The sequence below is a fragment of the Sphaerisporangium sp. NPDC005289 genome (assembly GCF_040607455.1).
Classification (GTDB): domain Bacteria; phylum Actinomycetota; class Actinomycetes; order Streptosporangiales; family Streptosporangiaceae; genus Sphaerisporangium; species Sphaerisporangium rhizosphaerae.
Window position 1 is genome coordinate 55,412 of sequence record NZ_JBEXGS010000029.1, and the last position, 56,762, is coordinate 112,173.

Genomic DNA, 56,762 nt, shown 5'->3' on the forward strand with positions numbered 1-56,762 from the left:
GGATCCTCGAACAGGGACCGGCCGCGGACGTCCTCGCGGGCCCGCACCACCCCTACACCGCCTCGCTGGTGACGGCGTCGCAGGCGTCGCTCGGCGCGTCCGGCACGGCCGCCGCCGGCGACCAGGCCGCGCCGGGGCCGGCCGGTTGCCGGTTCGCGCACCGGTGCCCGCTCCGCGTCGACGGCCTCTGCGAGAAGGAGGAACCGCCCGTGCTCGCCCTCGGCGGCGACCACGCGGTGCGTTGCCATCTCGACGTGACCGCGCTTCCGCGGTCCGGCGTGCCGGTGGCCGCGTCCCGAGCCGCACCCGCGGAGGGGGCCTGAGCCGTCCAGGCCCCGGTCAACGGCCTGACGCGTGGCCGAACTCAGGCAGGCGGCCCCGCCCCGGCCGGGCACCTCGCGGTCTCGCGTGGTGCCCGGCCCTCCGGTCGCCCGTGATCGGCGGCCGGAGGACCGGAGAGGGATGGCCTACGACCAGCCTTGCAGGCCGGCGCCGTAGGGGTAGAGGGGGTTGCCGTAGGTGGTGGGGACGGTCTGTCCCGCGTCGATGCGGGACCTGATCTCGGAGCGCTGGGCGGCGGTGGCGCCCAGGTCGTAGGGGAGGTTCCAGTCCTCGGCCGCGTCGGCGACGACGTCGGTGCCGCCCGGCACGAGGATCTGGTCGAGGCTTCGCGGCAACTGCCAGGGCAGCCGGCCGCTCGGGGTGTAGTCGCCGAACAGCAGGGACGCCGTGGCCGGGCCGACCTCTTCGCCGCCGCGGTAGGTGACCACGATGGCGTCGGCCAGGCCGTTCCACTCGCTGATCACCGTGGGGCGGGGCAGGGTCAGGAGCACGACGACCGGAATGCCCTGGTTCTTGAAGTTCTGGATGATCGCGAGCTGGTCGGCGGGCAGTTGGGGCCGCTCCTTCACCCAGGCGGTCGCGTGCGTGTAGGTCGGCTCGCCGACGGCCACGACGGCGAGCTTGGGCGCGGGACCGGTGTCGGGGTAGACGTTGACGCCGGCGGTCGCCGCCCGTGCCTTGATCGCCTCCAGCGTGGTCAGTGAGCCGTACTCCTGGTGGAAGTAGCTCGTCCAGATGCAGCAGGACGTGGCGTCGGTGGCGCGCGGACCGGCGACGACGATGTTGTCGCCCGCCTTGAGCTTGACCGGCAGGACGCCGTTGTTCTTCAGCAGCGTGATGGACTTGCGGGCCGCCTGGTTGGCCAGCGCGACGTAGGACGGCTGGTGGAAGCGGTAGGGACCGTTCACCGGGTCGCCGTAGGGGTGGTCGAACACGCCGAGGGTGAACTTCAGGCGCAGGACGCGGGTCACCGCGTCGTTGATCCGCGCGATCGGGACGCCCGCGAGGAAGCCCGCCATGGTGAACCCGGCCGCGCCGGGGTCGGCGCCGCCCATCACGTCGGAGCCGGCGTTCGCGGCCTTGACCCAGACGCCGGACGGCAGCCAGTCGGTGGTGATGAGCCCGGTGTAGCCCAGGTTGTTGCGCAGGTAGGCGAGGATCGGGGCGCTGTCGCCCGCGCCGGAGCCGCCGGGGTCGAGATAGGAGCTCCCGGCGTAGCCCGGCATGATGTTCACCGCGCCGGCCTCCATCGCGGCCCGGAACGGGATCATGTGGTACTTGATCGTCACAGCGTCGTAGGTGATCCCGGCCTCGCCGCCCGCGCCCTCGCCCGGCCAGTGCTTGACGGTCGCCAGCACCGATCCGGGGTTGAGCTCCGGTCCGCCCTGCAGCCCGGCCACCAGCGCGCGGACCTGCGCGGCGGCGACGTCGGCGTTCTCGCCGTTGCCCTCCTGGATGCGCGGGTACAGCACCTTGGTGCCGACCTCGGCGAGCGGGCCGAGGACGCCGCGCGCCCCGACCTCCAGCTCCTCGCGGCGCTGCATGTCGCCGAGCTTGTAGTCCAGCGCGTAGTCCTTGCCGGCGGCCAGCGTGCTCTGCAGCGGGTAGGTGGTCTGGTACCCGGAGATGGTGTCGCCCGCCGAGACCGGCGGGATGCCGAGCCGGGTGCCGGACGCGCTCAGCAGCACCTGGTGCAGGTCGTTCGGCTGCGCCGGGCCGAAGTGCCAGCCCGAGAGCGGGTAGACCTGGGCGTTGTAGAACATCTGGTACGCCTTCTCCTCGGCGGTCATCCTGCCGAGAAGGTCGCCGACCCGGGTCTCGATCGGCAGCCGCCAGTTCTCGTACGGCTCGATCGTCCCGTTCTTGTTCAGGTCGCGGGCGCCGTTGACGACGTTGACGCCGTCGGCGACCTGCTCGATGTCGGGCAGGTACAGGCTGAAGGTCCGGATGGCGGAGGTCGTCCGCGTGCCCGAGCCGCTCACCGCGACGACGTACCACTTGTAGGTCCACCGGTCGGGGATGTCCCAGGACGGCGTGTAGGAGGTGCCGGTCGGCTCGGCGACCTTGGTGTAGAGGTCGATGAGCCTGCCCGCCGCGGTGAAGTCGTAGTCGGTGCGGCTGACGTTCAGCCAGACCTCGTAGCGCGCCGCGCCGGAGACGGCCGCCCAGGAGAACGCGGGTCGGCGGGTGTCGGTGACCATGGCCTTGTCGGCGGGCGCGGACAGCGCGAACTGCCCGGTGGTCGCCGGTGCCCTGGTCGGCGCGGACAGCAGGGGAGCGGTCGTGGCCCCGGTGTCGACGGTGCCGAACACCTGGAACTCCCACAGCGAGTAGCCGTAGCCGGTCGCCCGGGCGGTCCCGGTGAAGCGCACGTAGCGGCCGTCGCCCGTGAGGTTCAGGTTCTCGACGCCGCCCCTGCCGGTGGTCGTCGCGTACAGAGAGGTCCAGGACGTGCCGTCGGCCGACACCTCGATCCGGTAGGCGGTGGCGTAGGCCGACTCCCAATTGAGGGTGATCCCGGTGATGTGCCCGGCGCCGCCGAGGTCCACCCGCAGCCACTGGGCGTCGGAGAACTGGCTGGACCAGCGGGTGTTCGTCCGCCCGTCGAGGGCCGCCGCCGGAGCGTTGCCGCCCTCGAAGGAGGAGGCCGTCACCTGCTTGTAGGCCGAGATCGGCGTCCCGCCGGAGGGAGGCGGGTCGGTGGACGTGGTGCCGTAGACCTGGAACTCCCACAGGGAGTAGCCGTAGCCGGTGGCGCGGGCCGTGCCGTACAGCCGCACGTACCGGCCGGACCCGCTGACGGCCAGGTTCTGGACGCCGCCGGCCCCGGTGGTCGTGGAGTAGAGGTCGGACCAGGCGGCGCCGTCGGCCGACACCTGGATCTTGAAGGCGGTGCCGTAGGCGGCCTCCCAGTTGAGGGTGACCTGGCTGATCGTCGAGGTGGCGCCGAGGTCGACCTGGAGCCACTGCGGGTCGCCGAACGCGCTGGACCAGCGCGTCCCGGTGTTGCCGTCCACCGCCGCCGAGGCCGGGGTGCCGGCGTTCTCGGCGGAGGAGGCCGTCGCGGGCCTGCCCTGCGAGAGCAGGACGGGCGCGGCGTACGCCGCCCTGGGCGGCACCGCCAGGAAGCTCGCGATCACCGCCAGCATCACCGTCAGGACGGTGAGGGGCAGGCGCCGTCGCGGAAGGGAGGGGTTCATGGGCTCTCCTGTGCGGACGGGCGGCTACCAGCCGACGGCGACGAGCAGGTACTGGGGGTTGCCGTGCGAGATGAACGACGACTGGTCGGCGTAGTCGTCGTAGGGGAAGCCGTAGGCGCGCTTGCCGATCGCGTGGTCGTGCCAGAACTTGGAGTAGTAGTTCGCCGGGGCCGTCTTGTAGTACTGGCTCGAGTCGGACTGCTGGGCGTCGGACAGCCCGGCGACGTGCCGGTTCAGCGCCGCGCACAGCTTGGGGTTCTCGGACAGCGGGCCGGCGCAGCCGGTGACCTGCGAGGTGGTGGCGTTGACGCCGTTCTGCGAGGCGTAGCCGGTGAAGTAGTTCGCGTACTGCCCGCCGGGCTGGAAGACCGCCGCGCTGCCCGGAGCCGGGATCCGGTAGGGGGCCTGCACCTGCGCCAGCGGCTTGAACTCGGCCGGCACCTCGTTGGTGAACCGCTGGAACGTCGCCGAACGGGACTCCTGGAAGGTCGCGTAGTCCTCACCCACGGCCACGTCGTAGCCGTCGCGGGCGTGCAGGCGCATGGCGAGCTTCAGGCCGAACGCGTCCACCCGGGTGGTGTTGCCGTTGAACACCGACGGTCCGACGGTGAACTCGATGAAGTCGTAGTACTGGCTGTTGGGCGAGCCGAGGTAGAAGTACATCCGGCCCGCGGTGTTGGCCGGCATGTCGAAGTAGGGCTGCTCGGCGATCGAGTGCGCCTGGCCGTTGTAGCTCCAGTAGACCTGGGAGTCGGGGTACTGGCCGTTGGTCCGGTTGAGGATCTTGACCATCACGACGTTGCGCGGGGCGGGGATGGTGGAGGTGTCACCCCAGAACGCGTCCGGCGCCGTCGGAGTCGGAGTCGGCGTCGGTGTCGTTCCGCCGGCGACGCGGACGGCGAAGCTCCACAGCGAGTAACCGTAGATCGTCGCGCGCGTGGTGCCGTACACGCGGATGTAGCGGCCGGAGCCGGCGACGTCGAGGGTCTGCGTGCCGCCGGCGCCGGTGGTCGTCGAGTACACCGGCGTCCAGCTCGTCCCGCTGGTGGACACCTCGACGCGGAAGGCGCGGGCGTAGGCCGCCTCCCAGGTCAGCACGACCTGGCAGACCGACTGGACCGAGCCGAGGTCCACCTGGAGCCACTGCGGGTCGCTGAACGCGCTGGACCAGCGCGTCCCGGGGTTGCCGTCCACGGCCGCCGAGGCGGGGGTCCCGGCGTTCTCGACCGAGGAGGCCGTCGCGGTCCTGCCCTGCGCGGCGTCGGTGGTGCCGCAGGCGGCGGCCGAGCCCGGGGAGGAGGTCAGGCCGACGAGGAAGGCCGCGCACAGCGTCATCGCGGCGAGCAGCGGCGTCAGATGGGTGGATGGACGAAGTCTCATGGGGCGCTCCTGGAAGAGGGGCCTTCGCGAACCTCGCGCACAACGCGCTCGTCGCGGCGAGCTTGTGCTTGCTGGGAGGGGCGGTCGGCGCCGCCCCTCCGCGGGTCCGGCCCGCGGCCCCCGCCGGCGGCGCGCCGGGGCATGGTGTGCCCGCGGCGCGGCGCCGTCCGCGGTGCCGGGGATCAGGGGTAGCTGACCAGGTTGCTCGGGACGGTGGCGGTGCCCTGGGCGGGTCCGCCGGTGTTGTTGATCACGTGGGCGATGGTCCCGTTGCCGCCGAGGGAGACGGTCAGCAGGTCGTGGAACCGCACGCCGGACGTGGTGGGCGCCTCGAAGGCGCGGTCGGCCACGATGGAGGGGTCGACGTTGAAGTAGCAGTAGCTGCCCAGGCCCCAGCCCTCGTGGCTGGTCACCGAGTCGGCCACCTTGTAGGCGGCGTAGCCGCGCGTGCCGCCGTTCATGAACGCCGCCTGGTTCGGCGGGTCGTAGGGCATCTCGTTCTGGAAGAAGATCGTGCGACCGCCCTGGCCGTTCCAGATGACCTCGTACTTCTGGTAGTGCTCGACGAACAGGCCGTAGGCCGTGACGTTGTTGCCGTTGACGATCAAACCGGTGTCGGCGGGGTTGGTGGTCCAGCCGACGCCGGCGCCGTGGTCGGCACGCCAGGCCCAGATGTGGTCGATGATCGTGTTGCTGGTGTTGACCACCAGGCTGGTGGTCGCCCGCCCGGCCCCGGCGCCGCCGATGCGGAAGAAGACGTCCTGGACGGAGGCCGGGTTGGACGCGTGGCCGGCGGCCGAGGAGCCGTTCGGGCCGACCTGCAGCAGCACCGGCGAGTTGACCGTTCCGGCGTCGAACAGCAGCCCGGCGATCTTGACGCCGTCGACGTCGGCGGTCGACATCGCGGTCACGCCGTTGTCGGGGATCAGCGTGGGGTAGCCGATGCCGAGGACGACGGTGTTGGCCCTGGTCACGTTGAGCGTCTGGTTGAGGTGGTACACGCCCGGGGTGAACAGCAGGTTCAGGCCCTGGGTCAGCGCCTGGTTGAGGGTGGCGGCGCTGTCGGACGGCTTGGCGACGTAGAAGGCGCTGAGCGGGAGCGACGAGCCGGGGGTGGACCCGCCCGACCACGAGGCGCCGCTGGTGTTCTGGCGCAGTGAGGGGACGAACACGTTGTAGTTGCCCGCGGAGTCCACGTACAGGTAGGGCTTCTCCCTGGTCACCGGGCTCTGGCCGATGGTGGTGTACGGCGGGTTCGGGAAGCTCTGCGCGGGAGCGCCGACCACGCCGGAGAACACCATGTTCCACACGCCGTTGGTCCAGCCGCCGATCTGGCTGTCACGGGTGAGCCACTGCTGCTGGGAGTACGGGCCCACGGTGCCGTCGATCTTGCTGTCGGAGATGTAGCCGCCGCTGGCCCAGCCGTAGCCGGAGGGCGCGAGGTTGAGGTTGCCCCGCACGTGGATGCGCCGGAACGGCGCCGCCTGCGACACCGCCCAGCGGTTCTCGCCGCCGGTCGGGGTGATCGACAGGTTCTCCGCCGACCGCCAGAAGTTCTGGGTGGCGTTGCCGCCGAACCAGCCGGCGTCGACGGTGACGCCGCCGTTGATCGTGACGTCGTCGGGGTTGCGGCCGAGGCCGGCGATGGAGGTGTAGAAGCCGATGTTGGCGTTGACGTTGTAGCTGCCCGGCTTGAACAGCAGCGCGTAGCGCTGGGTGCCGAACTGGTTGGACTCCTGGGTGCTGAAGACGGAGTTCAGCCTGCTCTGGATGGTGGAGCTCGCCATGGACGGGTCGAAGACGATCACATTGGAGCCGAGGTCGCCGCCGCCGGGCAGGTTCGGGCCGCCACCGCCGGTGCTGCCGTACACCTGGAACTCCCACAGTGAGTAGCCGTAGCCGGTGGCCCGGGCGGTGCCGTACATGCGGACGTAGCGCCCGCTGCCGGAGACGGCCAGCGTCTGGGTGCCGCCGGTGCTTGTGGTGGTGGAGTAGACGTCGGTCCAGGAGGCGGCGTCGCCGGAGACCTGGATCTTGAAGGCCTTGCCGTACGCCGCCTCCCACCGGAGCACGACCTGGCTGATGGTGGCGGTCGCGCCGAGGTCGACCTGGATCCACTGGGGGTCGCTGAACGCGCTCGACCAGCGCGTCCCGGTGTCGCCGTCGACCGCCGCGGTGGCGGGCGTGCCGGCGTTCTCGGCGGACGAGGCGGTGACCGGCCTGCCTTGCGACAACAGGGTGTCGGCCGCGGCGGCCGGCCCGGTGACCATGAACGACGCCACGAAGGCGACGAGGGCGAGAAACGTCCCCGACAGGACATGCCTGCCGGAGCGCCGGGACAGGTGCACTGCTTCTCCTCACGACATGGGGGGTGCGCCACCGAAGTGGCGGGGGTGCGGAGAGCGCTCTCTCGCAAGAGCGTGCACATGTGCGGGCCGTAGTGTCAATGCTTAATTTAACTTCTATGACATAGTGCCGACAGGAGCGGGAAACCGCGCGTCCTGGAGGAACTGCTCGATGACCAGGGTCGCCGCGCCCATGGCGACGGCCTCCGGGCCGAGGCGTCCCAGCACGATCGAGGTGGTCTTGTAGGGCTGGAGCAGGGTGTTGGCCGCCGTCGCGGCGCGGATGTCCACCAGCAGGCTCTTCCCGAGCATCAGGCCGGCCCAGCCGCCGATCACGATGCGCTCGGGGTTGAACAGGTGGATGAGGTTGGACAGCCCGACGCCGAGCAGTTCGACGGTCTCGTCGAGCACCGGGGAGCGCGATTCGAGCAGCCGGGCCAGCGCGGTCTCCTCCTCGGCCGAGTCGGCCACCACTCCGGCACGGTCCAAGATGGCCTCGGCGCCGACGTAGGCCTCCAGGCAGCCGCGCCCGCCGCACTTGCACAGGCGCCCGCCCGCGACGATCTTCAGGTGCCCGATCTCGCCCGCGGCGTGCCCGGCCCCGCGGTAGATGCCGCCGTCGGTGACGATGGTGCCGCCGACCCGCGAGCCGATCAGCATGACCACCGTGTCCGACGTGCCGCGCCCCGTGCCGAACCACAGCTCGGCCTGGCCCATCGTCTTGGCGCCGTTGTCCACCAGCAGCGGCAGCGACGTGCCCGCCCGCAACATCGCCCCGAGCGGGACCGCCTGCCAGCCGAAGGTCTCGGCCTGGACGAGCGCGTCCGGCCCCGGCTCGACGATGCCGGGCACGCCGACGCCGACGCCGAGCACCTGACCGGGGGACACGCCGCCCTCGCTGATCACCGAGTCGATGCCGACCAGGATGTGCCGCGCGACCAGCTCGGGATCGTGCCGCGCCGAGTGGACCGCGTACAGGGCCCGGGCCCGCTCGTTCATGTCCAGGTCGAACAGCTCGACCCTGACCTGCGTCTCTCCCACGTCCACGCCGACCACGAAGCCGAATTCGGGGTTGACGCGCAGCAGCACGCGGGGCCGGCCGCCGTCGGAGTCGACCAGCCCGGCCTCGACCAGGACGTTGTCGCCGAGCAGGTCGCCGGTCATCGTGCTGACCGTGGCGCCGCTCAGACCGGTCGCGTCGCACAGGTCGTTGCGGCTGGCGGCCCCGCCGAAATACAGGGCACGCAGGAGCATGGCCCGGTTCCCCCGCCGCACGTCTCGCACGGTTCTGCGCTCCGGCCTGCCCATTGGCCCCGCCTCCCTTGATTCCCGGTCATGTTAATTCAAGGCCCGAAACCCCTGCGTGCGAGCGCCGCGCCGGTCGCGTTACCGAAGCGTGTCCTTCGGTGCGACGACTTTGTTCAAGGCTTAGATTATGCTCCGGGAAATCCCTCCGGGCGAGGAGAGGAGACCGGCCATGGCCGAACCGGTGTCCGGGAGGCTACGACAGGGCGGCGGAGGTGGTCTCCAGAGCGTGGAGCCTGGCCCGGACGTCGTCGGCGCCCCCATGGCCCAGCTCGTCCAGACCGGCCAGCGCCCGCCGCAGGGCGCCGCGCGCCTTCTCCCGGCGGCCGGCCGCCAGGTGGGTCTCGCTCAGGCGGGTCAGCGTGTCGGACTCGGCGTACCGGATGCCGAACCGCCGGTACAGCTCCAGGGCCCGCTCGTAGCTCGCGGTCGCCTCCTCGTAGCGGCCCAGGTGGTGCAGGGCATAGCCGATGCTGTCCAGCGTGTCGGCCTGGGCGTAGTGGTCGCCGAGACCCTCCAGCAGGGCCAGGGCGCGCCGGCAGTGGATCAGCGCATGCTCGTGGCGGCCCAGCAGGGCGTGGTACCACCCCACCGCGTTGAGCGAGGCGGCCTGGCCCGGACGGTGGCCCGCGACCAGGAACAACTGGTGGGCCCGCTGGGCGTGGATCAACGCGCTCTCGTACCTGCCGCGCAGTTCGAGCACCCAGCTGAGGATGCGGTGGGTGTGCGCCTGCGCGACGACGTCCCCGGTGTCGGCGAACAGCTCCAGCGCGCGGTCCAGGTGGAGCATCGCCTCGTCGTGGCGGCCGAGGTGGGCCGCCGCGCGGGACAGGCCGCGGTGGGCGTGGGCCATGCCCGTGCGGTCGCCGAGGCGCTGCGCGGCATTGAGGGCGATGCGATGCGAGGCGGCGAGATCATGCCAGTGCCCGCGCCGGCCGAGGAAGTGGGCCAACGCCCAGGCCAGCCGCCAGGCCGAGTCGTCCAGACCGGCGTCCGCGGCCGTCGCCACGACGGCGAGCAGCCCGATGTGCTCGATGGTCAGCCAGTCGGACGCCTCCTCCAGATCGGCCGGCTCGTCGGGGTGCACCCCGGGCGCGGGCGGCGGCAACGGGATCGCGTCGCGGTGCGAGGTGAACAGCCGGGCCGCCCGGTGCGCCGAGTGCAGGTAGTGGTCCACCATCCGCCGGACCGCCGCCCGCCGGTCGGCCTCGGTGTCCTCGGCCTCACCTCGCTCGGCGGCGTACGCGCGCAGCAGGTCGTGGCCGGTGTAACGGCCCGGGACGTGCTCGGTGAGCAGGTGCGCGCGGGTCAGCTCCGCCAGCGGCGCACGGGCCCGGCGGACGGGGACCCCCGCGAGCGCGGCGGCGGCCGAGACGCTGACGTCGGGGCCCGGATGCAGGGCCAGCAGGCGGAACAGCCTCGCCGCGGGCGGGGTGAGCGCCTGGTAGGACCAGGAGAACACCGCGCCGACGTCCGCGCCGTCCGCGCCGGTGAAGGCGTCCAGGCTGCCATGGGCCGCGCGCAGCTCGGCCGCGATGGCGGCGAGCGGGAATGCCGGGTTGGTCGCCGCCCGCGCCGCCGCGATGGCCAGCGCGATCGGCAGGCGGGCGCACAGCGCGGTGATCTCCCGCACCGCCGCCGGCTCCGCGCTCACCCGGCCTGGGCTGAGCCGCAGCGCCAGGAACTCGCGGGCCTCGGCGTCCGACAGCGCCTCCAGCGTCAGCGAGCGGGCGCCCTCCCCGGCCACCAGCCCCGAGAGCCGGTGGCGGCTGGTGACGATGGCCAGGCAGCCGGGCGTGCCGGGAAGCAGCGGCCGGACCTGCTCTGAGTCGCGGGCGTTGTCCAGCAGCACGAGCACCCGCCGCTCGGCCAGCAGGCTCCGGTACCGTGCCGCGAGGACGTCCAGGCCGCTGGGCATGTCGCGCGCCGAGACGCCGAGCGCCCCGAGGAAGTGGCGAAGCACCTCGGAGGGGTCCTGTGGCCCGCCGGGGCTGAAGCCGCGCAGGTTGACGTAGAGCTGGCCGTCGGGGAACCGGTGCGCGACGCGGTGGGCCCAGTGCACGGCCAGCGTGGTCTTGCCGATGCCGGCCATGCCGCCGATGGTGCTGATCACCGCGGTCGCCGGGGGGCCGTCCCCGCAAGGGAGCAGGTCGTGCACGCCGGCCAGTTCGGCGCGCCGCCCGGCGAACGACGGCAGGTCCGCCGGCAACTGCGCCGGCCGCACGATCTCCCCGGCCTGCCCTGGTTGCCCGGTGGGCCCGGCCTGCCCGGCCTGCCCGGCCTGCCCGGTGGGCCCGGCGTGCTCTGCCTGCCCGGCGTCCCGGCCGGCCACGGACCCGCCGCCCGCGGAGGACGCGGGCCCCTGGTCGCCGGCGGACGCGCTCGCGTCCGGCCCGGTCGCGGACGCGGGCCCGGCGGACCCGCCGGGAGCAGCGGACCCGGCCGGCGGGGCAGGCCCGGACGACAGGGGAGAGCGCGCCGAGGCGCCGGGCGAGGGGGCCTGTGTCTCCTGGAGCACCCGCTCGTGGGCCGCGCGCAGGTCGGGGCCCGGGCTGATGCCGAGAGCCTCGTCCAGCCGGGTGTACATCGCCCGGTACACCTCCAGCGCTCCCGCGCGGTGGCCGGTGGCCGCCAGCACGAGCAGCAGCCGCGTGTGCAGGGGCTCGTCGAGCGGGTTGGCCTCGGCCGCCTGCTGGAGCCGCGGGACGAGCCGCGCGACCGAGCCCGTCCGGAGCGCGGTGTCGGCCGCCTCCTTGAGCACCTCCAGGTACTCCTGGTCCAGGGCCGAGAACAGCGGGTGGACCCGTACCTCTTCGGAGACGCCGTCGGCGGCCGGCCCCCGCCACAGGTCGAGCGCCTCGGTCAGCAGGCTCGCCGCGGTCTCGTCGTCGGAGGCCGCGCGCGCCCGGCCGGTCAGGGCGCGGAAACCGAGCAGGTCCAGCGAGCGCTCGTCCAGATCGAGCCGGTAGCCGCCGCCGCTGCGCACCAGCCAGCGTCCGACCGCGCGCCGCGGCAGGCCGGGCTCCAGCAGGCGCCGCAGCGCCCCGATGTGCCGCTGGACGACGTTGACCGCACTCTCGGGCGGGTCGTGTCTCCAGAGGATGTCGACGATCTCGGTCAGCCCGGTGGGACGGCCCGCCCGGGCGAGCAGGACCGAAAGCACCTCGCGCTGCTTAGGCGGCCCGAGCGCCATCTCTTCGTCACCCCGCCAGGCGAGTACGGGCCCGAGGACCGCGAACCGCACCCGACCGCTGGGCGTCATCTCCGATTCCAATGGCACAGTACCCCTGACCTGCCACGTTCTTGACGATCATCATGGACGCGGCCATGCGCGCCACTTTCGTCAAGTATGGGAGATGGAGGAGTATGGCCGTGCAGAAAGCGATTCGGATTCGGTAGGAACGGCCCGGGGCTATCCCCCGGCGGGCAGGAACCGGAACGTCCCGCTGATCGCGTCGAACAACGCGTAGACCTCCGCCTCCAGCGGGAGGTTGGGGCTGGCGCAGGTGATGATCAGATAGTCGCGCTCGGCGCCCGGAAGCGGTACCACGGTGTGCATGGTGAGCATCCGTACGGAAAGTTCGGTGGTGAAGGAGGCGTCCTCGGTGCCGGTGATCCTGGCCACCTGCCCGATGTCAGGCAGGGTGACGGTGGACACCTTCCGGTCGGCGGGCGTCCTGTCGGCGCCCGGCCCGGACGCGCCGGGCGCCAACTGGGCGGTCAGCACCGGCAGCGTCAGCTCGCGGCCCGGCGGCACGGTGACGGCGAAGACCATCGTGTACCCCATGAAGAGCCCGTCGTCGAACATCGTCGCCGTGCCGGCGGCGAACAGCGCGCCGCGGCGGCGCGCGGCCCTGGCGACCTCGCGGGCCTGGCGGAACAGGTCGTTGATCGCCGCCTTCTCCCGCACACCGTTGGTCATGGCGAGGGCGGCGGCGCGGGTCTCGGCGAGCGCGTCGCCCGAGACGTCGAGATCCGCCCAGGAGTCCGGCACGTCGAGGACGAAACGGTCGACGGGGGCGATCATTTGGCGTCCAGGTGGGCCACGGCCTTCTGGTCGGTCTCGTTCATCTGCTGCACGATCTGGTCGACGGCCTTCTTGATCGTCTCGCACTGGTGGTGGAGCTGGATGCGCCCGTCCTTCCAGCGCTTCTCGAAGTGCTCGCCCTGGTCGATCAGCGGGGAGCCCAGGGCGCGATCCAGGTCGATGCCCGACTTGTCGGTGTCGATGTGGTCCAGTACCGAGCCCAGCGCCCGCGACACCTGCTCCAGCTCGTCATCCGGAATATCGATTTTGGCCATCGTGCCCCCCAGGCGGATCTCTTCTCCTCGGTACCGCGTACCGTCTGCTCCACTGCACACGTAGCCAGGCACCCGGAAGGTTCACACTCGGCCACCGTTTTGAACCCTTCGGACCGTTCGCCTCGTGTTCCGCGAGTGAGATTCCAAAGCAACCCCCGCCCGGCCGGCCGGGCGGGCGTCCGCGCGCTGGCCGTGGCCGTCGCCCTGTGCGGCCTTACCGGCGCGGCCGGCTGTGGCAAGGTCATCAGCATCGGCGACGCCCCCGCCTCCTCCGCCCCGGCCCCCGCCCCGCCGGCCTCCTCGGCGCCGCCCGCCGCTGACCCGGCCCCGTCCGCTCCCGCGGGCACGGGCGACACCGGAAGCCAGGAGTTCGGCTCCGGCGACCCGCTGCAGCTCGTCAACGGATCGGCCGCGGACAACGGCGCGACCGGTGACGGCGGGACGGTGACCGGGGCCGCGGTCCAGGAGCAGCCCCCGGTCTGGGTCCAGCTCACCGGCGTCCGCTCCCGCACACTGGACGCCCACGTCGTGGACGTCAACCAGTCGACCCTCTACCGGTTCGACAAGGATTCGGCGGACCCGTCCCGCTCCACCTGCGAAGGCGACTGCGCCGTCACCTGGCCGCCCGTCACGATCAAGCTGGGCGGCAAGGTGTACGTCCGAGGCGTCCGGCCGGAGGCCGTCGGGGCGATCCGGCGCGGCGACGGCCGTATCCAGCTCACCATCGGCGGCTGGCCGGTCTACCGCTTCGCCAAGGACCAGCGCCCCGGCGACGAGAAGGGCCAGGGGGTCGGTGGCACCTGGTTCGCCGTCGCCCTCGACGGCTCCAAGGCGATCCCCGTCAAGTGAGACCCCGGCCGGTGCCGCGAGAACGGGCCGGCCGCGACATGGCGGTGGGGCGGGTCAGGGAGATCGTCCCGGACCCGCCCCACCGCGATCGACGGGCGGTTCGCGCCGCCGTCAGCCGGCGGGCGCCGTATACGGCGCCTGCACGGTGGTCAATGTGCCGTCTCCGAGGTGGAGCAGGCCGCGCCCCGGCTGCGGCGCGCGGCCGACCAGGCCGCGGGTGAGCCGCACCCCGATCACTTCGCCGTCGCTGAGGCCCTGCGGGGACAGCAGCATCCCCGACCGGTTCCGCTTGACCTGCCCCACCCAGCCGGCGAGCCCGAGTGACAGCGCCTCGGCGTTGCCCGCCAGCACCAGACCCCAGCCGTTCCCCGCGCCGCCACGGGCGAGCAGCGACAGGTCGGCGTCGATCTCCGACTGCATGAACAGCTCCGCGTCGTCCACGATGATCACCGCGTTGTCCTCCGGGACGTCGCCGAGCGCCGCGCGGAAGTCCGCGACCGTGACCTCCGCGTCGGTGAAGACGGCCCGCACGCCCGGCGTCCCCGCGAGGTCGCGCAGCGGCGAACGGCGCGGCGCGAGGATGATCACGCCCGTCCCCTGTTCCAGCAGCGAGCGCGCCACGGTGAGCAGCGCGGTGCTGCGGCCGGTCCGGGGCGGCCCGGCGATGACGAACGTCGGGACGTCGGCCAGGTCGGGGCCGAGGGCGGTCAGCGTGTCCCCGCCGATGGCGACGAGCGGGCGCATCGGCCCCGGGGCGGCGCGCAGCGCCGAGGCGCTCTCGTAGGTGATCCGGTCGGGCAGCAGGTCCAGCCGGATCGGCCGCCGTGACCACGGGACGTCGGCCTCGCGGGCGGTCAGCTCCTCGCCGAGGGCCGTGAGGATGGACGCCTGGGCGGTTCCCGACAGGTCGGGCCCGAGGACGGCGATCTGCACCTCGCTGGTGTCCCGCACCCGGATGCCGCGGCCCGGAGACGGGTCGGAGGGCGCCGACCGGGAGCTGAGGCCGACCGAGGAGTAGTCGGCGCGGTCGTTCAGCCGCAGGACGATCTTGTCCTCGGTGGTGCCCGCGTACCGGCCCGAGCCGAGGATACGGTCGCCGGCCAGCACGACGTGCAGCCCCACCCCGGCGCCGTCGCGCAGCAGACGCAGCATGCGCTCCAGGTAGCTGCCGTTGTCGTAGCTGTTGAACTCCCGCTCGAACACCTCGAACCGGTCGACCATGAGCACGATGTGCGGCGGCCGTTCGCCGGGGGGCGCCATCCGCCGGTACTCCGCCAGGTCGGCCGTGCCGCGGGCGCCGAGCAGCGACTGGCGGGCGGTCAGCTCCGCGGTGAGCCGGTCCAGCAGGCGCCCGAGACGCTCGATCTGGTTGCGGTCCACGACCGCTCCGCAGTGCGGCAGCGCGGTGAGCGCGTTCAGGGCGCCGTTGCCGCAGTCGATGCCGTACATGTGCACGTCGTCGGCCCCGTGGGCGGAGGCCAGCCCGGCGGCCAGCGTGCGCAGGGTCTGGGACCGCCCGCTGCGCGGGGAGCCGATGATGTGCAGGTGCCCGGAACGGTCGAGGTCCAGCACCAGCGGGCGCCGCGCCTGGTCGGCGGGCAGGTCGATCAGGCCGTAGTTGACCGGCGGCAGCACCGCGTCCCGGTCGTCGCGCGGCTTGGGCCCGGCGGGCGGCGCCCACTCCAGCACCTCGGGCAGCGGCGGCAGCCACGGGCTGGGCTGGGCGGGCACACCCGTCGCCCGCGCGGCGTCCGCGATGGTCCTCACCAGCACGGCGAGGTCGGTGATGGCCTCCTGCGCGTCCGCCGCGTTCTTGGCGCGGACGGCCGGCGGCAGCGGGCCGCCCAACTCCGGCCAGCCGACGCCCCGCGCGCGCACCCTCACCTCGGTGGAGGCCACCACCGAGCCGGCCGGCCGGCGCCCGCCCACCCGTCCCGCCTGGAACGGCAGCAGCGCCGAGGGCCCGAGCCGCGCGAACGCGCGGCCGGGCGTGCCGGGGGAGATGGCGCCGGAGTCGGGGGCGTCGATGATGTCGCGGCTCTCGGTGCCGTCGGTCGTGCGCAGCGCGATCCGCAGGTTGGTGTTGGCGCGGATGTCGGCCGTGACCGCCCCGCTCGGCCGCTGGGTGGCGAGCACCAGGTGGATGCCGAGCGATCGTCCGCGCTGGGCGATGTTGACCAGGCCGGAGACGAAGTCCGGCAGTTCCCTGGCCATCGAGGCGAACTCGTCGATCACCAGGAGCAGGCGGGGCAGCGCGGCCAGGACATCGCCGCCACGGGTCCGCTTGTCCAGATAGTCCTCGATGTCCTTCGCGCCCGCCTCGGCCAGCAGATGCTCCCGGCGACGCAGCTCCGCGCCCAGGGAGACCAGAGCGCGTTCCACCAGGTGGGTGTCCAGGTCGGTGACCAGGCCGACCGTGTGCGGCAGGTCGGCGCACTCGGCGAAGGCGCTGCCGCCCTTGTAGTCGACCAGCACGAACGTCATCTCGTCCGGGCGGTTGACGACGGCGAGGGTGGCCACCAGGGTCTGCAGCAGCTCGGACTTGCCGGCGCCGGTCGTCCCGGCTATCAGCGCGTGCGGGCCGTCCCGCACCAGGTCCACCGAGAAGTCTCCGTCGTAGCCGGCGCCCAGGACGGCCCGCGTGCTCCGCCCCGCCAGCGCCCACCCGGCCGAGATCGCCTCGGACGTGGGCGGCTCGATGCCCAGCAGGTCCAGCAGCCGCACCGAGCCGGGAAGGGCGCTCTCGTCGGTGTCGCCGACGCCCCGCAACGGCGCGAGCGCGCGGGCGAGCAGCTCGTACCAGCCACGCTCGGGAAAGTCCACGCGCACGTTCTCCGGCGCCGCGCCCTGCGCGGTCCGCACCCGGACGCCGTCCTCCTCGACGGCGACCACCGCCGCGCACTCCTCCGGCAGCGACCGCTCCTCGCGGTCCACGCAGATCGTGTAGACGCCGACGGCGGGGCCGTCACGCAGCAGGCCGACCACTCCGGGAAGCGAACGCGCCCGGCGGGCCTGGTTGAGGACGACGAGGATGTCGGGCGAACCCGCCGCCCCGCCGCGCTGCGCGTCCGCTCCGGCCGCCGCGCGCGACGCCACGAGCTGCCCGAGCTCGCCGATGCGGCGGGCCATCGAATCGCTGGTGGTGCCCACCAGCGCGTAGGCGTCCTCGCCCTGCGGCTGGCAGTGCGGCAGCCAGCGCACCCACGACCAGGCGTCCTCGCCGTCCGGGCCGGCCAGCACGACGATGCGCAGGTCGGAGGGGCTGTGCAGGGCCGCGGCCTGCGCGGTCATCCAGCCCGCGAGGTTCGCCGCGTCCTGGCCGGCGACGCCCGTCACCCCGGAGCCGCGCAACGGGATCGCCACGGGCACCTGGGTCAGCCAGGGCGTCGTGGTGCGGCGGTACTCCTCCAGGGTCGGATCCTCGACGCTCAGCGAGGACGGCAGATCGGCGGTGCCCACCCGCACGTCCAGGAAGTCGGGGTCGCGCCACCTGCGCTCCCACAGCCGCTCGGACGGCGACGAGGCCGTCTGCAGCAGCGACGCCGGGTCGGGCAGCGACAGGCGCAGCGCGTTCTGCTCGCGCAGCACCGCGTCGTCCACGGCGGCGCGCACGCGCGCCATGGACGCCTCGTGCTCGCGCAGCTTCTCCTGATAGCTCGCCTGCGTCTGCTTGCGCCCGCCGAACTGGGTCAGCAGCGCGCCGAGCGGCGACAGCAGGGCGAGGAACACGAACGACCAGCGGCCGGTCGTCAGGATGGCGACCAGCGCGCCGCCCACCGGCACCAGCAGGATCGGCAGCAGCGGGATCGGCCGCTTCTCCGGCTTGGTCGGCGCGGTGGGCAGCCGGAACCGTCCGCCGCCTCCGGACGGCCGGAACCGCGGCGGCCGGTTGAACTCAAGGCCCAGGCCGTCCGCCGCCGGGGTCAGCGGCACCCGCCTGCTCACCGGGACGGCGAGCTCCAGCAGGCTGTCGCCCGCGGTGAGCTGACTGCCCTCCGGCCAGGTCGCCGTCCCCGACAACTCCTTGCCGTCGAGCGACGCCCGGCCGTGCGCCGTCACCTCCACGGTGCCGTCCACCCGCACCCGCGCCCGGGCCGCGATCGGCGGCGCCCCGGCCGACAGCCGGACGCGGCAGGCGGCCCCGCCGCCGATCTCGTAGTCGCCGGGCGGCAGCCGGAAGGACGTCCCGGCCGCCGGCCCGCTGACCACGCGCAACTCGGCCAGGCCCTCGGGCTCCCGCTCCCCGGGAACGGGGACGTCGAGCCCGAGGTCCATGCCGTCACGGACACCGGCCGCGTACAGGGTGGCCGCCGGATCGACCGGCTCAGCGCCGATGTAGAGCACCGGGCCCGCCGTCCTGGCGTGGCCGCCGAGGTCGACGGCGTTCGCCAGTTCCGCGGCCAGTCGCCCCACCGGCGCGGAAGGGTCGGTGTCCACGGTGACGGCCGTGGAGACGTCCATGTCCAGTGGGGTCCGGACGCTTACGTTCAGACGCACGGTGATCGAGTCCCTTGTGCGAAGCGGACGGGTGAGGGCCGGCGGTGGCCGGCCCGGGGCGGGGCCGCCGCGGCATGGCGCCGTGGCGGCCGGCCGTCAGGACAGGTTCGAGCCGAGCTGGTCGTCGGTCTGCGAGAACGCCTCGCCGACGGCCTTCACGTACTGGCCGATGCCCTGGAGCGACTGGTTCACCGAGTCGAAGCCCTTGGCGAACTCGTCGAAGAAGGGCTGGAACTTCTGCTGCGCGGCCGGAGTGCTGTACCCCTGCGCCAGCAGGTTCTGGATCTTGCCGCGAACCTCGCTGAGCTTGTCCTGGAGCTGCGAGAAGTCGTTGAGCAGCGCCGCCGAGGTCGAGGCGGTCTCGTCGGAGTTGACGGTGAAGTTGGGCATGGTCTCTCTCCTGAACGGTCGTTGTCATCCATCCACCGAAAGGTGGCGGTCTCGTGGGGCCCGTCCGAGGCCGGCCGGGCCGATGGGGTCAGGGGGTGGCCGGTGGCGGCGGGAGGGTGTCCGGGGTCTCGGACACCGTGGGTGACGGCGGAAGCGGCGTGTTCCGCGCCTGCGTGCTCGGCGACGGCGGGGGCGCGTCACCGGACGACGAGGCGGTGGCGCCGGCCGGGGAGGCGGTGGCGCCGGTGGGAGACGGCGGGGGTGTGCCCGGGGCGGTGGCGCCGGTGGGCGACGACGGAGGTGTGCCGCCGCCCGTCCCAGAGGCGCCGCCCGTCCCGGACGCGCTGCCGGTCCCGGACGCGCCGGACGTCGGCGTGGCCGCAGTGTCCGCGGCGGCCGGGGCCGGACCGGTCGCGGAACTCGGCGCGGACCCCGAGCCCGCCGCCGTCCCGGTGGAGGTGGCGCCCGCGCCGCCCGCGGAATCCGGACCCTGACCCGCCACCGGAGAGGCGGGCGCGGAACCAGGGCCCGCGGCCGGTGATGAGGCCGCCGGGCCGGTAGCGGCGGTCGGAGAGGCCGGCGCGGCATCGGGGCCCGTGGTGGGGGAGGAGGGGCCGGTGCCGGTGGTCGGTGACGCTGGTGGGGAGGCCGGAGCGGTGGTGGGGGAGGCCGGAGCGGCGTCGGGACCCGTGGTGGGTGTGGAGGGAGTGGTGTCGGGCGAATTGGTGGACGGTGTGGTGCCGGGGCCGTTGTCGCCGGTGGTCGGGCGGGGAGTGCCCTTGGTCGGGAAGATCGAGTCGATCTTGTCGGCGATCGGGCGCTTGCCGACCGAGCCGACGGTCTTCGGCAGGATGTTGCCCGCCTCGCCGGCGATCGCCTCCTTGGGATCCGCTCCCTCGCTGATCGCGACGCCGACCTTGACGGCGGCGGACGCGCCCTCCGGGATCAGCTCCTCGGCCTGCTGGATGGCATTGTCCTTGAAGGTGGGCTTGGGCGCGGCGGCGCCGGAACCGGCCGCGCCGGCGGCGGCCGGAGCGGGGGTGCCGGGGGCGTCCGGCCGGGGGGTGAAGGCGCCCCCGCCGAAGTCGCCGCCGCGGCCGGCCTTGACGCCCTTGAAGATCCCGCCGCCGACGGCGGCGGCGGCCGCGCCCCCCAGCAGGTTGCCCGCGGTGATCTCGTCGCCGTTGAGCTTCTTGACGACCGCCTCTTCGCCGACGCCCTTGCCGAACTGGCCGATCGTCCCGGTGATGAGCTTGCCGCCTGGGCTGTCGAAGGCGATGGTGAACGGCTTGCTGGTGGTGAAGGTCTCGCTGATCTTGCTGATGTTGCCGGAGACCGTCTGGAAGAACCCGCCGGACTCCGCGCCGCCCTTGAACAGCCCTGGCGCGATCTTCGTGCCGACGGCGCTGATCCCCCGCCCACCGGCACGGAGCACGGATCCGCCGGGCACCAGGGCGATCAGACCCGCGGCGAAGTCGCCGAGTTTGAAGTCGCCTGTCGCTAATTGCTGGATCGTCTGGAACGCGAACAGCGCCGCGCCGAGGACGAACCCGATCACCGGGAAGAAGATCGCGACGACCGCCACGAGGATGTCGAGAAGGATCTTCACGAACGGGAAGTCCTTGAAGAAGTCCGCGATCTTCTGAAAGAAGTTGCGTTCGGGGATCGCCTTCGCCGCGGCGTCGTCCAGCTCCCGGCCGGCCCGGCTGGAGGCCTGCTCGCGCAGGCTCCTGGCCTGCTCGGCGAGGCTCCGGGCGGCGGACATGGTCTGGTTGGCGGCGTTGATGCCGTCTTCCTGCTTGCGGGCCGCGTCCTTCTGCTCGTCGCTCGCGTCCGGGGGCAGGGACGGCGCGCTCTGCCCGGCCGTGCCGGCGACGGGTCCGGCCTGGTCCATCGCGCGGTCCACCTGCGACTGCGCCTCCTGGAGCTGAGAGGCATAGGTCTTGTAGGCGCTCGCGGCCGACTCGAAGGAGTCGCGAGTCTTGGCCAGCTTGTCCGGGAGGGACTTGAGCTGGGCGCGCAGGGCGTCCATCGCCTTGCCGGTTCCCCGCTCGACGGCGCCGCCCTTGCCGAGGATCTGCGCGGCGGTGCTCGCCTGGTCCGCGATCTCCTGGTAGCGGTCGGCGAGTCGCCGGATCTCGTCCGGGTCACCAGGTGTCGGATCACCCGACATCCCGAGCACGTCGAAGCCCGAGGTATGCCGTCGTGCCACGTGGTCCCCCCGAAGTGATGGCTCCTGTCGCCCGATACACGGGGACGGCGGACCGAAGGGTTCATGGTCGGATGGAAGAAATTCAGGTCGAACTTTCTCCCCTTCCATCACGTGTGCCGGGAAGAGGCGCAGGTCCGAGTGGACCCCGCATGACGTGAGGCCGGCGGGTGCCGTGCCGGGAATGGGTGGGCCACATGGTGGGCGGTCGGTGGGAGAGGGCGCGGCGGGCGGCCATCGTGATCCCGGCTCTGTGGGCGATCTTCTTCTCGGCGTGGACGCCGCCCGCGGCGAACGCCTCCACCGCGACCGCGGTCCCGCCCCCGAGGACGGTCGCCCCGACCGCGGTCTTGTCCGCGAGGACGGTGCCCGGGTCGTGGGCGATGGGCGCCGTCGTCAGCGCGAGGAGCCTCCCTTCCCGCGCGATCTTCTCTGCGACCTCCGCGCGGGACGGCGACGACCTGATCAAGGTGTACGTGGTGCGGACGGCGGAGCGGAACGGCGGGCGGCCGGACTCGCTCACCGCCATCGCGGCGCGCACGCTGGGCGACGTCAACAGGGCCGGTGAGATCTTCCAGCTCAACGCCGGGCGCCCCCAGTCCGACGGATCGTCGTTGCGGGATCCGCGCGAACTGCGGCCGGGCTGGATCCTGCGGCTGCCCGCCGACGCCAACGGCCCCGACGTCCAACTCGCCCGCGAGACGGGCACCGGCTCCGGCCAGGGGAACGGTGCCGGCCAGGGGAACGATTCCGGCCAAGGGAACGGCTCCGGCCAAGGGAACGATTCGGGTCAGGGCACCGGTTCTGGCCAGGGTGACGGTGCCGGCCAAGGGAACGGTTCTGGCCAGGGTGACGGCTCCGGTCAGGGGAACGGCTCTGGCCAAGGGGACGATGCCGGTCAGGGGAATGGTTTCAGCCAGGGGAACGGTGCCGGCCAGGGTGGCAGCTCCGCTCAGGGGGACGAGTCCGCTCCCGTGGGCGGCTCGCCCGCCGCGAACGCCGTCGTGCTGCCGCTGCCCATCGTGCTCTCCGTGCTGGGCGCGCTGCTCCTCGGGCTGCTGACCGCGGCGATCGTGGCCAGGCGGCGGCTCCGGCGGGCGTTCGCCTGGGTTCCGCGACTGATCCGCCGCCTCGGCGAGCCGGCCCGCCGTGCGCGCCGGCTGGCCTACCGCAGGTCGCTGGCCCAGGCCTTCGCCGGGGACGCGGAGGCGCCGCGCCGCGCCTACGCGGCGCTCTCCGAACTGACCGGCCCGGAAGGGTACTCCGTGCACGCGATGTCGGTGGACGACGCGGGCGTCACCGCGTGGGTGGCGACACGGGACGAACCTCCGGCGCCGTGGCGTGACCTGGGCGGGGCGCGGTGGCGGCGTCCGGCCGACGCCCCCACGCCCGCCGCCCGCCGCGCCCACCCCGCCCCCGGAACCCCGACGCCGTTGCTCGTGCGGGTCGGGGTGGACGACCAGGGCGGCAAGGTGTTCGTGGACCTCAGCCGGCTCGACGGGGTGCTCAGCGTGACCGGCGACCGTGCCGTGGCCGGCGACGTGGTGCGGGGACTGCTCGCCGAGGTGGCGCGGACCGCGCCGGCCACGCCGGTCGCCGTGCTGCCGCGGCCGGGGGCCGAGGCGGTGGCGGTGCCGGCCGGCCTGCCGCGGGTCGAGGCGCCGAGGCCCGGCTCGGCGCCCGTCCTCGCGGGCGCGCGCGGCACGGGGACGCTGCGCGCGGCGGCTCAGCGCCGCCTCCTGCGGGCGTTGCTGGTGGTCCCCGGGCCGCCGACGGGGGAGGAGGCCGCGGACCTGGCCGCGTTCTGCGACCCGGCCACCGGATGGACCGCCCTGGTATCCGGGGACGCCGACGGCGCCCACTGGCGCTGGCAGGCCCTGCCGGACGGCTCGGTCGAGATCCCCGTGCTGAACCTCACCGTGTCGGCCCCCGCGTGAGCCCCAGGCCGTGCGAGCCCTCGGTCGTGCGAGGGCGGCGGGTCAGGCCATGCCGGACGGCTTGGCGGAGACCCCGTGCCGAGTGTGAGCGCGCCGGCTTCCGCGTGAGCCCCCGGCCGTGCGAGTGCGGCGGGTCAGGCCATGCCGGACGGCTTGGCGGAGACCCCGTGCCGAGTTCGAGCGCACCGGTTTCCGCGTGAGCCCTCGACGGTGTGAGCCCGGGTCAGGTCAGGGCGGGGGAGGGCGTGGGGCGCTCGCGTCTTCTGAGGTGGTCCAGGGCGTAGTGCTGCCGGGACTTGGCGGTGCCGACGGGGATGCCGAGGTCGTCGGCCGCCTCCCGGAGGGTGCGTCCGCGCAGGTAGGTGTGCACCAGCACCTCCCGGTGCTCCGCCGACAGCGAGCCGAGCATCTCCGCGACCGCCACCGAGGCCACCACGGCGTCCGCGTGGTCGCGCTGGGTGGGGTCGAACATGTCGGCGCCGGTCACCTCGTGCCGGTGGAACCCGCTCCTGGACCGGTCGATCACGAGGTTGCGGGCGACCGTGAGCAACCAGCCCCGGACCGACCCCTCGCCGTCGCGCAGCCGCTCGGCGTTGTGCCAGGCGCGGACCATGGTCTCCTGCACGATGTCCTCCGCCAGATGGCGGTCGTTCAGGAGCTTCTCGGTGTAGGCCAGCAGGGCCTTCTCATGCTCTCGCACGAGGGTGCCGAGATGGCGTTCCCGTGTGCCCTCCGCATTCTCCTGCGGCGCGGCCGACGGGGTGCGCGATTGGGACGTTCTCATATTCCCTTCCAGAGGGACCACAGGCCGATCCGTGGCGGATGATCGCGCCGCCACGTGGGGGGGCGCGCGGCCGGGGCCGTGAGCCGGGCAGAGCTTAGGTCGACGCCACTGCCGAAAAAGTGCTGAAATCGGTCATAGGGACGTTCCGCCGTGTCGGTCGGGTGGTGAGGCCATGGATTGGCGTGACGCCGGGCTGATCGGAGTCCTGTACGACGTCGGGATCGAGCACAGGTGGCTGGGCCTGATCGGCGGGCGTGCGGTGTGGGGCGCGGACCTGCGGCGCCACTACCGCGACATCGCCACGCTCGGCTCGTCGGCGGGCCGCGGAGCGCGGGTGCTCGACGTCCCGTGCGGGGGAGGCGTCGCCTTCCGGGGCATCCCCCGGGACGGCTCGTGGCGGTATGTCGCGGTGGACCTCGCGCCGGTGATGCTGCGACGGGCGCGGGCCGTCGCGGAGCGTCACGAACTCGCGAATCTCGCCCTCACGCAGGCGAGCGTGACGGCGCTGCCCTTCGCCGGCGCGACCTTCGACCTGTGCCTGAGCTACTTCGGCCTGCACTGCTTCCCCGACCCGGCCGCGGCGCTCGCGGACATGGCGAGGGTGCTGCGGCCGGGCGGGCTGCTGAGGGGGACGTCGGTGGTGCGCGGTGGCGGTCGGCGGCAGGACGCGGCGATCGCGGTCCTCCGGCGCTTCGGCGTCTTCGGCGAGGTGGGGACGGCGGCGGACCTGGCGTCCTGGCTCGAAGCGGCGGGACTCGGCGAGATCGCCGTCGACCGCGACGGCGCCGTCGCGTACTTCACCGCCCGCCGCTGACCGTCCTCGCGTGCCGGAGGCCGCACCTGATCGCCCGTGCCGTCACCCTCGCACCCCGTCCCGGCACCCGCTCGCTTTCGTGAGCCGCCGCCGCACCCGCCGCCGATCGTCCCCGCGTGCTTCGCCGGCCCCGCGTGCGGCCGACCCGTTGGGGCCGTGTCGTGTGGAGGCCGACCCGTGTGGAGGCCGTGCCGTAGATGCCGGCCTCTTGTGTGATACATCGTTTGGCGATATATATCGGATATGGCGTTGCGTGAACAGAGCTATCTGATCCTGCTGGCTCTTGCCGAGGGGCCTTCGCACGGGTACGGGGTGATCAAGACCGTGCGCGAGGTGTCGGAGGGGCGCGTCCGCCTTGGGCCGGGCACGCTCTACGGCGCCCTCGACCGCCTCGCGACCGAAGGGCTGGTGCGCGTGAGCGGCGAAGAGGTCGTCGACGGCAGGCACCGGCGCTACTACGAGCTCACCGGTCCGGGCGAGGATCTCCTCACCGAGGAGACCGCGCGCCTGGTCCGTCTGGCCGCCGGCGCACAGCGGCGGCTCAACCTGCGTGCCCGACCAGGGATGGGGGTGTGACCGAGTGGACGCCTACGAGCGCGCCGCCAGGCGGCTCATGTTGGCCTACCCTCAGCGTTTCCGCGAGTACCGCGGCGACGAACTGCTCGCGACGCTGCAAGATCTGGCCGAGCCCGGCCAGAGCCGGCCGACTCTGCGCGACTCGCTCGACACGGTCCGTGGAGGCATCGCGCTGCGCTTTCGTGAGCATCCACGGCTCGTCGCCTGGCTGCGCTATCGCCTGCTCGACCAGCGCCTGCCGTACGAATACCGGTGGTGGGCACGCGACGACCTGCTGAGAGGGCGCCGCGCGTGGCGTGCCACCGTGCGGACCGCTCTGTCGCCGGTCGTGGTGCTCGTGCTGCTGTGGATGACCGACGGGCCGCGCCCCTGGGGCTTGCTGCCGGCGGTACTGGTGGGACCGGTGGCGGTGTGGGTCATCAGCTGGCTGGAGGACGAGCGGCGGCGGCGCAAACTGCTGGCCCTGCACGAGTTCCGTGCGGACGGCACGCCCATGCCGCCCGTGTCGCCCGGCCGGACCAGCGGGTGTTCGGGATACCCGCGCCCGACGAGAGGGCGGCGGGCCGGGGCGTGACCGCTGGGAGATGGGGCCGGCGTCGACCCGGCCGGTGACCTCGTTCCGCGTGGCCCGTCCGAGCCGCTTGGCCCGTCCGAGCCGCTTGGCCCGTCCGAGCCGCTTGGCCTGTCCGAGCCGTGTGACGACGCGGACGGGCCACGCGACGGGTCATGCGGAGGGTGGCCGGAGGAGGAGGTCCGGCGGGTCAGGACTTGTAGGCCACGCCGCCGACGCAGGCGACCTCGGCCGCCTGGTTCCACAGGCCCGGGTCGACGCGCCACCGGGACACCGAGACGATGCCGGGTTCGAGCACGGTGAACCCCTCGAAGTAGCCGGCGATCTGCTCGGGGCTGCGCGGGGTGTAGCCCACGACGTCGGGCCCGGCGTTGTGGCGCCGCAGCGCCTCGACGTACGACGGATCGGTGTCGGCGCCGTCGTAGAGCGCCAGGTAGCTGCCCGGCGGCAGGGCGTCCATCAGCCGGTTCACGATCGAGCGGGCCTCGTCGTAGTCGGGGACCAGGCCGAGGATGCCCATCAGCATGAGCGCTGTGGGCTTGGTGAAGTCGAGCGTCTTGGCCGCCTCCGCCAAGATGAGCTCAGGGTCGCGCACGTCCGCCTCGATGTAGTCGGTCGCCCCCTCCGGCGTGCTGGTCAGCAGGGCTTGGGCGTGCACCAGCACCAGGGGGTCGTTGTCGACGTAGACGATGCGCGACTCCGGGGCCAGGCGCTGGGCGACCTCATGGGTGTTGTCCACCGTGGGCAGGCCGGTGCCGATGTCCAGGAACTGCCGGATGCCGGCCTCGTCGGCGAGGAAGCGCACCGCGCGGGTGAGCATGTGACGGGAATGTCGGGCGATGTCCACCATGCCGGGGAAGACTTCGCGGACCTTGTCCCCGGCCATCCGGTCGACCGGGTAGTTGTCCTTCCCGCCCAGCAGGTAGTTCCAGATGCGGGCGGAGTGCGGGACCGAGGTGTTGATGCGCGGCGGCGCCGGACGCTCAAGGTCGTCCGGCGTGTTGGCCGGGACCTCCGTCTCGGCTGCCGGGAGCTCTGTCTCGGACGCGGGATTCGAGGGGGTGCGGTCCTCGGCCATGGGGAAGCCTCCTGCATTGCGTTGGTTCTGCTCGGAGGGTACGCCGGTCGGAGCGCGGCGGCGTACGGCCCGGACGGGCCCGTGCGACCCGTACGGGACGACCCCCAGGTCAGCGCGGCAGAAGGAGGAACAAGGCCGGAAAACGCGAGATCCCCGGGCGAGGGCCCGGGGATCCGGCGAGGCGGCGACCGGGCCGCCTCGCCGATGTCCGTCCCCGGTCCGGGTGACGTCCGTCGCGGCTGAGGCGATGTCCGTCCCCGGTCGGGGTGACGTCGTCGCGGTCAGAACGGCGTTCGTCCCGGGTTGCGGGTGACGTCGTCGCGATGGGGGCGGTGCGGCCCGTTCAGGCGGCGACCGGCCGGCGCAGCGAGGACAGCGCCTTGCTCCAGGCGACGACCTGGTCGAGCATGGTGTCGACGGCCGCGGTGTGGTACGAGGCGGGCGCGAACTGGCTGTAGTTGACGAAGTCGGTCATCAGCGACAGGGCCACCTGGGCGCGGACGTCGGCCACCTGCAGTTCGCCCATGATCAGGCGCAGGTGCTCGACCGCGCGGGTGCCGCCCACACTGCCGTAGCTGACGAACCCGGCCGCCTTGTTGTTCCACTCGGCGTAGAGGAAGTCGATGGCGTTCTTCAGCGCACCCGAGGTGGAGTGGTTGTACTCCGGCGTGACGAAGACGTAGCCGTCGAAGGAAGCGATCTTGGCCGCCCACGCCTTGGTGTGCGCGTTGGCGTACTGGCCCATGGAGGGCGGAATCGCCTCGTCGAGGTGCGGCAGGTTGTACTCGGCGATGTCGACCAGCTCGTACTCGGCGTCGCCGCGGTGCTTGGCGATGTCGTAGACCCAGTTGGCGACGGCCTCGCCGTTACGGCCCGGGCGGGTGCTGCCGAGGATGATGGCGATCTTGGTCATGGTGGTCCGAATCCCTTGTCTGTCTGCTTCGTGGCCCATCGGCCCGTGGTTGCCACAGGGCGCTCTGAGGCGGCTGATCCGCACATCATTGACGTGTCAGAAGTTGCTGCGAGGAATACGCTACCCAGCAAATGATGTCACGTCAACAAACGATGGCTGGAGCCTATCGTGCCTGGTGGACAGCATGAAGACGACCATGGTGCGGCGTGAGACGGCATCCAGGAGGCGGCTGGGGCGGACGTCGATCGCCTGGCGAGCGAAGAAGGGAATCCCGAGCCTGGCACCCGCCGCTTGGGCGGGACGACCGAAAGGGGCGCAGGGGCCGCCCTTGCCGGGGCGGGCGGCCGGAGGGCGGAGATCCAGGGCGCCGACCATCGCCGGAGCGGCAGGAGGGGGGAGGAGATCTCAGCGGCGCCCGCCGCGGGCGCGGACGGGCGGGAGAACCGCCTACCGGGTGACGGCGTCGGCGAAGGTGCCCTCGCGGCGGATGGTCTGCCAGCGCAGCCGTACGCCGAGCACGGCGGTCGCCACCGACTGGATGACCACCAGGTACATCAGCTGCCGGTAGACGAACTGCTGAAGTGGCAGCACCCAGAGCACCGAGACGCGTTCGCGGTCCAGCCGCGGCGCGAACCACCCGGTCGGTGCCTGGAGCCGCCCTGCGGGAGGGTGTCCGTGGACGGCCCGGCGAGCGGGGCAGAAGCGGTCGGGACGGGGGCCGGCGGGTGCATCTGGACGCCGGCCACGTGCGGATTCACTTCTTGTGGCCGTGTGTTCTGTCCGGGTCGAGGCCGGGGGGCTGCTTGGTCCTGCCCGGAGGCGAGGGGGCGTCGGTCGCGGTGCTCGTCGGGGTGGGGGTCGGCTCATCGACGGGCGCCGAGCCGGTGGGACTCGCGGAGGCGCTGGACGTCGGCCTCGGCGTGCGCCTGGGGGAGGGCGCCGGGGGACGGGCGGGCGGGCTGGTTCGGTGACTCGGCCGGGCCGTGGCCGTCAAGGGCTCCTGGACGAGCGTGGCGGAGCGGCTCGGCCTCGGCGCGGACGACGAGGAGCGGGATGAGGTGACGAGCGGAGCGTCGGAGGGCCTGGGCCCGTTCTCCGGCCAGCCGATGGCGGTGATCGAGGTGCCGGTGAACGCTCCTCCGACCAGGATCGCCATGCACCCGATCAGCAGCGTGCCGGCGACGATGCCGACGACCATCAGCAACCGGGCGCGGCGGCCGCTGTGGTCGACGAACACCGCCGTGTCGGAGGGAGAATGCGCTTCGCTCACCGGGGAGATGGTAGTGACATATGTCCACTTCTGTGGTCATGTGGCGCCGATGTTACCGAGTTCAGAAAGCGGGGGAGGCGCGCCAGGGAGGTTCGTGATACGCATGTGAGGGCCTAAGGAGGATGCCGATGTTGCCCTGGCAGGCTGACCTTGCGGGACGGCTCGACGAGCACGTGTTCGACAGCGAGCTGTTGCGCGGGAACCCGCTGAAGGACCCCCACCAGCGACCCCTGTGGGTCTACGTGCCGCCGGGCTACGACGACGAGCCGGAGCGGCGCTACCCCACGGTGTACGTCATCCAGGGCTACACCGGTCACGTGGCCATGTGGCGCAACCGCACGCCGTTCCGGCTGCCGTTCCCCGAGGCGGCCGACCATGTCTTCGCCATGGAGCAGGCCCCGCCGGTGATCATGGTCTACGTGGACGCCTGGACGGGTTATGGGGGCAGCCAGTTCGTCGACTCGCCGGGCACCGGCCGCTACCACTCCTACCTCTGCGACGAGATCGTGCCGTGGGTGGACGCGCACTACCGCACCCTCGCCGGCCGCGACCATCGCGCGATCACCGGCAAGTCCAGCGGCGGCTTCGGCGCGATGATCACCCCGATGCTGCGCCCCGACCTGTTCGGCGCCTTCGCCACCCACGCGGGCGACACCCTCTACGAGTTCTGCTACCTGCCCGAGTTCGCGGACGCCGTGCGCCACCTGCGGGCCTACGACGGCGACATCGGGCGATGGTTCGACGCCTTCCTCGGCCGCACCGCCTTCACCGACCCGGCGGACGGCACGCTGCTCGGCGTCCTCGGCTGTTCGTCGGCGTTCTCGGCCGCCGAGGACGGCACACCCGAGCTGCCGTTCGACCCGCGCACCGGGGTGCTGCGGCCGCAGGTCTGGCAGCGCTGGCTCGACTGGGACCCCGTGCGCATGGTCCCGAAGTACGCCGAGGCCATGCGCTCGATGCGCGCGGTGTGGATCGACGCGGGAACCCGGGACGAGTTCAAGCTCGACATCGGCGCGCAGGCGTTCCGGGAGGCGCTGCTCGCCCACGGCGTCTCGGAGGAGATCATCCGCTTCGAGCTGTTCGACGCCGGCCACGGCGGCATCGACTACCGCTACACGCTGTCACTGGCCTGGCTGGCCGAGCGCCTCCAACCCGGAACCGCCCCGCCTACCCCGTAACGGCACACCCCTGAGCCGGAGCGGCACTTCGGCGGTCAGGTCGGCAGTTTGGCGGCGAGGACGTCGACCCGTTCGACGGTCGGCGGCCGGACGAAGAGCTCGTCCGCCCTTTCCATCAGGGTCGCCGCCACCTTGCCGCTCAGGTGCGCCTGCCGCCCGGTGTCCTCGGTGAAGGCGTTGAAGATGCCGTACGTCGCGCAGTTGATGCGCAGCGCGAACCACATCGGCGGGTCGGAGTCGTCCTCGATGCGGCCGAGGCTCTCGCGCAGGAAGCTCTCGATCTCCGCCTCTTTGCCCGGCCGCGCGTGGACGCGCACCAGCAGGCCGACGGTCAACATCGGGCATCCCTCCTCCCGCTGGCCCGTGCTCCGGAACGCCTTCTCCGTATTAAGGTCCTACCCGGCGTAGGAATACGACGAACAACCATAAACCGGAAGTTGCCCGCCCTTGGTGGACTCCGGGACGAGCAGGGGAACCCCCGGCCGGGTCACCCGGACGCGGGGCACCAAGCCGGGGGCCAGAGCGGGTGGTGAAGGCGCAAGGCAGGGAGCCGGGCGCGACATGCCGGCGTGCCGAGTGCGCGACCAGGTCCGCTGGTGCGCTGTCCACGAACGTTCACCGGCTCGGGCGCCGTAGCAGGCGCCGGCATCGCCGTACCACGACCCGCCGACCCGGCGCCGATCACCTCCAGCACGTGGCCGGGGATGGAGAGCCGCGCCCGGTGAACGTCTGTGGTCACCGCACTAGGCGTGGTCGGTCGGGGGTTTCCAGGGCTGGAGCCAGGGGGTGGCGGGCCAGCCTTCGGCGGCGGCCATGAGCGGGAACGCGGCGGCCCCGTCGATCGACTCGCGCACGATGTCGGCGTGGCCCGCGTGCCGTGCCGTCTCGGTGATCAGGTGGAGCAGGACCCAGCGGACCGACCATGCCTCGACGTCGTCGGGGAACCACGGCACCCCCTTGGGCACCGGGACGGCCTGCCCGAGATCGGGGATGCCGGCGATGGCGGCCTCGGTCTCCTTGGCCACCTGGTCGTACAGGTCGAGGACCTCCGCCAGCGTCTCGCCGGGCGCCAGGCGGAAGTTGGCCTCGTACTCCTCCTCGGAGTCGCCGCCCGGCCGTTGGAGCACCATGGCGACCCAGCCGCGCTCGACGGTGGCGGCGTGCTTGATCAGGCCGCCGACGCTGAGGGAGGAGGCCGACGGGGTGGCCCGCGCCTGCTCCTCGGTGAGGCCGTGGGCGGCGAGGCGCAGCACGTACCTGTGCTGGGCGAGGAAGGCGAGCAGCCCCTCGCGCTCGTCCGCGATGGGAGGAACCTGTCCGGGCATGAGAAGCACACCTCTCGGCAGAGCGGCGGATGGGAACGTCGCGCGCGCGACACTCGCATCATCGCAGCCAGGTCCGACAGAATCCGGGGTCCGGCGGCGGAAACCCAGAGGTGGGACTGGGTTCGGAGACGGGGGAGTGCCGGGAGAGGCCGGGGCTCAGGCGTGGGACAGGTCGGGGAAGACGTGGCGGAGGGAGTCCATCCCGGGAACGTTGTACATGTGGCGCTCGCGCGGGTAGCCCAGGGAGACCTCCTGGAAGCGCACGCCGTCGTACCAGGTCGTGCGCGGGATGTGCAGGTGCCCGTAGATCACCGTCGCGGCGTTGTAGCGCAGGTGCCAGTCGGCGGTCTCGACCGTGCCGCACCACTGCGCGAACTCGGGGTGCCGCAGGACGTCGGTGGGCTCGCGCACCAGCGGGAAATGGTTGACCAGGACGGTCGGGATCGACGGGTCGCGTGACAGGAGGCGCCGCTCGGTCTCGCGCAGCCGGGCCCGGCACCAGGCGTCGCGGCTCGGATACGGGTCGGGGTGGAGCATGAACTCGTCGGTGCACACCACCCCCGCCTGGTACGCCCCCGCGAGCGCCTCCTCCTTGGTGGTGCCGGGCGCGCGGAAGGTGTAGTCGTACAGCAGGAACAGCGGCACGATGGTCACCGGGCCACCGGGGCCCGTCCACACGGCGTACGGGTCCTCCGGGGTGAGCACGCCGAGGCGGCGGCAGATGCCGACCAGGTGGCGGTACCGCGCCTCGCCGCGCAACTGCACGGGGTCGTCCTTCGGCGTCCAGAGCTCGTGGTTGCCCGGGGTCCAGATGACGGTGGCGAAGCGCCGCGCCAGCACGGTGAGCGCCCATTCGATGTCGGCGACGAACTCGCCCACGTCGCCGGCGATGACGAGCCAGTCGTCGTCGGACTGCGGCCGCAGGCGTTCGACGATCTCGCGGTTCTCGGCGTAGGCGACATGCAGGTCGCTTATCGCCATCAGGTTGCCGCCGTCCGCGCCTCCGATCATCACACGGCGATCGTAGCCGGGATCTCCCTGACCGGTCATGCCGCGACGGGCGGCGCACCCGCCATCCCATGGCGGGTAGGGGTGGGCAAAGGGGGGAGGGGGCGGCCGAGCCGTCGCCGCGGAATCGCCCTGCGGGTTGTGCGACGGTGTGGTCCGGGCCGGATAGCGTTTGGGCATGAGCGCCACCATCGTCGCCAAAGATCTCGCCGCCGGGCACGGCGACCGGGCCCTGTTCTCCGGGCTGAACCTGGTCGTCGCCCCCGAGGACGTGATCGGCCTGGTCGGGGTGAACGGGGCGGGCAAGTCGTCGCTGCTGCGCATCCTCGCCGGCATCGCCGCCCCTGAGCAGGGGTCGGTGCAGCTCAGCCCGCCCTCCGCGGTGGTCGGCTACCTGCCGCAGGAGCCCGAGCGCAGGCCGGGGGAGACCGTCGCGGCGTTCCTCGCCCGCCGCACGGGCGTCGCCGCCGCGCAGCGCGACCTCGACGCGGCCACCGAGGGCCTGGTGGAGGGCCGTCCCGGCGCGGACGACGCCTACTCGGCCGGCCTGGAACGCTGGCTCGCCCTCGGCGGCGCCGACCTGGCCGAGCGCGCGGAGGAGGTCGCCGCCGAGCTCGGCCTGGCCGTGCGGCTCGACCAGCCGATGACCTCGTTGTCCGGCGGCCAGGCCGCCCGCGCGGGCATGGCGTCCCTGCTGCTCAGCCGGTACGACGTCTTCCTGCTCGACGAGCCGACCAACGACCTCGACCTGGACGGCCTCGACCGGCTCGAGCGCTTCGTCAACGGGCTGCGCGCGGGCACCGTGGTGGTCAGCCACGACCGCGAGTTCCTCGCCAGGACGGTGACCAAGGTCGTCGAGCTCGACCTTCCCCAGCAGCAGGTGCACGTCTACGGCGGCGGGTACGAGGCCTACCTCGCCGAGCGGGAGGTCGCCCGCCGGCACGCGCGCGCCGAGTACGAGGAGTTCGCCGACACGCGGGCGGCGCTGCAGTCCAGGGCTCTGACGCAGCGGGCGTGGATGGAGAAGGGCGTGAAGAACGCCCGCCGCAAGGCCACCGACAACGACAAGATCGGCCGCAAGTTCCGCAGCGAGGCGACCGAGAAGCAGGCGGCGAAGGCCCGCCAGACCGAGCGCATGATCGAGCGGCTGGAGGTCGTCGAGGAGCCCCGCAAGGAGTGGGAGCTGCGCATGGAGATCGCCGTCGCGCCCCGGGCCGGCGCGGTCGTCGCCACTCTGCGCGGCGCCGTGGTCAGGCGCGGCGCGTTCGCCCTCGGGCCGGTCGACCTGGAGATCGGCTGGGCCGAGCGCGTGGCGATCACCGGGGCCAACGGAGCGGGCAAGACGACGCTGCTCGCGGCCCTGCTCGGCCGGGTGCCCCTCGATGAGGGCCACGCCGCTCTCGGCCCCGGCGTGGTGGTCGGCGAGGTCGACCAGGCGCGCGGCATGTTCTTCGGGGACGAGCCGCTCATGTCGGCCTTCGGCGCCGCCGTGCCCGACATGGCGCCGGCCGACGCGCGCACGCTGCTGGCGAAGTTCGGGCTGAGGGCCGCGCACGTGCTGCGGCCGGCGGCCACCCTGTCGCCCGGCGAGCGCACCCGGGCGGCGCTCGCCCTGCTCCAGGCGCGCGGGGTGAACCTGCTGGTGCTGGACGAGCCCACCAACCACCTCGACCTGCCGGCCATCGAGCAGCTCGAGTCCGCGCTGGACTCCTACCCCGGCACGCTGCTGCTGGTCACCCACGACCGGCGGATGCTGAAGGCCGTGCACACCACGCGCCACCTGCGGGTGGACGGCGGCAAGGTGCGCGAGGCCGCCCAGACCTGACGCCCGCGCTCGCGGATCCCGATTGGTGTGAACCGGTGGGGCCGGTCCCGCGTACCTCATGGCGCGAATCGCCGTGCCCTGGCTTCCGCGTGCCGTGGCAGCCCCGGGTACGGCGCGGGTCGATCGGGAAGGGGTCTCCGTGCCGGTGCGCAGCATCCGCAAGGGGCTGGTCCCGGCGGCGGCCGCGCTGGCCGCCGCCGTGCTGCTCACGTCTCAGGGAAGCGCCGCCGCCGAGCCGCGCCCCACCATCGCCCAGGCGAAGGCGCGCCTGACGAAGTTGCAGGACCAGGCGGACGCGATGGTCGAGCGCTACAACACCGTCAACGAGCGCTACAAGGCCGCCAGGAAGAAGTACCGGCAGCTCGACGGCGAGCTGGGCCGCGAGCGGGGCAAGGTCGAGGACCTGCGCCGGAGCGTCGTGTCGGCGGCCTCGAACCTGTACCAGTACGGGGAGATGACCAGCGTGTCCGGCATCATCAGCCAGGACGACCCGTCAGGGCTGCTGTCCGCGCTCGCCGTGGCCAACCAGGTGTCGGAGGGCCAGGCGCGCACGCTGGAGGAGTTCGACGTCGCCACGCGCGGGCTCCAGGCCAGGCGCGGCAAGGCCAAGACCGCCTACGACGACATGGCCCGGACCCTCGCCGAGGTGGGCAAGGAGAAGAAGAAGGTCGAGAAGCTCGTCGGCGAGCAGGAGAGGCTGCTGCGGCGGCTCAACCAGTTCAACGCGGGCAACCCCGACAGCCGGGGCATCCGCTACGACGGCCCGGCGTCGGGCAATGCCAGGGTGGCGCTGCAGTTCGCCTTCGCCCAGGTGGGCAAGCCGTATCGCTGGGGGGCGACGGGGCCGGGCGCGTACGACTGCTCCGGTTTCGCCCAGGCGTCGTGGGCCAAGGCGGGGGTGAGGCTGCCGCGCACCACCTACCAGCAGTGGGCGTGGGGGGCCCGCCGCCGGGTCTCGCTGAACGACCTGCAGGCCGGCGACCTGCTGTTCAGCAACGGCCTGGGACACATGGGCATCTACGCGGGCGACGGCAAGATGGTGCACGCCCCGCACACCGGCGACGTGGTGAAGGTGGTGGCGCTGGACTCCTACTGGCGCGGCCGCCTGATGGGCGCCGTCCGCCCCTGACACCCGCGCGCGCCTCCGTGCGCGCCTCCGTGCGCGCCGGCTTTTTGCGGAGTTCTCCGAGCTTGAGGCGGGTTCGACGTTTGAGATTCGTGTGCGGGAAAGAAGGGGGGCGAGGAGCGAAGGAGGCTTTTCCATGACCATAGCCGGAAGCATCTTCCTGATCATGCTCGGCGCCATTCTCACATGGGCCGTCGAGTTCGACCTCGCGGGCGTCGACATCAACGTCGTCGGTGTGATCCTGATGCTCGGAGGCATCGCCGGACTGCTGTTCGGCATCTGGCGTCTGACGAACGTGCGCCGCACCGCCGTGACCCGGACGACCCCCGTCAGCACAGTGCCGGTCAACCCCGTGACCCCGGTCGACAGCACGCGCACCCAGGTGTACGAGGAGCGGCGCTACGACGACCCCATGATCTGACCTCGGACGTGGCCGCTGGGACGGCGGCGGAGGCCGCGGCAGGTGCCGTCCAGTACGGACGTGTCATGAAATGTCATGGCCTGCTCCACACGTGTGCCGGGTTGCGCAAAGTTCGCGACCCGGCACGCGCGAGCACCGCGCCGCCGGGAACGTCAACCGTCGTCCCAGCGAGCGGGTCCGTCGAGTCACAAGGAGGCACACGCCATGCCGGGAAAGCAGGAACTTCCGTCCACGATCGAGCGCTCGCCGAAGAAGGCGCAGGAGACCTGGATCAAGGCTCACGACTCGGCCGTCGAGACCTACGGTGAGGGGGAGCGGGCGCACCGCACCGCCTTCTCCGCCCTGAAGCACTCGTTCGAGAAGGTCGGCGACCACTGGGAGCCCAAGAGCAAGAAGGGTCCCTCCGACGCGCAGGCCGCTCGGAGCACCCCGAAGCAAGGCAAGACCGCCGAAGGCGTCGACGCGAACGCCAGCAAGAAGCACCTCGCCGAGGTCGCCGCACGTCTTGGCATTCCAGGCCGCTCCAAGATGGACAAAGAGGAGCTGGTCGAGGCCATCAAGAAGGCCAACCGCCGGGCCACCGCCAAGGCGCGCTGACCGGTGCGCCAGTGTCCCCTGCCGGTGCGGGGATCCCACGTTAGAGCCCTCTTCCGGCGGGTAGCGGGGGGTCCACGGCAAAGGAGGACACGATGGCGGACACCACGGGCCGCGCGCACGACGCGCTGGTCGATGTGAAGAAGAACGCGGGCGACCTCGCGGTCAAGGCCGGCGACAAGGCCGGCGTGCTGGCTTCCAAAGCCGGCGACGTGGCGGGGGACCTGGCGGCCAAGGCGGGGGACAAGGCCGGCGACCTGGCGGCCAAGGCCGGCGACAAGGCCGGCGACCTGGCCGCCCGAGCGGGGGACAAGGCCGGCGAACTGGCCGCCAAGGCCAAGAACAGCGACCTGGCGGGCAAGGCCGGGGAACTCGCCGACAGGGCGCGCTCCACCATGCCCGACGAGGTGAAGGACGCCGCCGACAAGGTGGTCACCCAGGCGAAGAACCGGCCGTGGGTGACCGCGGCCGTTGCGGCCGGCGCCCTGCTCCTGTGGAGGATGCTGCGGAGGAAGAAGTAACCGTGAAGAAGCTCGCCTACAGGTCCGTGGGAGCGCTGTCCGGCATGGCCGGCGGCTTCGTGTCCAGCTTGATCTTCAAGCAGGTCTGGAAGCTGGTGGCCGGCAAGGACGACGCTCCCCAGGCGACCTCCAAGCAGTACGGCTGGAGCGAGGTCCTGGTCGCCGCGGCCATCCAGGGAGCCATCTTCGGCCTGGTCAAGGCCGCGATCGACCGCGCCACCGCCGAAGGCGTCCAGAACGCCACCGGCGAATGGCCCGGCGACTGACACCTCGGCCGCACCGCGGTTCCCCCACTCCGACCGAAAGAAGCGCCGGCGCCCCACAGGGCCCGGCGCTCTTTCGTGGGATCTGCCGGAAAAGCTTCGTGGGATCTGCCGGGGAAGGGCGCATGAGAAAAGGCCGGCCCCTCGGGGCCGGCCTTCGGGATCGGGTGAGGGTCGGGTCAGCGGCGGGTGGCGAGTCCGGCGGCGGTCGCGGCGGCGGCGGTGGCCAGGGCGGTCACGACGAGGGTGCGGTGCTGGGAGAGCCACACCTGGACGCTGTGGTCCTTCGAGCGCCCGTCGAAGCTGCCGTGGGCGCCGTAGTCGCGGCCGTCGTCGGCGGGTTCCCACAGGTTGGCGACGCCGGTCGGCCGCTTGTCGTCGGTCTGCTGCGACTTGACGCCCGTCCTGCCGAGGTAGCGGTCGATCAGGCCGGGGGCGATCCGCTCGCCGATGATGGTGGCCGCGGTGCTGCCGCCCACCCAGTACTCGCGCCGGGCGGGGTGCTCGGCCGCGAACACGACGGCCTGGGCGGCGACCTCCGGCTGGAAGATCGGCGGGACGGGCTGCGGGTGGCGGCGCAGCCGCGAGAGCACCCAGTCGAACTGCGGCGTGTTGACCGCCGGCAGCTGGACCATGGTGATCTGGACGTCGCTGCCCTCGTTGAACAGCTCGGTGCGGACCGACTCGGTGAACCCCTTGATGGCGTGCTTGGCGCCGCAGTAGGCGGCCTGCAGGGGAATGCCGCGGTAGGCCAGGGCGGAGCCGACCTGAACGATGGTGCCCTGGTTGCGCGGGCGCATCCGGCGCAGCGCGGCGCGGGTGCCCCACACGTACCCGAGGTAGGTCACCGCCGTGGTGCGCTCGTACTCGGCCGGCTCGACCTCGGTGAACGGCGCGAACACCGAGGAGAAGGCGACGTTGATCCACACGTCGATGGGGCCGAGGTCCTTCTCGATCTCGTCGGCGACGGCCTCGACCTGCTCGTGGTCGGCCATGTCGGCCGGGTAGACCTTGGCGGTGCCGCCTTCGGCGCCGGCCTCGACGGCGGCGTTCGCGAGGCCGGTCTCACCGCGCGCGATGAGGGCGATCTTCGCGCCCCTCTCGCCGAGCATTCGCACCACCGCGCGGCCGACGCCGCCGCTGGCGCCGGTCACCACGACGACCTTGTCCTTCAGCACGTCTGGTCCTCTCATCCGGTGGAGCGCGGTCCGAGGCCGAGGCGGCGCTGGCGCCGTACGGCGAAGATGATGTCCACGACGGCGATCAGGGCGATCACGCCGAGGACGACGGCCACGATGGTCGCCTTGGCCACCAGCGCGAGCGCGCCGAGGGCCAGCGCGAGGAAGATCGCGAACGAGGCCAGGCGGATGTGGATGACATCGCGAGGTGTCGCGGTCACCATCGGCTTGCCCGTCTCCGATCGCTGTTCCGGTGTTTCACTCATCGTGGCCACCCCTTTCCGGTGAACATTTCCCATACCCGACAAATCCGACGTCATGTGCGCTCCTGCCAGGTGGCGGCGGAGCCGACCGGCGCATCCGCATCCCCTCCCACCGCCGTCGTGCCGACCCCGTCCAGCTACCGTCGAGCGGTCGCTCCAAACCTCCCGCCCTGGTCAGTGGCACGTGACCGACAGCACTCTGCGGGCGGCCGACAGGACGTCCTCCACGGTCACCGCCCCGGTGTCGCCGCCCCCCGCGAGCGCCCGATGGAACGGGCGGTCCGCCGGCGGCCCCCAGCGGGCGGGGGAGTCCGGGCCGAAGACGGTCACCGACGGCACGCCGTACGCGGTCGCGAGGTGCGCCGTCCCGGTGTGCGTGCTCACCACCAGGCGCGCGCCCGCGACCAGCGCGCACTGTTCGCGCAGGGACGTGCGCCCGGCGAGCACGCGGTGCGGGGCCAGCCCCGCCTGCGCCGCCACCAGCAAGGCCAGCGGGCGCTCCCGCCGCGTGCCGGTGACCACGACCCGCATTCCCTCGGCGGTCAGGGCCCTCGCGACCTCCGCGAACCGCTCCGGCGGCCAGCGCCGCGCCACGTCCCGCGCCCCCGGGTGGACCACGACCGAACCCGGCGCCGGATTGGCCACGAGCGGCACGGGAAGCGCCAGGTCACCGGGGTCCACGCGCGAGCCGTACCAGCGCACGAGCCTGCACCACCGCTCGACCTCGTGCTCGCCGTCCTCCCAGTCGGGACCCTTCAGCCGGGGGAAGGCGGGGTCGGCGAACCCCCACAGCCGCCGGGGCCGCACGTCCATCAGCAGCCGGGTGCTGCGCGGCCCGGGCCCGTGCATGTTGACCGCGACGTCGGGCCGGCGGGCGCTCCACGTCAGGCCCTCCAGCCCGCGCACGGGGACGAACCCCTCGACGGCGCCGGTCAGCACGGCCAGGTCGCGCAGTTCGCCGGGCGCGGCGAGCACCACGTTCAACCCTCCCTGGCGCAGCGCGCGCAGGGCCGGCACGGCGGTCAGCAGCCCGCCGACGCCGAGCGCGCGCAATACCAGGGCGATGCTCATGGTCCCGGCACCCCGGGGATCAGCGGCGAAGAGGTCATGACGCCTTCCTCTCGCCGGACGCGCCCACCCCGCCCGCGACGACCTCCTCGTAGACCGAACGCGTCCGCGCGCAGACCCGCTCCCAGCCGTAGAGCGCGCGGGCCCGCTCGGCGCTCGCCCTGCCGTACGCCGCCCGCAGCCGCGGCTCGGCCAGCAGGGTGTTGACGGCCACGGCCAGCGTGCGCGGGTCGCGCGGCGGCACCAGCAGGCCGGTCCGGCCGTGGGCCACCGTTTCCCGCTGCCCGCCGACCGCGGAGGCGACCACGGGCACCCCGCACGCCATGGCCTCCAGGGCGACCATGCCGAACGGCTCGTACCACGGCACGCAGACGGCCACGTCGGCCGAGCGCATGAGCGCGGGGACCTCGTCGTGGGAGACGCCGCCCACGAACCGGACCCGCCCGGCCACCCCCGCCTCGGACGCGGCGCGGCGAAGGCGGCGCACCTCGGGGTCGTCGTCCAGCCGGTCCGCGGACGGGCCTCCGGCCACGATCAGCTCCGCGTCCGGGATCATCCGCATCGCCTCGATCAGCGTGCCGACGCCCTTGCGCGGCACGAGCCGTCCGATGGACAGCAGCCGGGCTCGGCGGGGGCGTGGCATGACGGGCCCGTCCGGGCGGAAGACCGCGGTGTCGACGCCGCAGGGCACCGTCCGGATCGACGGCGGCGGCGCGTTCATCCGCGTCAGCTCCTGCACTTCGTCGCGGCAGGTGGCGATGATCCGGTCCACCCGGCGGGCGACCAGGTCCTCGGCCTGCGGGCGCTCGCGCGGGCTGGTGTCCTCGGCCCCCTGGTGCCGCTGCTTGACCACACCGAGTGCGTGGAAGGTCTGGACGACGGGGACGCCGAGGCCGCGGGTCGCGGCCAGGGCCGCCAGGCCGCTCATCCAGTAGTGCGCGTGCACCACGTCCGGGGGCTGGAACGTCCAGCGCTGCCGCAGCCAGTGCCCGAAATCGGGGATGCAGGGCAGGATGTCGTCCTTGGAGACGCACTGGGGCGGCCCGGCGGGCACGTGGACGACGCTCACCCCCTCGGCCAGCTCGACCTGCTCGGGGACGTGCGCGCTTTCCCTGCGGGTGTACACCGTCACCTCGTGGCCCTGTGCGGCCAGGCCGCGGGCGAGCGCCGCGACGTGGACGTTCTGTCCCCCCGAGTCGGCGCCTCCGGCCGAGGCCAGAGGGCTGGCGTGTTCGGACACCATGGCGATCTTCACCGTGTCTCCTCCAAGTCCGGCGGACGCGCCACGGCGAGATCGCCGGGTCGAGAATGCCCGGGCGACCGGGGATGGGCGGATCCGCATCGGTGACCTCGCTCGGCGAGCGCCGTCCGGCAAGGGCGCGAACAGGAACGTCCGCGGCGCCGCCGGAGCGGCGCCCGATCACTGAGGTGCACGGGGGCAGGGTGCACGGTTGTCACGATCGATCGCCGGCCGAGCCTTCGTGCGTTCCGCGCCGGCGATGTTCCGTTGTCCGGAAGACGGGCTTGGCGTCCGGAGGCTTGAGTTCTCCCGCACTTGCTGTTAGGGCACCCTTCTATCCTGAAAGCAGAGGACCAAACCTCCCCGGTTTCGCGGCCTGAACGGCGGGCATGCGAATCCTGATTGGCCGATCCAAGGGGGGTAGACGATGTCCTACGAGGCCCCGCATCACGTCGTCCCGCATCACGACGCTCCGCACTATGACGCTCCGCACTACCTGGCCGCCCGTGTGCAACGGGCGCTGGCGGAGGATGAGCGCACCTACGAGCTGGGGATCCGTGTGCTCATCAGAGGCGACCAGCTCTTCCTGCGCGGCCAGGTGGAGTGCGACGAACGGCGCCGGCTCGTGGCCGCGGTGGCAGGAGACACCGCGCCGGGCCTGACGGTCCACAACGAGGTCACGGTGGTCGAGATCAGAGGGCCGGGAGAGGAGGAGACCCTGTGAAGATCAGAATCGCGGCCGTCGGGGACGTCCACCTCGGTGAGGATCTGCGCGGGCACTACCGAAGAAGGCTCGACGGCATCGAGGAACACGCCGACGTCTTGATGATCGCGGGTGACCTGACCCGGCACGGCACGCCGGAGGAGGGCAGGGTCGTGGCCGAGGAGTTCCGCGACCTGCCGATTCCGGTCGTCACCGTCCTGGGCAACCACGACTACCAGTCCGACGCCGAGGACGAGATCGTGGCGTTGTTGCGCGACGCCGGCATCCAGGTGCTCCAGGACGAGTCCACGATCATCGAGTGCGGCGACCTGCGGCTCGGGGTGGTGGGCGGCAAGGGCTTCGGCGGAGGGTTCGCCGGCAAGTGCGCGAGCGAGTTCGGCGAGCCGCAGATGAAGGCGTTCGTCCGGCACACCAGAGAGATCTCCGAGCTCTGGCACAAGGCGCTCAAGAGCCTGGACACCGATCACCGGGTCGTGCTCAGCCACTACTCCCCGGTCAAGGACACCCTCGCGGGCGAGCCGCTGGAGATCTATCCCTTCCTCGGCAGCTACCTGCTCGCCGAGGCGGTCGACGCCGAAGGGGCCGACCTGTTCATCCACGGGCACGCCCACTCCGGCGTGGAGAAGGGCCTCACCCCGGGCGGCGTCCGCGTCCGCAACGTGGCGCTCCCGGTGCTGCGCCGGGCGTACGCGGTGTACGGCCTGGGCGGCGAGGACCCCGAGCCCTGACCGCGGCGCCCCGGGGGCGGCGCGACCCACCGCCCCCGGCGGGCCCGGACGGGGAGATCCCGAGACGGCGGGCACGACGGGGAACGGCGAGGATCGACGTGAACGGGGAACGAGGAACGAGGACGGGCAACGGGGAACGGCGGACCGGATGACCGGTCCGCCGTTTCCGCGTCTCACACGCCCCGCGATGTGCGGGGCGTGCCTAAGGATGAAAGATGCTTACGCCACCCGGGCCGACGAGCAACCCGACGACGATGAGGACGATCCCCCAGAGGAGATCGCGACGGGCCAGGATGACGTAGATCCCGGCGATGACCAGAACGACGGCGATGAGCCAGAGAAGTGTACCCATGGGCATCCCACTGCCCTGACAAATGCCCTATTAACGTGTTAGCGGATCAACTTCTCTCAAGGCTTGGTCAAGACGCCGCCGCAGGTGCCGGGCCGATTCCGCCGGCCCCGTCCCTTCGCTGGTCGCACACGGTGCACCGACCGGGCCCGGCGCGCCGGCCACGTCCGAGCCGCCGATCATGAGGTCTCCGGCCGGACGGCGGACGCGCGGCCCTCGCGCCTTCTGGCGAGGGACACCAGCGGCTGCACGAACCACAGCCAGGCGCTCAGCCCCGCCACCCCGCCCGCCAGCAGCGCCGCGGGCAGCACGCCGAGGAACGCCTCCACGACCAGCCCGGTCGAGCAGGTCATGGACAGGGCCAGCGCGATGCCGCCCACCACGCCGAGCCGGTTGGCCCGGTGCAGCATCATCTCCTTCAGCGTGCTGCGGAACAGGATGCGGTGTTGCGTCGCCGGGGCGATGAAGCAGACCGACGCGATCGCGGCGCTGAGCATCGCCACGTAGAACAGCCAGCGGCCCGCCTCGTCGACCTTGCCGAAGCCCGCGGAGAAGGGAAGGGTCAGCAGGAAGGCGAACAGCACCTGCACGCCCGTGGCCGCCACCCGCAGCCCCTGCAGCAGCTCGCCGAGCTCGCGGTCCACCCGTTCCTTGTGGGTCTCGTCCGACTCCTGCCGCGCGCCGTCCCCGGTGGGGTCGTGCCCGGTCACCTCACCCAAGGTCATCGGCGTGCCCTGTACCCTTCGCGGCGGTGCGCCCGTGCTGCCCGCCGCCCATAGAGCAGGGCGGCCCCGAGCGAGGCGTAGGCCAGCAGCCCCATCATGATCGTCAGCCACATGACGCCGGCCGCGCTCGCCACCACTGTGAGAAGGGTGGAGGCCGCCAGGGCGATCAGCGCGTAGCCGAACCATCTGCCGTACGGGTTGTCCTGGAACACCTTCAGCGACGTGCCGAAGGGGATCTCCGTCATCACTCCTCCTCTTCTTCTTATCTCTGTCCTTCTTATTTCTGCTCGCCGTCCCCGTTGTTCCCGCCCCGCCCGCCGGGGTTCTCCGCCGCCTGCATCAGCCGCGAGTACGCGAGCTGGAGCCAGTCGGAGATCGCGACGGCGGTCATGGTCGCCCCGGCCAGGCGGGTGAAGCGCGGCGCCCAGACCATGCCCGCGGCGTAGCCGGTCGCGATCCACTGCGCGATGCAGAAGGGGCAGGTCACCAGCTCGCCGACGGCGTGCCTGACGCCGTGGCCGCGGACCTCCTCCCTCAGTTCGGCGGGTCCGCTGAGTCCGGCGTACCGTGTGAAAGGTGCCCGGAGCGGGCTCGTGACCGGGTCCTTGGTGATCGTTCGGGAGAGCCGATGCGTGCTCACGCCCATCAGCAGCAGGTCGAGAACGGCGATCCGCTCAGGCGGCCGTACGCCCGTCGCCCTTCCCAGGGCCACCAGGCCCGCCACCGCGCCGCCGTATACGCCAAGGACGCGCAGGTAGGAGCCGAGCGGCCGGTCTGCGCCGTTCTCGTAGGCCCGTTCCTCCTTACGCAGTGTCTTGGTCAAATTGTTCGCCATAGCTCGCCGCCTACCCCCGGCCGCGGTGACCATGCCCTCCGTTTGGCCTGCGACAGGACGGGTACGGAAGATCTCCAGCCATCGCTCGTATGGGGGTGAGCCTTGGGAAGTCACACGCATGAGGTCACCGACGCGATCATCGACACGTTGAAGCGCGCCGGGTCGGTTCTCAAAGCCGAGGGGGTGCGGTTCGCCCTCGCCGGAGGCTGCGCGGCGTACGCGCGCGGAGCGGCGCCGTCGCTGCACGACGTCGACTTCGTCCTGGTCGAGGAGGACGTGCCGCGCGCGCTGGAGATGCTCAGAGGGGTCGGCTTCCGCACCGCGAAGCCCCCGGAGGACTGGCTGGTCAAGGCGTTCGACGAGGGCGACCGGCTCGTCGACCTCATCTTCCGCATCGAGGAGCGCCCGATCACCGCCGAGATGATCGCCCGGTCGACCATGATCAACGTCGCGGCGCTGAACCTGCCGGTGCTGGACGCCACCGACCTGGTGATCTCGTGGATCCTGCCCATGTCGGAGCACAGCTGCGACTACGGGTCGATCCTGCCGCAGGTGCGCGCGCTCAGGGAGCAGGTCGACTGGGACCGGGTCGCCGTCGCCGCCTCCACCTCGCCGTACGCCTCGACGTTCCTCACCCTCCTGGACCGCCTGGGCGTCGCCTGCCCCAAGCCACCCCCCGAACACGCCGACACCACCTGGCCCTGACCCGCCCCCCGGTGGCTCGACCCCATACGGGCCGCCGGGTCCCTTGTATGTGATCGAGGGCATCGGTCTAGGTCAGCGAGGCGATGATCGCATGTCGGCACCGCTGTCCTCAGCCGTCTGACGGTCCGGGGTCAGGGAGCGGATGCGGGGGATCGGCGAGGGGAGCAGCCAGAGCAGCGACAGTGCCCCGCCGGCGGCGGCGATGAGGAGGGTCGCCCGCAGGCCGATGTTGGTGGCGAGGAGGCCGCCGAGGACGGCGCCCACCGGGCGTGCGCCGTAGTTGATGGTGCTGAACGCGCCGGCGACTCGGCTGCGCATGCCGTCGGGGATCACGTTGGTCTGCAGGGAGTTGAGGTTGACGTCGAAGAGCATGACGCCGACGCCGGAGAGGAACTCGGCCAGGGCCAAGGCTCCGGCGCGGGCCCAGAGCGGGCCGTCCGCGGCGGCGGCGATGGCGATCGGCGCCGGGAACAACACGGCGCCGACGACGATGCTGCGGCCCAGGCCGATTCCTCGCGAGATCCTGGGGGCGATCACCGCGCCGAGGAGCGAGCCGGTGGCGCCGATCCCGAACGCCATGCCGATGACTCCGGCGGTCAGTCCGAGGTCCCGGCTGGCGTACAGCACGAGCAGGCCGCTGCCCGCGACGAAGGTGAAGAAGTTGACGGTCGCGGCGCACCCGAGGCTCGCCCGCAGCACGGGGTGGTGGACGACGAACGCCAGTCCCTCCCTGGCACGCCGCAGCAGCGAGGGCGCCGCGTGGTCATGAGCGGCCGGCGGTTCGCCGATCGAGACCCGGCCGATCAGGACCGCTGACACCAGGAATGTCAGCGCGTCGACGACGACGGCGAGGGGAGCGGTCAACGCCTGGACCAGAGCGCCGCCGATCGCCGGTCCGGCGACGTACGACGCGGACCGGCTGGCGCTGAGCTTGCTGTTCGCGTCGACGTAGGACGACCGGGGCACCAGGTGGGCGAAGAACGGGGAATAGGCGGTGTTGAACAGCACCGCGGCCGCGCCGGTCAGCAGGGCCACGGCGTACAACTGGACCAGTGTCACCGCTCCCATGAGGTAGGCGGCCGGGAGGGAGAGCAGCACGGCGGCGCGCACCAGGTCGGCGAGAACCATCAGGCGCCGCTTGTCGACGCGGCGGTCTACCCAGGCGCCGATGACGATCGCGAGCAGGTTCGGGGTCCAGATGAGCGCTGTCAGCCACGCCACCTGATCGGCCGAAGCGTGCAGAGCCCCTACGGCGATGAGCGGCAGGGCCAGTTCGGAGATCCGGTCGCCGAACTGCGAGACCGACTGGCCGGCCCAGAAGCGGCGGAACCGCCGGTCACGCCACAGCGATACGACTACGGCCTGGTCCACGGCGCTCATGACGGTCCGCCGGCCTGCTCCTCGGCACCCTCCGGCAGGACGTAGCGCAGCAGCCGGACGCCACGGCCGTCGGCCGGACGCGCGGCCTGCTCACGCGTCACGTAGGGCGCGAGAACCCGCTCGATCGCGTCCTCGATGGCGGCGAGTTCGTCAGGGGAGACGACGACGCGGGTGTTGGCCAGACCCGCGTGCCTCAGCCACTCCGGTTCCAGCTCGGGCTCGACCTCGGCCACCCACCGGCTCGCCAGGTCCGCCGAGCGCAGGAACATCTCCCGGGACAGCACCCGCGCGGCCGCCCTGCCCTCCTGGTCTTCCGGATCCTCCGGCATCTCGAACCGGAAGCCGCGCGCCACCGCCTCCCATCGCCGCTGCCGGCGATCAGGGCCGGGCTCGGCATCGCGGACCAGCCCGAACCCCGCCAGGTGCCGCAGATGCCAGCTCGTCACCGACGGCGTCGCTCCCACGTACGGCGACAGCTCCGTCGCCGTCGCCGCCCCGTACCGCTGCAGCCGCTCAAGGATCGCCAGCCGCACCGGATGCGCCAACGCCCGCATCGCCTGCGGATCAGTGATCTCGATATCGCCCAGACGATTCCCAGACTCCATACGTGAGAGTCTCCTCTCACATATCCTGAGAGTCAACTCTCACATCTCCAGCGCCGGGCCACCAAGGGCTGACAGCCGCATGAACGATCCGGCAGGTATTGTTCTCGACCGCGCCGGGCTCGAATGCCCTGGAACAGCGGGAAGGACGTGTCCGTGGCCGTGTTGATGTCGTCGGCGACCGACTTGTTCAAGCCTCTGTACGGCCACTTCATTCTGGCCGACCAGGATGGCCTCACCGATGACAGCGAACAGCCGTGGGAGCTCGGCGGCGACTGGTTCGAGACCACACCCAATGTCATGGTCATCAGAACCGCCGCGAGTGAGGACCCGCTCGGACTGCACGCCGCCGGCTTCGCATTCGAGACGTGGAACGGCAGTCCACCATCGTCGTCGGCAGAAGCGTGGGACACGTACGTGAGCGATCAGGTTCTGCTGACCTCGGGCCGGATCAACCTGACCGACATCGAAGGCGGGACATCGCCCGTAACGATCGACCTGGGCGCAAGCGGTCAAGTCTGGTACGTCAGAGCCCATGTCCGTGTGCGGCGCCTGACCGATGACGAGATCGCGGAATACGAGCTGGACGCCGAGGACTACGAGGCGGAGTCGTTTCTCCTGCAATTCTGGCCTGCCACCGGTCAGTGACGCCCGGGAGCACGCTCGGGCGTGCCTTCCGCCGCGATCTTCCCGGCACCCGTCCAGGAGGGGGTGCCGGGGCCGTGGCGCCCGGCCCGTGGGGCTCGCCGGGGGCGGGCGTGGCGGGGGTCAGGGGTGGGCGCGGGGGCGGCGGAGCCAGAGGATGGCGGCGGTGGCGGCGGCGAGGGTGAGGGCGCCGATGATGAGCAGGGTGCCGAGCGGGCTGTCGTCGCCGGGCTCGGCGGCGGCCGCCGCGGCGTTGTCCAGGGCGGGGGCCTTCGGCGCCGCGTTGTTCAGCGGTGCGGGGGAGGCGGCCGCCTGCTCGGCGGGGGCGGTGGGGTCCTGGGCGGTCACCTTGACCGTCTTGTGTGCCTTGCCGGGGTCGGTGGCGGTCACCGTGACCTTCCACTCGCCGCTCGGCAGCGGCTCGGCGGCGTGGTAGAGGTTCTGGCCCTCGGATGAGGATCTGAGGGGGATCGGACCGAAGGAGCGGCCGTCGGTGGAGGTGGCGAGCAGTGTCGCGGTGACGGTCTCCGTGACGGGGTGGTTGTCCTCCTTGTAGGTCACCAGGACGTTGATGTTGTGGGCGCCGTCCCCGACCACCTCCAGCTTGATCGGCCCGCCGTGGGCGGAGGCCGCCGATGCGCCGAGCAGCAGCGCGAGTCCGGACAGCAGGACGGTCATGGCGTATCTGAGTGTCATGTTCACGGGTGGTGCCCCTCGGGTTCGGTGTCGGGGGTGAGCGCCCCGTCGCCGGGTGGTGCCTGCAGGAAGACGTGCTGGTGTCCGTAGCCGGCCTCGACGTTCACGGCGTCCAGTGCGGTGGCTCCGACCGACCAGGTGAACAGCGCGTCGGAGCGTTGCCGGGCGGCCCGTTCCAGCGCGCTCGCGGCGGACGGCCCGCGCAGGTCGCGCGCCGCGGCGTAGGCGTCGACGGTGGTGGCGAGCTGCCGGACGGCGGAGGCGAGACTCGACCTGGCCACGTTGGTCGCGGTCTCGCCCGAGGGCGGGTCGGCGAAGCTCGCGACGGCCGCGGTGGCCGCCTCGCGCCACTCGCCGACGTCCGCGGAGGTCACCGCGGCGGGGCCGGCGGCGGCTTCGCCGTCGGGCATGGCCAGGGCCAGTCCCTCCAGCACGGGAGCGAGCCGGTCGCGGGTGGTGCGCGCCAGCGCGGTGAGGTCCTTGATCTGCGTCTTGTCGCGGAGGGCGGCCTGGGTCCGAAGCTGGTCGGCCATCCGCTCGGTGGAGTCCGGACCGGTCACCGCGAAGACCAGGCCGCCGGACAGGAGCGCCCCGAGCGCGAACGCGGCCACGAGCGTCCAGACCCGGGACGCGTTCCAGGTCCGGGGTGTGTTCCCGGGCCGAGGCGCGTTCCAGGCCCGAGGTGCGCTTCCGGGCCGGGGCGCGTTCCAAGTCCGGGACGCGCTTCCGGCTCGGGGCGCGTTGCCGGCGCGGGGTGTGCTTGCGGTCCGGGGCGCGTTCTCGGTTCGAGACGTGTTTCCGGTTCGAGACGCGTTCTCGGTGCGAGGTGCGTTCTTGGTCCGGGATGGAGTGCGGACGGGTGAACCGCCGGCCGGGGGGTTCTGGGACGCTGACGAGTTCCGGACCGGCGTCGCTTTCCTGTTCTGGCCGATGACCGCCACCTCCTCAGGGCGCTTTCGGGGGGACAGTGGGGCGGGTGCCCCGTGACGCGTGTCACGGGGCACCCTGGGTTCAGCGGGGCGCCGGGTCTCCTTCCGGTGGCCCGGCGCCCCTGGGGGCCGGGGCCCCGCTGGTGATCAGTTCTTCGGCGTGCCGCCGTACCGGACGATCAGCGTGTCCGCGTCACGCACGAGCGTGGTGCGGACCTGCGCGTCCTTGACGACCTTCTTGTCGTTGACGACCTTCTTGAAGTCCTCCAGAGCCTTGACGATCTTCTTGTCGTTGTTCTGGTCCTTGCCCTTGCCCTTGTCGCCGTGACCGTGGCCGTGGCCGTTGTCGTCCTCGGCCTTGCGGACCTCGGCGATCGCCTTCTGCAGCTTCTCGGCGGCCTTGCGGTCGAGCTTCTTCTCCTTCTCGAAGCGGTCGATCAACCGGCCGATCTCGGCGGTAGAGGTGGCGATGGTGAACTTCACCGTCTGCGCCGTGGTGTTGCCCGCCTTGTTGACGGCGGTGACGGTGAGCGTGTGCTCGGCCAGCGACAGCGGGTACAGCGCGACGACGGTCCCGGAGGTGATCGTCTGGCCGTCCAGCGTGCCGGTGACCGACTTGAGGCCGGACCCGTTGTCGATGGCCTGCCAGGCGACCTTCAGGTCCTGGCTGTCGCCGTACTGGGCGCCGTTGGCGACCCCGGTGACCATGACGGTCGGGGCCTTGGTGTCGATCTTGACCGTCACGGCCTTGACGTCCTCGACGTTGCCGGCCTTGTCGGTCGAGCGGTACTGCAGCTGGTGCTGTCCCTCGCCCGTGATGTCGACGACCGCGGTGTACGGCGTCCAGGCGCCCCCGTCCAGCGAGTACTCGATGGAGGCCACGCCGGACGCCTGGTCCGCCGCGGTGAGGGTCACGGGCACGGCGCCGTTGTGCCAGCCGTCGTCGTTCGCCGGAGCGGACGCCGCGGTGGTCGTCGGAGCCGTGGTGTCCACCTTGACCTCGAGGGTCTTGGCGTCCTCGACGTTGCCCGCCTTGTCGGCGGAGCGGTAGGCGAGGGTGTGCGCGCCGTCACCGGAGACGACGATCGCCTCGGTGTAGGCGGTCCAGGCGCCGCCGTCCAGCTGGTACTCCGTACGGTCGACCCCGCTGCCCTTCTCCTCGTCGGCGGCGGTCAGCGTGACCTGCGCCGGCTCGGTGAACCAGCCGCTGTCCGGCTGCGCCGGGTCGGTCGTGGCGCTCGTCACCGGGGCCGTCTTGTCGGACTGCTCGACCACCTTGGAGAGGTGGAAGTAGTCGAACTTGACGGTCGCGGACTTGGTCTGGCTCGCGCCGAAGGCGAACAGGCCGATCTTGCCGCCGTTGGCCACCACGCTGTTGCGCACCGGGGTGTTCGCGGCGATCTCGGTCCAGGTGGTGCCGTCGGCGGAGTAGAACCCGCTGAAGGCGTCACCCTTCTTCACCAGGCGCAGCCACCACACGCCGCTGGTGACGTTGCCCAGCTGCGGCTGCGGGTCCTGCACGGCGCCGCCGACCTCGCTGCGCAACTCCAGACGGCGGGCGACCGCCGAGCCGGGGGTGCTGTCGGCGACCAGGTCGAACTTCACGTAGTCGTCGTCACCGGTGTAGACGATCAGACCACCCTGGTGGTACTGCTCGCTGATAGCCGATCCGTCGAGCTTGGTCTCCAGCGTCCAGTCGCCCTCCGGCGCCGGCTGCAGGATGAAGTTCTTCGGCGAGCTGTTGCCGGTCCCGTAGATGTCACCCGCCTGGGTGTCGATCTCCAGGTTGCCGCCGGTCACCCGCGCCGCGGTGGGGTCGGGGCGCACCGAGGCGTCCCAGCGGCAGCCGTCGAGGGAGGTCCCGTCGAACTCGTCGTCCGTGCCCGGCCTGGTGGCCTTGTCGTCCGGCGTGATCTGGAACCAGTCGAACGCCGCGTCCACCACAGGGTGGTTGGCGCCGGCCAGCGAGAGGAAACCGATCTTCGGGTTGGTCATCCCGGCGAGCGGCTTGGTCTGCGACATGGCGGTGAAGGTGACACCGTCGGAGGAGTAGTGAGCGGTGATGTTGGTGCCGTCGCTGACGAACCGCACGTAGACCGTGTCGGGGTAGGTGTCCCCGAGCTGGGCGGAGTTGCTCGCCGTGACCTCGTTGGGAGTGCCCTTCTCCTCCCGGATGAACTGGAAGACGCGGTTGGCGTGGGAGTTGTTGCCCCGCGCCTGCAGCACCATCTTGGCGTAGTTGTCGTCGTCGCCGTAGATGATCAGGCCCGCCTGCTGGTACTGGTCGCGGGCGTTCATCGTCAGCTTGGTGGTGGCCGTCCAGGCCCCCGACGGCGCCGGCTGCACGACGATGTTGGTCGTGTTGCCGCCCGCGCTGTAGATGTCGGTGGTGGACGTCGGGATGATGAGCTTGCCGTCCACGACCTTGAGGTCCTGGTTCTCCCGGATGACCGACCAGCGGTCACGGTCGAGCGTGGTCCCCAGGAAGTCGTCGGAACGGCCGGTGAAGCACTGCGTGGCCGGCGCGTCCACCTTGACCGTGACCTTGGCGGTGGCCACCGCACCCTTGGCGTCGGTCACCGACACCGTCGCGGTGTAGGTGCCCGGCGCGTTGTAGGTGTAGCTCGCCGCGGCGGTCGTCGGCTCCGGAGCCCCGGCCACGCCGAAGTTCCACTTGTAGGTGAGCGGCTCGTCGCCGTCGGGGTCGGTCGCCGTCGCGGTGAAGTCGACCTTCAGCGGAGAGGTTCCCGTCGTGGGCTTCGCCGACGCGGTGACCAGCGGGCGCTGGTTCTCGGTGACGCCCTTGCCGATGAAGTCGACCCAGTTGGCGTTGATCAGGAAGGCGTCGTTGGCGGCGCTCGCCGGCTTGCGCACGACGAAGTACAGCGTCCCCGTCTGCGCCGGGGCGTCGGTCAGGTTGATCGTGACGTCGGTGAACGTCTGCCAGCCCCCGGTGCCCTGCACGTCGGCCGATCCGATCAGCTGCCCGTTCACCGGGTCGCCCAGCCGCACCTGGACGGTGCCGCCGGAGGTGGCCGACGAGACGCGCAGCCGGACCGCGCTGATGTTCCCCAGGTACACCGGGGAGTAGGACCACCAGTCGCCGTCCTGGATGTTGCCGATGTTCTTGGTGCCGCCCTGCGGGTCGGTGGTGTCCTCCACCTGGACGCCCGGGGCGTCGGTGCCCGTGCCGCCCGCGGCGCGGCCGGTCTGGGTGAAGTGCTCGGCCTGCTTGCGCTTGGGCTGCAGGATGACCTGGCCGCGTCCGGTGAGGGACTTGGCCGCGCCGTCGGCGCCGCCCTTGTCGGCGTAGGTGGCCTCGATCACGTAGAAGAGGTTGTCGTCGATTCCGTGACCGTTGTCGGTGAGCGTCTGCAGCACACCCTCGCAACCGGTGTGCTGGTCGAGGGGGTGGGAGTGGCTGTCGTGACCGAGGAACGCCTGGACCTGGACCTTGTCACAGTCGATGTCCCCGTCCTCGGGGTCGGTGACGGCGACCTTGTACTTCACCTGGTCACCGAACTCGAAGAAGCCTCCGTCCGGCGGCGGGAGAAGCGTGACGGTCGGGCGGGTGTTGCCCGCGACGATCGGCACGCTGGCATTGGCGGTGACGCCGTCGGGGTTGGTGATCGTCAGGACCGCGCTGTAGTTGCCCGCCTTGGTGTAGGTGTACGACGGGTTGGGGTCGGTCGAGTCGGTCGTGCCGTCGGCGTCGAAGTCCCACGCGTAGGTGATGGTCTTGCCGTCCGGGTCCCGTGAGCCCTCGCTGGAGAACTGCACGGTCAGCGGCGCCGGGCCGTCGGTCTTGTCGGCCGAGACGCGGGCGACCGGCGGGCGCACGCCCTTGGTGTAGTCGACGCGGTAGACCCCCGAGTCGGCGTTGTCGCCGCCGAAGCCCGATCCCCACTCGATGAGGTACAGCGCACCGTCGGGGCCGAACTTCATGTCCATGGGCTTCTTGAAGCTCAGGGTCTTGAGGATCTGGTTGATCTTGACGAGCTTGGCGCCGTCCTCGTCGAGCTGGAACGAGAACATCTGGTTGTTGTTCCACTCACCGAAGATCGCCTTGCCGTCCCAGTACGCCGGCCACTTGGTGGCCGACTGCAGGTCGGGGTTGTACCGGTAGACCGGTCCGCCCATCGGCGCCCCGCCGTGCAGCTCGGGGAAGTTCTGCGCGTCGGTGTTGTAGTGGTACCAGACCGTCGCCGGGATCACCGGCGGCAGGTTGGTCAGGCCGTCGTTGTTGGGCGAGTCGTTGACCGGCGCGTCGCAGTTGAACGGCGCTCCTGAGGTCTTGGTCGCGAAGTTGTAGTCGACGAACGGCTTGTTGTTGCCGTTGCAGTACGGCCAGCCGTAGTTGCCCGGCTTGGCGATCAGGTTCCACTCGACGGTGTTCTCCGGACCGCGGTTGGCGTTCGCGGAGTTGGCGTCCGGGCCGTACTCGGCGACCATGGGACGGCCCGTCTTCGGGTCGAGGCCCATGCGGAACGGGTTGCGGAAGCCCATGCCGTAGATCTCGGGCTTGGTCTTCGCCGTTCCCGCGGGGAACAGGTTGCCGGAGGGGACGGTGTAGGTGCCGTTCGCCTCGGGGTGGATGCGCAGCAGCTTGCCGCTCAGGCTGTTGGTGTTGCCGGCGCTGCGCTGGGAGTCCCAGGAGGACCGGCCCGCCTGCTCGTCGAGCGGCGCGTAGCCGTCCGAGGCGAACGGGTTGGTGTTGTCACCGGTGGCGAGCCACAGGTCGCCGGTCTTGGCGTCGATCACCATGCCGCCGCCGTGGTGGCAGCACTCGGCGCGCTGCACCGGCACGTCCATGATCTTCTTCTCGCTGGACATGTCGAGGGTGTCCCCGGTGACCGTGAACCGGCTGAGCCGGTCGACGTTCTCACCCGCCGGCGAGTGGTACAGGTACACCCAGTGGTTGGTGTCGAACGCCGGGTCCAGCGCCAGTCCGAGCAGGCCGCTCTCGTTGGCGGTGAAGACGTTCAGGTGACCGGCCGTGACGGAGCCGCCGCCGGTCTTGATGATCTTGACGTCGCCCAGCCGGTCGATGTAGAAGACCCGGCCGTCCTTGGCCACGTCCAGCATCATCGGGTTGGAGGTGTTCTCGTCGAGGCTGACCTTGTCGAAGCTGTCGCTCTGCGAGGCCGAGCAGTCGGCCTTCACGGCGCCCGCGGCGGTCTCGATGCCGCCGAGCAGCATCTTCAGGAAGTTCGGCTCGGCGTAGCTCTCCTTGGTGTGGCCGAGGCCGGTGTACCAGGAGCGGCCGCCGTCGTAGTCCTGGCACCACACCGTCGGGTGGTCGATGCCCATGGTGGCGCCGGTGTAGGACTTCTCGTCCATCGACGCCAGCACGTGCACGGTGCCGCGGGGGTTGGACTGGTAGTCGTACCACTCGTCGGTGCGGGTCCACGACGTCGGCAGCCCCTGGGTGGAGGGGTGCGCCGGGTCCTCGACCTTGACGGTGGCCTGCTGGATGGCCGGGTGCTGCTTGAAGTACGCGCCGACGAGCTTGCCGTACCACGCCCAGTTGTAGCCGCTGTCGGAGGCGGCGTGGACACCGGCGTAACCGCCGCCGGCCTGGATGTAGCGCTGGAAGGCGTCCTTCTGGTCCTGCGTGCCCAGCGGGTCGCCGGTCGTGGACATGAAGATGACGGCCTGGTACTGCGCCAGGTTCTCGTCGGTGAACTTGGTGCTGTCCTCGGTCGTGTCGACCGCGAAGTTGTTCTCCTGGCCGAGCTTCTGGACGGCCGCGATGCCCTCGGGGATCGCGTCGTGCCGGAAGCCGGTGGTCTTGGAGAAGACCAGGACCTTGAAGTCGGGGGCCGCGGCGCTCGCCGTGCTCTCGGCGTTCGCGGCGCTCGGCGAGGACACCAGGAAGGTGAGGATGGGGAGGACGAGGGCGAGGGCCATCGTCGCCGCCGTCGCCCGTAGAAGGCGAAGGTGATCTGCTGGCAGGACCGCGGTGAACGGCCTGGCCCACGTTCGAGAACGTGGTGACATGGGAAACCCTTTCCTGACCGGGGGGACGTCAGGCAAGGCGCGCGCCGCCGCGCTTGTTGCCGCTTGTTGAGATGGACACTGCGGTGACTGGAGATGTGCCGTCTCCAGGTACTGGGAGGCCGTCAGGGAACCGTCGGCCTGGGTAAGGAACTCATGATCGTTGTCGGGTCGTCGATGAGGTGGTTGACCACCATGCTCGCGGCGCCGCGGGACGCGGCGCCGAAACCTAGATCAGAGGCGGTGAATCTGCATTGGGGGGCGGGGCCGGCCACGACGAGCCGCTCCAGCTCCGCCTGGGCGTGCGGCAGCAGCCACTCGGCCAGCGTGGCGAAGTAGCCGCCGACGACGATCACGCGCGGGTTGAACAGGTTGGCCACGATCGAGCCGCCGAGCCCGAGCCACCGTCCGACCTGCGTGACCGCCTCCAGCATGCCGCGGTCGCCCGCGGCCAGCCTTCGGGCGATCTCCGTCGCCCGTTCCTCCGGGTCGGACACCGGGAGACCGGGCAGCGTGTACGCCTGCTCGGGCATCGCCGCGCGCGCCAGCGCCGCGAGGCCCACCTTGGTCTCCCAGCAGCCGTGCCGGCCGCATCCGCAGCGGGCGCCGGCCGGGTCGACGGGCAGGTGCCCCACCTCCCCGGAGAAGCCGTCCGCGCCGCGCAGCAGCCTGCCGTCGACGATGATCCCGCCGCCCACGCCGACCTCGCCGGTGAGGTAGACCATGTGCGGCGTGCCGGCGGCGACGCCCGAGGTGTACTCGGCCAGAGCCGCCAGGTTGGCGTCGTTGTCCACCATCACCGGCACGCTGAGCGGGCCGAGCGCGGAGGACAGCCGATCGGCCAGCGGCAGGTCGTGCCAGTCGAGGTTGGGCGCGAACCTCACGACGCCGCACGCGACGTCGACCAGGGCCGGGATCGCCACCGCGACGCCGGCCGGGACGGCCCCGGCGCGCTTCATCGCCTCGATGGCCTCCCGGGCCACCAGGCCGAGCCGGCGCAGTGACCTGTCGGTGCCGCTGCCCACCGCGTCGAAGCTGACCCGGCGCTCCACCAGGACATGGCCGCTGAGGTCGCGTCCGTGGACCGAGATGTAGTCGACGTTGATCTCCAGTCCCAGCGCGCCGACGTGGGCGCCGTGCAGCGCCACGGCCCGCCGGGGACGGCCGACCGCGCCGACGTGCTCGATGCCCACCTCCCGCACCAGGTCCCATTCGAGGAGCTCGGCCACGAGGTTGGAGACCGTGGCCCGGTGCAGGCCGGTCGCCTCCGCGATGTCGGCTCTGGAACGTGACACATGGTCGCGAAGCTGGCGCAGCACCGAGGACAGGTTCGCCCTCCGCAGGGCGGTGGCGCTCGTGGGCGGAGCGGTGCCGCTCGCCGCGCGGGAAAGGCGCGGGTCCTGTGTCACGCGGTCACCGCCCTTCGTTTATCTCTGTGATCAACTAATGAGGTTTGTAACACGGAGATGTCCGGTATGCACTCCATTGCGAGGTAACGAGTTGGCATCGCGCCGAAGAACGGCAGGTCAGCAGTAAAAAACGTCTCGTTACGGGAAAGTTACACAGCTCGTCGCCCCGCCCCGCTTGTCTCACCACGGTGTGTATGTCTTTAATTCGGCGAGCCATGCGAATCAATTAAGGGAGGGCCGTGGAGCACAACCAGCCCGACGGCCGC

The 56,762-nt window shown here is 71.9% G+C and carries 50 protein-coding genes (2 of these 50 running past the window's edge); 18 read left to right on the forward strand and 32 right to left on the reverse strand.

The features are described from left to right. Window positions 1-323, forward strand: partial view of an ABC transporter ATP-binding protein gene (locus ABZT47_RS35010; RefSeq protein ID WP_354851971.1) — the 3' portion only. Its footprint begins 1,708 nt before the window's first position; the window shows 323 of its 2,031 coding nt (coding positions 1,709-2,031); its start codon lies beyond the left edge, outside the window; its stop codon occupies window positions 321-323. A 144-nt stretch (window positions 324-467) separates the two neighbouring features. On the opposite strand, the gene ABZT47_RS35015 is transcribed toward ABZT47_RS35010, so the two are convergent. The 7 genes from ABZT47_RS35015 to ABZT47_RS35045 form a co-directional block, all read right to left on the reverse strand. Further along, window positions 468-3,542, reverse strand: coding sequence for a discoidin domain-containing protein (locus ABZT47_RS35015; RefSeq protein WP_354851973.1), 3,075 nt, complete (start codon window positions 3,540-3,542; stop codon window positions 468-470). Between the two features lie 24 nt (window positions 3,543-3,566). Then, on the reverse strand, window positions 3,567-4,922 hold the full coding sequence (locus ABZT47_RS35020; protein WP_354851975.1) for a beta-1,3-glucanase family protein: 1,356 nt from the start codon (window positions 4,920-4,922) through the stop codon (window positions 3,567-3,569). A gap of 182 nt (window positions 4,923-5,104) precedes the next feature. Then, on the reverse strand, window positions 5,105-7,270 hold the full coding sequence (locus ABZT47_RS35025) for a discoidin domain-containing protein (protein WP_354851977.1): 2,166 nt from the start codon (window positions 7,268-7,270) through the stop codon (window positions 5,105-5,107). Between the two features lie 114 nt (window positions 7,271-7,384). Then, entirely contained in the window at window positions 7,385-8,521 is a 1,137-nt protein-coding gene (locus ABZT47_RS35030; RefSeq protein WP_354851979.1) for an ROK family protein, read from the reverse strand. Window positions 8,522-8,768: 247 nt separating this feature from the next. Continuing rightward, window positions 8,769-11,834, reverse strand: coding sequence for a BTAD domain-containing putative transcriptional regulator (locus ABZT47_RS35035; RefSeq protein ID WP_354851981.1), 3,066 nt, complete (start codon window positions 11,832-11,834; stop codon window positions 8,769-8,771). A gap of 150 nt (window positions 11,835-11,984) precedes the next feature. Beyond that, window positions 11,985-12,599: a hypothetical protein gene (locus tag ABZT47_RS35040; protein ID WP_354851983.1), complete on the reverse strand. Its 615-nt coding sequence runs from the start codon at window positions 12,597-12,599 to the stop codon at window positions 11,985-11,987. Beyond that, window positions 12,596-12,874 carry a hypothetical protein gene (locus tag ABZT47_RS35045; protein WP_354851985.1) on the reverse strand — a complete coding sequence of 93 codons (279 nt, stop codon included), beginning with the start codon at window positions 12,872-12,874 and terminating at the stop codon, window positions 12,596-12,598. Before ABZT47_RS35045 ends, ABZT47_RS35040 begins: the two co-directional genes overlap by 4 nt. A gap of 135 nt (window positions 12,875-13,009) precedes the next feature. On the opposite strand from ABZT47_RS35045, the gene ABZT47_RS35050 reads away from it, so the two are divergent. Continuing rightward, a complete protein-coding gene (locus ABZT47_RS35050; protein ID WP_354851987.1) occupies window positions 13,010-13,723 on the forward strand; it encodes a hypothetical protein in 714 nt (237 codons plus the stop codon). A gap of 111 nt (window positions 13,724-13,834) precedes the next feature. On the opposite strand, the gene ABZT47_RS35055 is transcribed toward ABZT47_RS35050, so the two are convergent. The 3 genes from ABZT47_RS35055 to ABZT47_RS35065 form a co-directional block, all read right to left on the reverse strand. Continuing rightward, window positions 13,835-18,220: an FtsK/SpoIIIE domain-containing protein gene (locus ABZT47_RS35055; RefSeq protein ID WP_354851988.1), complete on the reverse strand. Its 4,386-nt coding sequence runs from the start codon at window positions 18,218-18,220 to the stop codon at window positions 13,835-13,837. A 96-nt stretch (window positions 18,221-18,316) separates the two neighbouring features. Next, window positions 18,317-18,610 (reverse strand): WXG100 family type VII secretion target, encoded by a 294-nt coding sequence (locus tag ABZT47_RS35060; protein ID WP_354851990.1) that lies wholly within the window; start codon window positions 18,608-18,610, stop codon window positions 18,317-18,319. Window positions 18,611-18,698: 88 nt separating this feature from the next. Then, window positions 18,699-20,822 (reverse strand): putative T7SS-secreted protein, encoded by a 2,124-nt coding sequence (locus ABZT47_RS35065; RefSeq protein WP_354851992.1) that lies wholly within the window; start codon window positions 20,820-20,822, stop codon window positions 18,699-18,701. A 194-nt stretch (window positions 20,823-21,016) separates the two neighbouring features. On the opposite strand from ABZT47_RS35065, the gene ABZT47_RS35070 reads away from it, so the two are divergent. Then, a complete protein-coding gene (locus ABZT47_RS35070) occupies window positions 21,017-22,756 on the forward strand; it encodes a hypothetical protein (RefSeq protein ID WP_354851996.1) in 1,740 nt (579 codons plus the stop codon). A gap of 223 nt (window positions 22,757-22,979) precedes the next feature. On the opposite strand, the gene ABZT47_RS35075 is transcribed toward ABZT47_RS35070, so the two are convergent. Continuing rightward, complete coding sequence (locus ABZT47_RS35075; protein ID WP_354851998.1) at window positions 22,980-23,540, reverse strand: sigma-70 family RNA polymerase sigma factor; 561 nt, start codon at window positions 23,538-23,540, stop codon at window positions 22,980-22,982. A gap of 172 nt (window positions 23,541-23,712) precedes the next feature. Here ABZT47_RS35075 and ABZT47_RS35080 point away from each other — a divergent pair, with 172 nt between their 5' ends. From ABZT47_RS35080 to ABZT47_RS35090, 3 genes are all read left to right on the forward strand, one after another. Next, window positions 23,713-24,354: a class I SAM-dependent methyltransferase gene (locus ABZT47_RS35080; protein WP_354852000.1), complete on the forward strand. Its 642-nt coding sequence runs from the start codon at window positions 23,713-23,715 to the stop codon at window positions 24,352-24,354. 243 nt (window positions 24,355-24,597) lie between these two features. Continuing rightward, the gene (locus ABZT47_RS35085; RefSeq protein WP_354852002.1) at window positions 24,598-24,930 is read left to right on the forward strand and encodes a PadR family transcriptional regulator; all 333 of its coding nucleotides are present in this window, start codon (window positions 24,598-24,600) and stop codon (window positions 24,928-24,930) included. Between the two features lie 4 nt (window positions 24,931-24,934). Continuing rightward, a complete protein-coding gene (locus tag ABZT47_RS35090) occupies window positions 24,935-25,504 on the forward strand; it encodes a DUF5313 family protein (RefSeq protein WP_354852004.1) in 570 nt (189 codons plus the stop codon). Between the two features lie 187 nt (window positions 25,505-25,691). On the opposite strand, the gene ABZT47_RS35095 is transcribed toward ABZT47_RS35090, so the two are convergent. The 4 genes from ABZT47_RS35095 to ABZT47_RS35110 form a co-directional block, all read right to left on the reverse strand. Continuing rightward, entirely contained in the window at window positions 25,692-26,579 is an 888-nt protein-coding gene (locus tag ABZT47_RS35095) for an SAM-dependent methyltransferase (protein ID WP_354852006.1), read from the reverse strand. A gap of 343 nt (window positions 26,580-26,922) precedes the next feature. Further along, entirely contained in the window at window positions 26,923-27,492 is a 570-nt protein-coding gene (locus ABZT47_RS35100) for an NAD(P)H-dependent oxidoreductase (protein WP_354852007.1), read from the reverse strand. A 447-nt stretch (window positions 27,493-27,939) separates the two neighbouring features. Then, on the reverse strand, window positions 27,940-28,083 hold the full coding sequence (locus ABZT47_RS35105; RefSeq protein ID WP_354852009.1) for a hypothetical protein: 144 nt from the start codon (window positions 28,081-28,083) through the stop codon (window positions 27,940-27,942). A gap of 163 nt (window positions 28,084-28,246) precedes the next feature. Beyond that, window positions 28,247-28,762, reverse strand: a complete 516-nt coding sequence (locus ABZT47_RS35110) for a hypothetical protein (protein WP_354852011.1) — start codon at window positions 28,760-28,762, stop codon at window positions 28,247-28,249. 128 nt (window positions 28,763-28,890) lie between these two features. Here ABZT47_RS35110 and ABZT47_RS35115 point away from each other — a divergent pair, with 128 nt between their 5' ends. Next, a complete protein-coding gene (locus tag ABZT47_RS35115; RefSeq protein WP_354852012.1) occupies window positions 28,891-29,940 on the forward strand; it encodes an alpha/beta hydrolase-fold protein in 1,050 nt (349 codons plus the stop codon). A 35-nt stretch (window positions 29,941-29,975) separates the two neighbouring features. Here the strand turns inward: ABZT47_RS35115 and ABZT47_RS35120 are convergent, their stop codons facing one another. The 3 genes from ABZT47_RS35120 to ABZT47_RS35130 form a co-directional block, all read right to left on the reverse strand. Continuing rightward, window positions 29,976-30,278 (reverse strand): antibiotic biosynthesis monooxygenase, encoded by a 303-nt coding sequence (locus ABZT47_RS35120; RefSeq protein WP_354852014.1) that lies wholly within the window; start codon window positions 30,276-30,278, stop codon window positions 29,976-29,978. Between the two features lie 405 nt (window positions 30,279-30,683). Further along, on the reverse strand, window positions 30,684-31,265 hold the full coding sequence (locus ABZT47_RS35125; RefSeq protein ID WP_354852016.1) for a DinB family protein: 582 nt from the start codon (window positions 31,263-31,265) through the stop codon (window positions 30,684-30,686). A 156-nt stretch (window positions 31,266-31,421) separates the two neighbouring features. Further along, entirely contained in the window at window positions 31,422-32,276 is an 855-nt protein-coding gene (locus ABZT47_RS35130; protein ID WP_354852063.1) for a metallophosphoesterase, read from the reverse strand. Between the two features lie 175 nt (window positions 32,277-32,451). Here ABZT47_RS35130 and ABZT47_RS35135 point away from each other — a divergent pair, with 175 nt between their 5' ends. The 6 genes from ABZT47_RS35135 to ABZT47_RS35160 all read left to right on the forward strand — a co-directional run bounded on the left by ABZT47_RS35135 (window position 32,452) and on the right by ABZT47_RS35160 (window position 37,026). Continuing rightward, window positions 32,452-34,098, forward strand: a complete 1,647-nt coding sequence (locus ABZT47_RS35135; RefSeq protein ID WP_354852018.1) for an ABC-F family ATP-binding cassette domain-containing protein — start codon at window positions 32,452-32,454, stop codon at window positions 34,096-34,098. A gap of 139 nt (window positions 34,099-34,237) precedes the next feature. Further along, window positions 34,238-35,227 (forward strand): NlpC/P60 family protein, encoded by a 990-nt coding sequence (locus ABZT47_RS35140; RefSeq protein ID WP_354852020.1) that lies wholly within the window; start codon window positions 34,238-34,240, stop codon window positions 35,225-35,227. 133 nt (window positions 35,228-35,360) lie between these two features. Further along, the gene (locus ABZT47_RS35145; protein WP_354852021.1) at window positions 35,361-35,645 is read left to right on the forward strand and encodes a DUF6458 family protein; all 285 of its coding nucleotides are present in this window, start codon (window positions 35,361-35,363) and stop codon (window positions 35,643-35,645) included. A 204-nt stretch (window positions 35,646-35,849) separates the two neighbouring features. Continuing rightward, entirely contained in the window at window positions 35,850-36,242 is a 393-nt protein-coding gene (locus ABZT47_RS35150; protein ID WP_354852023.1) for a ChaB family protein, read from the forward strand. A gap of 92 nt (window positions 36,243-36,334) precedes the next feature. Further along, entirely contained in the window at window positions 36,335-36,760 is a 426-nt protein-coding gene (locus ABZT47_RS35155) for a hypothetical protein (RefSeq protein ID WP_354852025.1), read from the forward strand. Window positions 36,761-36,762: 2 nt separating this feature from the next. After that, on the forward strand, window positions 36,763-37,026 hold the full coding sequence (locus ABZT47_RS35160) for a DUF4235 domain-containing protein (RefSeq protein WP_354852026.1): 264 nt from the start codon (window positions 36,763-36,765) through the stop codon (window positions 37,024-37,026). 176 nt (window positions 37,027-37,202) lie between these two features. Here the strand turns inward: ABZT47_RS35160 and ABZT47_RS35165 are convergent, their stop codons facing one another. From ABZT47_RS35165 to ABZT47_RS35180, 4 genes are all read right to left on the reverse strand, one after another. Further along, entirely contained in the window at window positions 37,203-38,201 is a 999-nt protein-coding gene (locus ABZT47_RS35165) for an SDR family oxidoreductase (protein ID WP_354852028.1), read from the reverse strand. Window positions 38,202-38,212: 11 nt separating this feature from the next. After that, a complete protein-coding gene (locus tag ABZT47_RS35170) occupies window positions 38,213-38,467 on the reverse strand; it encodes a hypothetical protein (protein ID WP_354852029.1) in 255 nt (84 codons plus the stop codon). Between the two features lie 171 nt (window positions 38,468-38,638). Beyond that, window positions 38,639-39,535, reverse strand: a complete 897-nt coding sequence (locus ABZT47_RS35175; RefSeq protein WP_354852031.1) for a glycosyltransferase family 9 protein — start codon at window positions 39,533-39,535, stop codon at window positions 38,639-38,641. Window positions 39,536-39,569: 34 nt separating this feature from the next. Next, window positions 39,570-40,787: a glycosyltransferase gene (locus tag ABZT47_RS35180; RefSeq protein ID WP_354852032.1), complete on the reverse strand. Its 1,218-nt coding sequence runs from the start codon at window positions 40,785-40,787 to the stop codon at window positions 39,570-39,572. A 412-nt stretch (window positions 40,788-41,199) separates the two neighbouring features. Here ABZT47_RS35180 and ABZT47_RS35185 point away from each other — a divergent pair, with 412 nt between their 5' ends. Beyond that, on the forward strand, window positions 41,200-41,496 hold the full coding sequence (locus ABZT47_RS35185; RefSeq protein ID WP_354852034.1) for a BON domain-containing protein: 297 nt from the start codon (window positions 41,200-41,202) through the stop codon (window positions 41,494-41,496). After that, complete coding sequence (locus ABZT47_RS35190; protein WP_354852036.1) at window positions 41,493-42,224, forward strand: metallophosphoesterase; 732 nt, start codon at window positions 41,493-41,495, stop codon at window positions 42,222-42,224. The genes ABZT47_RS35185 and ABZT47_RS35190 overlap by 4 nt, the downstream gene beginning before the upstream one ends. Before the next feature lie 202 nt (window positions 42,225-42,426). Here ABZT47_RS35190 and ABZT47_RS35195 read toward each other — a convergent pair whose 3' ends face one another. From ABZT47_RS35195 to ABZT47_RS35210, 4 genes are all read right to left on the reverse strand, one after another. After that, on the reverse strand, window positions 42,427-42,576 hold the full coding sequence (locus ABZT47_RS35195; protein WP_189166679.1) for a GPGG-motif small membrane protein: 150 nt from the start codon (window positions 42,574-42,576) through the stop codon (window positions 42,427-42,429). A 176-nt stretch (window positions 42,577-42,752) separates the two neighbouring features. After that, window positions 42,753-43,298, reverse strand: a complete 546-nt coding sequence (locus ABZT47_RS35200; RefSeq protein ID WP_354852038.1) for a DUF6328 family protein — start codon at window positions 43,296-43,298, stop codon at window positions 42,753-42,755. After that, window positions 43,295-43,543, reverse strand: a complete 249-nt coding sequence (locus ABZT47_RS35205; protein WP_354852040.1) for a hypothetical protein — start codon at window positions 43,541-43,543, stop codon at window positions 43,295-43,297. The genes ABZT47_RS35200 and ABZT47_RS35205 overlap by 4 nt, the downstream gene beginning before the upstream one ends. A gap of 32 nt (window positions 43,544-43,575) precedes the next feature. Then, window positions 43,576-44,133, reverse strand: coding sequence for a DUF1360 domain-containing protein (locus ABZT47_RS35210; RefSeq protein WP_354852042.1), 558 nt, complete (start codon window positions 44,131-44,133; stop codon window positions 43,576-43,578). A 102-nt stretch (window positions 44,134-44,235) separates the two neighbouring features. On the opposite strand from ABZT47_RS35210, the gene ABZT47_RS35215 reads away from it, so the two are divergent. Further along, window positions 44,236-44,838: a hypothetical protein gene (locus ABZT47_RS35215; protein ID WP_354852044.1), complete on the forward strand. Its 603-nt coding sequence runs from the start codon at window positions 44,236-44,238 to the stop codon at window positions 44,836-44,838. 72 nt (window positions 44,839-44,910) lie between these two features. Here the strand turns inward: ABZT47_RS35215 and ABZT47_RS35220 are convergent, their stop codons facing one another. Both ABZT47_RS35220 and ABZT47_RS35225 read right to left on the reverse strand, forming a co-directional pair. Then, window positions 44,911-46,218, reverse strand: coding sequence for an MFS transporter (locus tag ABZT47_RS35220; RefSeq protein ID WP_354852046.1), 1,308 nt, complete (start codon window positions 46,216-46,218; stop codon window positions 44,911-44,913). Further along, the gene (locus ABZT47_RS35225; protein WP_354852047.1) at window positions 46,215-46,823 is read right to left on the reverse strand and encodes a helix-turn-helix domain-containing protein; all 609 of its coding nucleotides are present in this window, start codon (window positions 46,821-46,823) and stop codon (window positions 46,215-46,217) included. The genes ABZT47_RS35220 and ABZT47_RS35225 overlap by 4 nt, the downstream gene beginning before the upstream one ends. Window positions 46,824-46,976: 153 nt before the next feature. Here ABZT47_RS35225 and ABZT47_RS35230 point away from each other — a divergent pair, with 153 nt between their 5' ends. Then, the gene (locus tag ABZT47_RS35230) at window positions 46,977-47,468 is read left to right on the forward strand and encodes a hypothetical protein (protein ID WP_354852049.1); all 492 of its coding nucleotides are present in this window, start codon (window positions 46,977-46,979) and stop codon (window positions 47,466-47,468) included. Between the two features lie 120 nt (window positions 47,469-47,588). Here ABZT47_RS35230 and ABZT47_RS35235 read toward each other — a convergent pair whose 3' ends face one another. From ABZT47_RS35235 to ABZT47_RS35250, 4 genes are all read right to left on the reverse strand, one after another. Then, on the reverse strand, window positions 47,589-48,167 hold the full coding sequence (locus tag ABZT47_RS35235) for a hypothetical protein (protein ID WP_354852051.1): 579 nt from the start codon (window positions 48,165-48,167) through the stop codon (window positions 47,589-47,591). Then, window positions 48,164-48,772 (reverse strand): hypothetical protein, encoded by a 609-nt coding sequence (locus ABZT47_RS35240; RefSeq protein WP_354852053.1) that lies wholly within the window; start codon window positions 48,770-48,772, stop codon window positions 48,164-48,166. The genes ABZT47_RS35235 and ABZT47_RS35240 overlap by 4 nt, the downstream gene beginning before the upstream one ends. 465 nt (window positions 48,773-49,237) lie before the next feature. After that, window positions 49,238-55,000, reverse strand: a complete 5,763-nt coding sequence (locus tag ABZT47_RS35245; protein WP_354852054.1) for a ThuA domain-containing protein — start codon at window positions 54,998-55,000, stop codon at window positions 49,238-49,240. A gap of 212 nt (window positions 55,001-55,212) precedes the next feature. Beyond that, the gene (locus tag ABZT47_RS35250) at window positions 55,213-56,496 is read right to left on the reverse strand and encodes an ROK family transcriptional regulator (protein WP_354852055.1); all 1,284 of its coding nucleotides are present in this window, start codon (window positions 56,494-56,496) and stop codon (window positions 55,213-55,215) included. Between the two features lie 239 nt (window positions 56,497-56,735). On the opposite strand from ABZT47_RS35250, the gene ABZT47_RS35255 reads away from it, so the two are divergent. Then, a protein-coding gene (locus tag ABZT47_RS35255) for an ROK family protein (protein WP_354852057.1) crosses the window boundary here: on the forward strand, window positions 56,736-56,762 show its beginning. 1,260 nt of this gene lie beyond the right edge of the window; 27 of the gene's 1,287 nt are visible here — the first part of the coding sequence; its start codon is at window positions 56,736-56,738; its stop codon lies off the right edge, out of view.

Excerpts from the sequence above, each read along its gene's own strand:
- ABZT47_RS35210 (WP_354852042.1), bottom strand. The coding sequence starts at position 44,133 with ATGGCGAACAATTTGACCAAGACACTGCGTAAGGAGGAACGGGCCTAC.
- ABZT47_RS35100 (WP_354852007.1), bottom strand. The coding sequence starts at position 27,492 with ATGACCAAGATCGCCATCATCCTCGGCAGCACCCGCCCGGGCCGTAAC.
- ABZT47_RS35220 (WP_354852046.1), bottom strand. The coding sequence starts at position 46,218 with ATGAGCGCCGTGGACCAGGCCGTAGTCGTATCGCTGTGGCGTGACCGG.
- ABZT47_RS35175 (WP_354852031.1), bottom strand. The coding sequence starts at position 39,535 with ATGAGCATCGCCCTGGTATTGCGCGCGCTCGGCGTCGGCGGGCTGCTG.
- ABZT47_RS35125 (WP_354852016.1), bottom strand. The coding sequence starts at position 31,265 with ATGCCCGGACAGGTTCCTCCCATCGCGGACGAGCGCGAGGGGCTGCTC.
- ABZT47_RS35020 (WP_354851975.1), bottom strand. The coding sequence starts at position 4,922 with ATGAGACTTCGTCCATCCACCCATCTGACGCCGCTGCTCGCCGCGATG.
- ABZT47_RS35130 (WP_354852063.1), bottom strand. The coding sequence starts at position 32,276 with ATGATCGGAGGCGCGGACGGCGGCAACCTGATGGCGATAAGCGACCTG.
- ABZT47_RS35205 (WP_354852040.1), bottom strand. The coding sequence starts at position 43,543 with ATGACGGAGATCCCCTTCGGCACGTCGCTGAAGGTGTTCCAGGACAAC.
- ABZT47_RS35035 (WP_354851981.1), bottom strand. The coding sequence starts at position 11,834 with ATGACGCCCAGCGGTCGGGTGCGGTTCGCGGTCCTCGGGCCCGTACTC.
- ABZT47_RS35075 (WP_354851998.1), bottom strand. The coding sequence starts at position 23,540 with ATGAGAACGTCCCAATCGCGCACCCCGTCGGCCGCGCCGCAGGAGAAT.
- ABZT47_RS35040 (WP_354851983.1), bottom strand. The coding sequence starts at position 12,599 with ATGATCGCCCCCGTCGACCGTTTCGTCCTCGACGTGCCGGACTCCTGG.
- ABZT47_RS35080 (WP_354852000.1), top strand. The coding sequence starts at position 23,713 with ATGGATTGGCGTGACGCCGGGCTGATCGGAGTCCTGTACGACGTCGGG.
- ABZT47_RS35060 (WP_354851990.1), bottom strand. The coding sequence starts at position 18,610 with ATGCCCAACTTCACCGTCAACTCCGACGAGACCGCCTCGACCTCGGCG.
- ABZT47_RS35245 (WP_354852054.1), bottom strand. The coding sequence starts at position 55,000 with ATGGCCCTCGCCCTCGTCCTCCCCATCCTCACCTTCCTGGTGTCCTCG.
- ABZT47_RS35195 (WP_189166679.1), bottom strand. The coding sequence starts at position 42,576 with ATGGGTACACTTCTCTGGCTCATCGCCGTCGTTCTGGTCATCGCCGGG.
- ABZT47_RS35185 (WP_354852034.1), top strand. The coding sequence starts at position 41,200 with ATGTCCTACGAGGCCCCGCATCACGTCGTCCCGCATCACGACGCTCCG.
- ABZT47_RS35150 (WP_354852023.1), top strand. The coding sequence starts at position 35,850 with ATGCCGGGAAAGCAGGAACTTCCGTCCACGATCGAGCGCTCGCCGAAG.
- ABZT47_RS35015 (WP_354851973.1), bottom strand. The coding sequence starts at position 3,542 with ATGAACCCCTCCCTTCCGCGACGGCGCCTGCCCCTCACCGTCCTGACG.
- ABZT47_RS35225 (WP_354852047.1), bottom strand. The coding sequence starts at position 46,823 with ATGGAGTCTGGGAATCGTCTGGGCGATATCGAGATCACTGATCCGCAG.
- ABZT47_RS35120 (WP_354852014.1), bottom strand. The coding sequence starts at position 30,278 with ATGTTGACCGTCGGCCTGCTGGTGCGCGTCCACGCGCGGCCGGGCAAA.
- ABZT47_RS35155 (WP_354852025.1), top strand. The coding sequence starts at position 36,335 with ATGGCGGACACCACGGGCCGCGCGCACGACGCGCTGGTCGATGTGAAG.
- ABZT47_RS35030 (WP_354851979.1), bottom strand. The coding sequence starts at position 8,521 with ATGCTCCTGCGTGCCCTGTATTTCGGCGGGGCCGCCAGCCGCAACGAC.
- ABZT47_RS35135 (WP_354852018.1), top strand. The coding sequence starts at position 32,452 with ATGAGCGCCACCATCGTCGCCAAAGATCTCGCCGCCGGGCACGGCGAC.
- ABZT47_RS35200 (WP_354852038.1), bottom strand. The coding sequence starts at position 43,298 with ATGACCTTGGGTGAGGTGACCGGGCACGACCCCACCGGGGACGGCGCG.
- ABZT47_RS35045 (WP_354851985.1), bottom strand. The coding sequence starts at position 12,874 with ATGGCCAAAATCGATATTCCGGATGACGAGCTGGAGCAGGTGTCGCGG.
- ABZT47_RS35145 (WP_354852021.1), top strand. The coding sequence starts at position 35,361 with ATGACCATAGCCGGAAGCATCTTCCTGATCATGCTCGGCGCCATTCTC.
- ABZT47_RS35085 (WP_354852002.1), top strand. The coding sequence starts at position 24,598 with ATGGCGTTGCGTGAACAGAGCTATCTGATCCTGCTGGCTCTTGCCGAG.
- ABZT47_RS35070 (WP_354851996.1), top strand. The coding sequence starts at position 21,017 with ATGGTGGGCGGTCGGTGGGAGAGGGCGCGGCGGGCGGCCATCGTGATC.
- ABZT47_RS35095 (WP_354852006.1), bottom strand. The coding sequence starts at position 26,579 with ATGGCCGAGGACCGCACCCCCTCGAATCCCGCGTCCGAGACAGAGCTC.
- ABZT47_RS35170 (WP_354852029.1), bottom strand. The coding sequence starts at position 38,467 with ATGAGTGAAACACCGGAACAGCGATCGGAGACGGGCAAGCCGATGGTG.
- ABZT47_RS35115 (WP_354852012.1), top strand. The coding sequence starts at position 28,891 with ATGTTGCCCTGGCAGGCTGACCTTGCGGGACGGCTCGACGAGCACGTG.